Source organism: Klebsiella sp. HMSC25G12, from assembly GCF_001807705.1.
Taxonomy (GTDB): Bacteria; Pseudomonadota; Gammaproteobacteria; order Enterobacterales; family Enterobacteriaceae; genus Klebsiella; species Klebsiella variicola.
In genome coordinates, this window is the sequence record NZ_KV789927.1 from 199,710 (window position 1) to 257,380 (window position 57,671).

Here is a 57,671-nt window from a genome sequence, read left to right on the forward strand (position 1 = left end):
CGGCCTTGGCGATATTGCCGTTGCCCCCTTCGTCTACAATCTGCTGACGATCCTCGATACCTGGCAACCGCGACCCCATCTGCAGCGCTGGTATCAGCAGATTAGCCAGCGCCCCGCCTGGCACGCGGTCGTGAAGATCCCGGTCACCTGAGGTTAACCCTCCGGACTCAAGCGCAACAGTTCGCCGTTAGACTCGTCGGTTAATACGTACAGATAGCCGTCGGGTCCCACGCGGACGTCGCGGATACGCTTCCCGCGCGCCTCCAGTAACCTCCCCTCCTCGCGGACCTGATTACCGTCCACCGATAAGACGATAAGCGACGTCTCCTTCAGCGCGCCGATAAACAGCTTATGCTGCCACTGGGGAAAAGTCTGCGCCGCGTAAAAGGCCATCCCGCTCACCCCTGGGGAGACCGGCCAGACATACAGGGGAGGCTCGGTACCCGGGGCCGTCTTGCCCTTGGCCTCCGGGATCGGCAGGCCGCTGTAGTTAATGCCATGCGTCGCCAGCGGCCAGCCGTAGTTTTTCCCCGCCTGCGGGATGTTAATTTCATCCCCGCCGCGCGGGCCGTGCTCATTGAGCCACAGCGCGTCGCTCCATGGGTTCATCGCCATGCCCTGCGGATTGCGAATACCGTAGGCCCAGATCTCTGGCCTGGCGTCAGCCCGGCCGACAAAGGGATTATCCGGTGGAACGTCCCCGCTCTCCGTCAGGCGGACCACTTTCCCCTGCAGCTTGCTGAGCTCCTGGGCGGTGGCGCGCTGATTGTTCTCTCCCAGACCGATAAACAGATACCCTTTGCCGTCGAACACCAGCCGGCCACCGAAATGATTGCCCACGGAGAGCTTCGGCTGCTGGCGAAACACCACGGTAAAGTTCGACAGCTGCGTGGCATCCTCACTTAACCGCCCGTAGCCTACCGCAGTGCCCGCTTTGCCGCTGGCGTCGCTTTCCGCATAGCTCAGCCAAACCCGCCGCGACTGCGCAAAATCCGGCGACAGCGCCACATCCAGTAAGCCGCCCTGGCCGTTGGCCCACACCTGCGGCACGCCGGATATCGGCGCCGACAGGCCTTTACCTGGCTGCCAGCGCTTGAGCTCGCCGCCGCGCAAAGTAATCAACATGCCCTGATCGTCAGGGAGAAACGCCAGGCCCCACGGATGGGCCAGCCGGTTTTGCAATACCTCCACCCGCACCGCGGCCTGGCTCAGGGCTGGCAGCGCTAAGGCGCTCAATATCAACAGCAGCGGGATTGGACGCATGGCATTCTCCTTTAGTCAGCTCTGCGCTAAAGGGTAGCCAGCGGGGAAATTTGCGCGGGGATTTTTACATAACCTTTAACAGGGGAAGCGTCCACTTCCCCTGAGTTTCAGCCGATCAGGCATGAGTGATTGGCGACAATTTATTCAATTTATGAATATTTGAAGTCAATCCTGTCAGACAGCGTTCTAGCTTCTCTACGTTAACAGCGATGTACAGCGGACAATCATGATGCCCGCTCATCAGGCATACTGCAGCGGCGGCGAGGGACTCGCCCGCCAGGCGAAGGGCCTCCTTCTCCTCCGGTGAAACGACATTCTGCAGGCGCGGGGCCTGCGCACGCATTTCACGGCAAAGCTCAAACAAGTTATCACGCAGATGGTCATTTTCGCTGACTGACATGTAGCCTTTAGCCTTTCGCAACTGCAGATAGGCATCAATATCGATATTGGCATTGATGAGCTTCTGCAAAAGGTGGCGATATTGTCTGTCAACGGTCATCACAGTTCCTCCTCTGTCGTCCTTTACCCTTCTCATGATACGGTTATTTTTTGTGCAAAATGATGCGCCAGGTCAATTATTCCCAAGCCTGTAACACCCTTTACAATGTGACAACCTTACCGCTTTGTAGGATATATACCAAAAATAATGGTATACGATCACAATTAATTTCAAATAGAAATCAACTCGCGATCATTACCATTAAAAGGCGGAAATAGTGCTGATAAGATCACACTACACCACAAATGCTATTGCGCGATCGCCAGCCATAATGCCATAACAAATCATTAATGTAATACGTATAACATTTCATAAAAACAGCGAACGCGGCCCGCGGATCGCTGATAATCTCTCTGCCCGTTTGCAAGGAACTGAAACATGACGCCCGGTAAAAGAAACTACCTCCTGTTGAGTCTTTTCGATTTCCTCTACCTGTTCGCCTGGTCGTCGACCATGGCTTTCTTCGTCATCTGGACCACCCAGCATCTTGGCATCAGCGCCACGAAGACTGGCCTGCTGTACTCGGTCAACGCTTTTATCGCCCTGCTGATGCAACCTTTCTTCGGCTTTATCTCCGACAAGTTCGGCCTGAAAAAACGGCTTATCTGGCTGCTGGTCGCCCTGCTCCTGCCGGTGGGCCCCTTCTTTATCTATGTTTACGCGCCGCTGCTGGTGCACAATTTCTGGTTCGGCGCGCTGCTGGGGGGGATCTATCTGGGGATCATCTTTAACTCCGGCTGCGGGGTGATCGACTCTTACATCGATAAGATTTCCCGTCGCTACCAGTTCGAATACGGTCGGGTGCGGATGTGGGGCTCGTTAGGCTGGGCAGCGGCGGCCTGGATTGTGGGTAAATATATCGACAGCAATCCTAATCTGGCTTTCTGGCTCGCCAGCCTCGCCATCGTCATCGCCGCCATCTGCTTTATGCTGACCAAAATTGAATTAACCGACGCTGATGTGGCGCGAAGCGAATCGCTGAAGGTCTCCCATGCCCTCGAGCTGGCGAAGAATGGTCAGTTCTGGATGCTGCTGCTCTTTACCCTGTTCGTCACGCAAATTTATGACACCTACGATCAGCAGTTTGCCCAGTATTTCTCGCTGCAGTTCCCGACGCCGGAGGAAGGCAACCGCTGGTATGGGATCCTCGCCTCCATTCAGGTGTGCGGCGAAACGCTGTTCTTATGCCTGATGCCGTGGTTTGTTAACCGGACCGGCGCCAAATGGGCGCTGATCATCGCCGGGTTGATCATGTCGGTACGTATTGTCGGGTCAGCCGTGCCCCTCGGTCCGGTGTGGATTGGCGCGGTGAAAATGATGCATGCCCTGGAGAAACCGTTAATTCTGGTATCGGTCTTTAAATTCATCGCTGCCAACTTCGACCACAAGCTCTCTTCGACGGTCTATTTGCTGGTGCTGTTTGTCGCCTCGATCGCCACCGCCATCTACTCTCCGCTGGCAGGCTATCTGTACGATACCATTGGCTTCGCCGATACCTATCTGATCCTCGGCGGTATCGCCGGGCTCTTTACGCTGATCTCCATTTTCACCCTGAAGGATAAGCGCGAGCCGAAAAAGCCCAGCGCCAGGCCTTCCGGGGCCGTTACGCCGGCGCAATAATCCTCTGCCCGGTAGCCACGCCGGGCGCTACACGTTGCGCGCGACTAACGGCTTTTGCAGGAGCGTTTCCAGCACCCGCAGCGGCGAGAGCTGCGGGTGACTCATCGCTTTCACCGGCAACAGAAAGGTCTGCTCAAGCAGATACTGGCCGCGCATCGCGGCGTGCGGGGTCTGATCGGAAAAGCAGATCCAGGTACTGCCGGCGGCAAAGTCGATCTCCTGCTGCACCCCCTGTCGCTGGTACTCAGGGGTGCTTTTCATCGCATCGTGCAGGGCCAGCATCAGATGATCGTAATGGCTACGCCGACTTTTGGTGATCCCCAGCGCTGCCAGCAGCCAGGCGCCTGACGGCGACCAGGGTTTCAGCCGCGGCAGAAAGCGTGCCGCGAGGGTATCGAAATGCTCCCCTGTCCGCCAGGTTCGCGGTTCGCCGCGGGGATGAATATTGCAAAAGATGCGCAGAATACGATCACCCTTGACCGGGCGCGACGGGAATGCGTCCACATGCAAGCGCGAATCGTCTTTGCGCCAGGAGGTCGTTTCACGCCAGGCGGTAATGGGATGCAGACGCAGACTGGTTTGCGGATGGTGCAGCGACTCGCCATAGCCTGGCAATAACGCGTCGATCAGCTGCAGCGTCATCTGGTGGTAACGCGCCATCAGCCGGGCGATGGCAGCCGTTTTCTGCTTATCCGCCACGCCTCTGAGTATGCGGGTGTCGGGTTGATAGCTGATATTCTTGCGCCGCGGCGCGACCAGCTCAGGGGTCAGCAATGCCTGCTCCGTGGCGGTTAATGAAAACGCCAGCTGCGGCAGATAGAGCACATTTCCCTGCTCAAGGGAGTGTTGGATCTGCGGCGGTTGCGGGGGGATCTCCAGATTACTGAATGGCAGGGTGGCTATCGCCACCGGGGAGCCTGTTGGTGTCATTTCCTTGCCTCTTCTCCTCGCGGTCATCGAGGTATTTAGTAAAGAAATTGTTATCATTTTGTAGATTACAACGTAAATGACGGGCGTTTTTATCAGGAATGGCGGTTTTGACCCGGTGCTGAAGCCCACGCGCTCCTCACCCGAGCGCTTTTTCACCATTAACCGCGACGGAGCTATACTCTTTTTCGCAAAGATCTGTAGAATTCCTGCCCTGACCATTCCAATAATTGAACACTTTTTAAGCTATGAGCAATGTCACGCACCAGCCGAAAATCGGCTTCGTCTCCCTGGGCTGCCCGAAAAATCTCGTGGACTCAGAGCGTATCCTGACCGAACTGCGCACCGAAGGTTATGACGTCGTCCCTACCTACGACAACGCCGATATGGTCATCGTTAACACCTGCGGCTTTATCGATAGCGCTGTGCAGGAATCGCTGGAAGCGATCGGCGAAGCGTTAAAAGAGAACGGCAAGGTGATCGTCACCGGCTGCCTTGGCGCGAAAGAGGATCAGATCCGCGAAGTTCACCCGAAGGTGCTGGAGATCACCGGTCCGCACAGCTATGAGCAGGTGCTGGAGCACGTCCACCACTACTCGCCGAAGCCGAAGCACAACCCGTTCCTCAGCCTGGTGCCGGAACAGGGCGTTAAGCTGACGCCGCGTCACTACGCCTACTTAAAAATTTCTGAAGGCTGCAACCATCGCTGCACCTTCTGCATCATCCCGTCCATGCGTGGCGATCTGGTGAGCCGTCCGATTGGCGAAGTGCTGGCGGAAGCCAAACGCCTCGCTGACGCCGGCGTAAAAGAGCTGCTGGTGATTTCTCAGGACACCTCCGCCTACGGCGTCGATGTCAAGCACCGTACCGGTTTCCACAACGGCATGCCGGTGAAGACCAGCATGGTCAGCCTGTGCGAAGAGCTGGCGAAGCTCGGCATCTGGGTGCGCCTGCATTATGTTTACCCGTATCCGCACGTCGACGATGTGATCCCGCTGATGGCGGAAGGCAAAATTCTGCCGTACCTCGATATTCCGCTGCAGCACGCCAGCCCGCGTATTCTGAAGCTGATGAAGCGTCCGGGCTCTGCAGACCGCCAGCTGGCGCGCATTAAGCAGTGGCGTGAAATTTGCCCGGACCTGACCCTGCGCTCTACCTTTATCGTGGGCTTCCCGGGCGAAACGGAAGAAGATTTCCAGATGCTGCTCGACTTCCTGAAAGAGGCGCGTCTCGACCGCGTCGGCTGCTTCAAGTACAGCCCGGTTGAAGGCGCCACCGCCAACGAACTGGCGGATCAGGTGCCGGAAGAGGTGAAAGAGGAGCGCTGGAACCGCTTTATGCAGCTGCAGCAGCAGATCTCTGCCGAGCGTCTGCAGGAGAAAGTGGGCCGCGAAATCCTGGTGCTGGTGGATGAAGTTGACGAAGAAGGCGCCATTGGCCGCAGCATGGCCGACGCCCCGGAAATCGACGGCGCGGTCTACCTGAACGGCGAAACCCGCGTTAAGCCGGGCGACGTGGTGCGGGTGAAAGTCGAGCATGCCGACGAATACGACCTGTGGGGTACCCGGGTCTAGTCCAGCTTCCCGGATAGCGGCTTATCGCATTCCCCAGCCTACGGGGTCCTCCCGTAGGCCCCCCCCAGGTCCGCGCAAGCGCAGCGCCGCCGGGTAATCATTGATTATCTTCCAGGCAGCCCTGTTGCGCGGTTATTTTGCCGGGTGGCGCTACGCTTACCCGGCCTACGGGGTCCAGTCCCAATATGTGAATCGCCGCCGGACATGGGGCCGCTGAAACTGCCGGTGCTGGCGGCCTCAAAATCGCTGAGACGTTCCCGGAAGGCCGGGGCAGCCCGCATGGATGCGGGCTGAGGGCCGTGTTTTGCAGGGACGCTGCCTCGGCCCGACCCGAAGCCTGCAGGGATAAGTCGAAGGGACCACGCAGTGGCGATGTTGCTGGCCGGAGCCCGGGGGTACAGGGGGCGGCGGCGACTGGCCGCCCCCTGTGCGCTCCCAGCACCATACCAGGCATAACGCAGAAGATTAACCGGGAGCGCAATGTGCGCTGAAGCCACAAATAATATAAAGCACCGCACGGCGGTGCTTTCCCTCACCCTACCCCTTTAACTTCGGATCCAGCGCATCGCGCAGGCCATCGCCCAGCAGATTAAACGCCAGAACGGTCACGAAAATCGCCACCGCCGGAAACAGCGCTACGTGCGGGGACATCACCATATCCGCCCGCGCCTCGTTGAGCATCGCGCCCCACTCCGGGGTGGGCGGCTGCGCGCCGAGGCCGAGAAACGACAGACTGGCCGCCGAAATAATCGACACCCCAATACGCATCGTGAAGTAAACCACGATCGATGACACCGTCCCCGGCAGGATGTGGTTGAACAGAATGGTGGCGTCGCTGGCGCCGATGCTGCGCGCCGATTCAATAAAGGTCTGCTGCTTTAACACCAGCGTATTGCCGCGCACCAGACGAGCAAACGCCGGGATCGAGAAGATCGCCACGGCGATGATCACGTTGGCCATCCCGCTGCCCATGACAGCGACCACCGCGATCGCCAGCAGGATCCCCGGAAAGGCGAACAGCACGTCGCAAAGTCGCATAATGAGCCGGTCCCACCAGCCCTCATAGTAGCCGGCCAGCAGCCCAAGCACCGTGCCGATAGCCGCGCCAATCAGCACCGCCAGTACCCCGGCAGCCAGCGAGATCTGCGCCCCGACCAGCACCCGGCTGAAAATATCGCGCCCCAGCGAGTCGACACCGAACCAGTGCACCAGCGAGGGCCCCTCGTTAAGCCGGTCATAATCGAAATAATTTTCCGCATCGTACGGCGCTATCCATGGCGCAACGATGGCTACCGCAATCAGCAACAGCACGAAAATACCAGCGCCCATCGCCACCGGCTGGCGACGAAAGCGCCGCCAGAACTCATGCCATGGGGTATGGATCTCGCCGGGTCTGATACCCGGCATGGCGTTCAGCGCCGCCTGCCTTCTCCAGTTGAGCAATCGCACCTTACTTATACCTGATAGCCGGGTTAATGGCCGCGTACAGCACATCCACCACTAAATTGATAAGAATAAACTCCAGTGAAAAGAGCAGGACTTCTGCCTGAATCACCGGGTAATCGCGCATCTCTACCGAATCGACCAACAGGCGCCCAAGCCCCGGCCAGTTAAACACCTTTTCCACGACGATCGACCCACCGAGCAGAAAGCCGAACTGCAGCCCCATCATGGTCACCACCGGGATCATCGCATTGCGCAGGCCATGCTTGAGCACCACCCACGTTTCGCTCACCCCTTTCGCCCGCGCGGTACGCATATAGTCTTCATGCAACACATCAACGAACGACGCGCGGGTAAAGCGCGCCATGACCGCCGCCACCGCCGCGCCAAGGGTCAACGACGGCAAAATATAGTGCCGCCAGCTGTCGGCCCCCACCGTCGGTAGCCAGCCCAGCTCAACCGAAAACACCTGCATCAGCAGCATGCCGAGAGCAAAAGCCGGAAACGAAATGCCGCTCACCGCCAGCGCCATTCCCAGACGGTCGGGCCAGCGATTGCGCCACACCGCGGCCGCGATCCCCGCCGCCATCCCGAACAGTACCGCCCAGCTCATGCTGGCCAGCGTCAGCCACAACGTGGGCATAAAGCGGCTGGCTATTTCACTGGAAACGGGACGCCGCGAGGCCATGGAAATGCCAAAATCGCCGCGCAGCACGTTGGTGATGTAGTGCCAGAACTGGACATGCAGCGGCTGGTCAAGCCCCAGCTGCTGGCGCACCATCGCCACCACCTGGGCATCGGCCTCCGGTCCGGCAATCAGCCGCGCCGGGTCACCGGGCAGCATATGGACGAACAGAAACACCAGCACTGCGACGATAAGCAGGGTGGGGATCAGCCCCAGCAGGCGCTTAATCACATAGTTGAGCATCATACCTCCGCAACCCGCCCCGCGGAAAAACCGCCCCCCGCGCGCTGGCGCCGGAGAGCATCATCCCATCCTTCACGGTGTTAAATCTGCCTGTTCAAAACTAAAGCCAGTATCCGGCTGGATATAGAAACCGGTGAGGTTCTTGCTGTGGGCGGAGACCAGTTTCTCGACCACCAGCGGTACCCACGGCGACTCTTTCCAGATAATATCCTGCGCCTCTTTATAGAGTTTGGTTTTCTCTTGTGGGTCGGTGGTTTTCAGCGCCTCGCTCAGCGCGTTATCCACCTGCGGGTTGCTGTAAAACGCGGTATTAAACAGCGTCGGCGGCCAGTTTTGCGAGGCGAACAGCGGCGACAGCGCCCAGTCGGCTTCACCGGTGGAGGCGGACCAGCCGGTATAGAACATCCGTACCCCGCTCTCTTTCTGCCCTTTACCTTCCACTTCCGCCGCCCGCTGACCAGCGTCCATCGCCGTCACCTGCGCCTTAATCCCCACCTGCGCCAGCTGCTGCTGGGTGAACTGCAGTACTTTCTGCGCGGTGCTGTGATTATGTGATGACCATAGCGTGGTGCTGAAACCGTTAGGGTAGCCAGCCTCTTTCAGCAACTGGCGAGCTTTCGCCGGATCGTATGGCCAGGCGGTGTAAGTCTGGGCGTAGGCAATCGACGGCGGCACCACCCCGGTCGCCGGGGTGGCGTATCCGGCAAACGCCACCTTGACCAGCGCCTGACGGTTAATCGCATAGTTGATGGCTTCACGCACCTTCGGATTATCGAACGGCTTCTGCGTCACGTTCATGCTGATGTAGCGCTGCATGATCGACGGGCTGGCCACCAGCTCCAGTTTGCTGTTTTTTGCCAGCAGCGGCGCCTGTTCGTAAGGGATCGGGAAAGCAAACTGCGCTTCGCCGGTCTGCAGCATCGCCGCCCGGGTGTTGTTATCCACCACCGGACGCCAGGTGATGGAGTCCAGCTTCGGCAGGCCTGGCTGCCAGTAACCATCGAACTTGCTGACCTTCACGAAATCTGTCTGGTTCCAGGTGTCGAGCTTATACGGCCCGGTACCCACCGGATGGAAGCCAATATCCTTGCCATATTTTTTCAGCGCCGCCGGCGAAATCATCGCCGTCGCCGGATGGGCGAGAATGTTAATAAATGCCGAGAAGGGCTGCTTCAGGGTAATTTTGACCGTGGTCGGATCGACCGCCTCGGTGCTGGCGATATTTTTATACAGGTTATAGCGCTTGAGATGGTTATCCGGGTTACTCGCGCGGTCGAGGTTAGCCTTGACCGCCTCGGCGTTAAAGTCGGTGCCATCCTGGAATTTCACCCCGCTGTGCAGCTTGATGGTGTACACCAGGCCGTCCGGTGACACGGTATAGCTCTCGGCAAGAACATTTTGTAGCTTCATCTCTTTATCAAGGCCGAACAGGCCTTGATAAAAGGACTTCGCCACCGCCTGCGACAGGGTATCGTTGGCATCATAGGGATCGAGCGTCGTAAAGTTAGACCCGACCGCCACGACCACATCTTTGGCGGCAAAGGCAGGGGCGCTCGCCAGGGCCGCCGCGATACTCAGCGCCAGCCACCATTTGCGTGAAACAGGTTGTGTCATCGTATTCTCCTGAAAAGGTGCGTTATGTGTTGTTATGCTCTGCCCAGCACATCGGCGGATTCGCGGGCGACAAAGTGGTCCGGCCCAACCTGCTGCAATGGCACGCTGGCCATCTCCTCGCCCCGCTTATAGATATTGCCCGGGACGTCATCAGACAGCAGGACTCGCTGCGGATGACGGTAGGCCGGGTCGGCCACCGGTACGGCGGCCATTAGCTTACGGGTATAGGGGTGCTGCGGGTTTTCAAACACCGCACGGCGCGGGCCTATTTCGACAATGCGACCGCGATACATCACCGCCACGCGGTGGCTGATGCGCTCCACCACCGCCATATCATGGGAAATAAACAGAAACGCGATACCCATCTCGCGCTGCAGGTCGAGCATCAGATTGATAATCTGCGCCCGAATGGAGACATCCAGGGCCGACACCGACTCATCGGCTATCACCACCTTCGGATTCAGCGCCAGCGCGCGGGCAATGCAGATCCGCTGCCGCTGGCCGCCGGAAAAGGCATGGGGGTAACGCCAGGCATGCTCCGGCTGAAGCCCCACGCGCTTCAGTAGCCAGGAAACCCGCTCACGCGCGGCTTCACCATGCAGCAGGCCATGCACCCGCAGCGGCTCCATGATCGAGTCACCGACCGTCTGACGCGGGTCAAGCGAAGCGTAAGGATCCTGAAAAATAAACTGAATATTACGGCGCAGGGATTGCAGCTTGCTGCCGGAGAGCGTATCAATCCGTTGGCCGTCGAAGGTAATGGTGCCACCCTGGGTTTCGACCAGTCTCAGCAGCGCCCGGCCGGTGGTCGACTTGCCGCAGCCGGACTCTCCCACCAGCGACAGGGTCTCTCCCGGCCAGAGATCAAAACTGATCTTCTCCACCGCATGCACTTCGCGCGTCACGCGATTGAGCAGCCCACCGCGCACCGGAAAACGGGCCACCAGGTCGCGCACCTGCAGGATAGGCTCCCCCGCCGCCACCGTGTCTGGCGTTTCGGTCTCCGCCTGCGGCTGACCGGGAAGCGAAAAACGGCGCGGCAGATCCTGACCCCGCATCTCCCCCAGCCGCGGAACCGCCGCCAGCAGCGACTGAGTATAAGGGTGCTGCGGCGAACGAAAGATCTCCTCAACGCTGCCGGTCTCTACCGCCTCACCGCGATACATCACCAGCACCCGATCGGCGATATCGGCCACGACGCCCATATCGTGGGTAATAAAGATCACCCCCATCGCCATCTCCTTTTGCAGGACGGCAATGAGTTGCAAAATTTGCGCCTGGATGGTGACATCCAGCGCTGTGGTCGGCTCATCGGCTATCAACACCGCCGGCCGACAGGAGAGCGCCATGGCGATCATCACCCGCTGGCGCATGCCGCCGGAGAGCTGGTGCGGATAGCGTGAGAGCATCTCTTCCGCCTGGGGAATACGCACCTGGTCGAGCATCTTTTTCGCCGCGCGCAGCGCCTCTTCGCGCCCCAGCCCCTGGTGCAGGCGCAGGGATTCGGCGATTTGTTCGCCGATGGTAAAAACCGGATTCAGCGAGGTCATCGGCTCCTGAAAAATCATGGCCAGATCCGCGCCGCGCACCCGGCGCATCTCGGCGTCCGTTTGCTCATTGAGCGCGATCACCTGCCGGTTACGCCGCCGCAGCCACAGCCCCTCGCTGCTCACTTCGCTGCTGGCGGCGTCAAGCAAACGCATCAGCGCCAGCGCGGTCACCGATTTTCCCGAACCGGACTCACCCACTATCGCCAGCGTCTCGCCGCGACGCAGGCTGAAGGATAGCTGACGCACGGCCTGCACCTCTGGCGCATCCTGTTGGCGAAAGGCCACGTTCAGGTTGCGCACTACCAGCACTTCGCAGGTATCGGTTTCGTGAGTTTGCGACACTCTCCCTCTCCCTTCTTCTATTCGCGATAAATGCCAATGGTTGGCGTATCGCCGGCATAGCACCAGGCGCGGTACATGCCTTCACTGTTAAACGGTAAAACGACGTTACCTTCGCGATCGACGGCAATCAGCCCGCCGCTACCGCCGAGAGCCGGCAGTTTCTCCATCACCACCCGCTCGCAGGCGGTGTAGAGACTCAACTGACCATACTCCATCAGGGCGGCGATATCGTAGGCCGCCAGGGTGCGCATAAAGACTTCGCCGGTGCCGGTGCAGGAGACCGCCACGCTGGCATTGTTGGCATAGCATCCCGCGCCCGGCAGCGGGCTGTCGCCGACGCGTCCGGGCAGTTTGTTGGTCATGCCGCCGGTGGAGGTTGCCGCCGCCAGATTGCCAGCCAGGTCGAGCGCCACCGCGCCGACGGTGCCCATTTTCTGGCGTTCATCGAGCGGGGCGGCGTGGTGGTCGAGGATAATCTCCCCGCCCGCTTTCGCCTCCTGCAGCTGCAGCAGGCGCTCGGGCGTGGAGAAGAGATCGTTTTCCACGCGTTCCATCCCCCGGGAGAAGGCGAAATTTTCCGCGCCCTCGCCAATCAGCAGCACGTGCGGACTCTCCTCCAGTACCAGACGCGCCGCCAGCACCGGATTACGCAAATGTTTGACCCCGGCCACCGCGCCCGCCTGCAGGCTGTAGCCATCCATTACGCAGGCGTCCAGTTCGTGGGTTTGATCGTGGGTAAATACCGCGCCCATCCCGGCATTAAACAGCGGGCACTCTTCCAGCAGCCGAACGGCCTCGGTCACGGTATCCAGCGCACTGGCGCCCGCAGCCAACATCTTCTGCCCGCTTTCGACGATAGTCGACAGCGCCGCCACATACTCTCGCTCTCGCTCCGGCGTCATCTGCGCGCGAGAAATCGCCCCTGCGCCGCCGTGAATTGCTATAACCGCCTTGCCCATTTCGCCAGTCCTTAACGATGAAGTGGATCGCCCCTGCCCCGTCGTACCGCGGCGCGGCGCCGGTCACGTCAGGAATAAGGGTATTGATATCATTATATTGCTGAATGTCTTATACAATTTTTGAATATAGAAAGAGCGGCGGGCGATGTAAAGCCTCGTACCCAGGTGGCATACAGCCCGCGCCGCTTTTCTGCCATAATAGGCGTTTTCGCTGTTTTGCCCGCAGGAGTGACCCATGGATTTTACCGCCGGACTGATGCCGCTCGACACAGCCCTCGCCCAGATGCTCGATCGTATTACGCCGCTGAACGCGACGGAAACTGTACCGCTGTTGCAGGCCTTCTCGCGTGTGACCGCCCATGACATCGTCTCCCCGCTGGATGTGCCCGGCTTTGATAACGCCGCGATGGATGGCTATGCCGTCCGGCTAAGCGACCTTCGCGACGGCGCGGCGCTGCCGGTCGCCGGTAAGGCCTTTGCCGGCCAACCGTTTCACGAGACCTGGCCCACCGGCACCTGTATCCGCATCATGACCGGCGCGCCGGTGCCTGCGGGCTGCGACGCGGTGGTCATGCAGGAAGAGACCGAACAGACCGACGCCGGCGTGCACTTTACCGCGCCGGTGAAAGCCGGGCAGCACATTCGCCGTCGCGGAGAAGATATCGCCCACGGCGCGGTGGTCTTCCCGGCGGGGACGCCCCTGACGGTGGCCGAGCTGCCGGTGCTGGCCTCGCTGGGCATTGCCGAGGTCGAGGTGGTGCGCAAGGTCCGCGTCGCGGTCTTCTCAACCGGCGATGAGCTGCAGCTGCCGGGTCAACCGCTCGGCGACGGCCAGATTTACGATACCAACCGCCTGGCGGTGCACCTGATGCTGCAGCAGCTGGGCTACGAGGTCATTAACCTCGGCATTATTCCTGACGACCCGGCGAAGCTGCGTGACGCGTTTATCGCCGCCGACCAGCAGGCCGACGTGGTCATCAGCTCCGGTGGCGTCTCGGTGGGCGAAGCCGACTACACCAAAACCATTCTTGAAGAGCTGGGGGAGATCGGCTTCTGGAAACTGGCGATCAAGCCGGGGAAACCCTTCGCCTTCGGCAAACTCAGTAGCAGCTGGTTCTGCGGCCTGCCGGGTAACCCGGTTTCCGCCACCGTCACCTTCTGTCAGTTGGTGCAGCCGCTGCTGGCGAAACTCTCGGGCAAGCACGGCCCGCTTCAGGCAACCCGCCTGCGGGTACGCGCCGCCACGCGACTGAAGAAGTCGCCGGGCCGTCTCGACTTCCAGCGCGGTATTCTGCAGCGCAACCCCGACGGCGAGCTGGTGGTGACCACCACCGGCCATCAGGGCTCGCACATTTTCAGCTCATTCAGCCTCGGTAACTGCTTTATCGTACTGGAGCGCGAACGCGGCCACGTCGAAGCGGGCGAATGGGTCGAAGTCGAGCCCTTTAATCATCTGTTTGGGGGGCTGTAATGGCCGTTGAGCTGAGCGACGAGGAGATGCTGCGCTATAACCGGCAGATCATCTTGCGCGGTTTTGATTTCGACGGTCAGGAGCGGCTAAAAGCCGCTCGCGTACTGGTGGTCGGCCTCGGCGGGCTCGGCTGCGCCGCCGCTCAATATCTGGCGGCGGCCGGCGTGGGTCAGCTCACCCTGCTCGATTTCGACACCGTCTCGCTGTCCAACCTCCAGCGCCAGACGCTGCACAGCGACGCGACCATCGGCCAACCGAAGGTGGATTCTGCCCGCGAGGCGCTGGCGCGCATTAACCCGCACGTCCGGCTGGTCCCGCTCAATGCCTTGCTGGATGAGACCGCGCTGGCGGGGCAGATTGCCGATCACGATCTGGTGCTGGACTGCACCGACAACGTCGCCATTCGTAACCAGCTCAACGCCGGCTGTTTCCAGCACACCACCCCGCTGGTCTCCGGGGCGGCGATCCGCATGGAGGGGCAAATCAGCGTCTTCACGTATCAGGATGGCGAACCCTGCTACCGCTGCCTGAGCCGTCTGTTCGGCGAAAATGCCCTCACCTGCGTCGAAGCCGGGGTAATGGCCCCGCTGGTGGGCACCATCGGTTCGCTGCAGGCGATGGAGGCCATTAAACTGCTGACCGGCTACGGCACCCCTGCCAGCGGAAAAATCGTGATGTACGACGCCATGACCTGCCAGTTTCGTGAAATGAAGCTGATGCGTCATCCGCAGTGCGAGGTATGCGGCTCGCACTAACCCCCACACCGGCGACGAGGGTCGTCGGTGGTTTTGTGACCTCTCTCGTTTTTTTATCCCCAGGAGCTTAGCCCCATCCCGCTTGTTGATTTGCGTCAATATAACTTTCATTCGAAAGTGTTTTTATATTCATACGTAAACAAGAGGATAAGCCATGATCTTCAACATCCAGCGCTACTCCACCCATGACGGCCCAGGGATCCGTACCGTCGTCTTCCTGAAAGGCTGCTCGCTGGGCTGCCGCTGGTGCCAGAACCCGGAAAGCCGCGCCCGCAGCGAAGATCTGCTGTATGACTCGCGGCTGTGCCTGGCCGGCTGCGATCTGTGCCAGCAGGCGGCGCCGGAGGTTATCACCCGTACCCTCGATGGTTTGATCATTGATCGGCAAAACGTTAACGACAAGCATATTACTGCGCTGCGTGACTGCTGCCCCACCACCGCGCTAACGGTCTGCGGCGAGGAGAAAAACGTCGAAGCGATCATGGCGACGGTGCTGCGTGATAAACCGTTCTACGATCGCAGCGGCGGCGGCATCACCCTTTCCGGCGGCGAACCCTTTATGAACCCGACGCTGGCGCAGGCGCTTTTCGAAGCCAGCCATCAGGCAGGTATTCACACCGCCGTGGAAACCTGCCTGCACGTGCCGTGGAAATACATTGAACCGGCTTTACCCTTTGTCGACCTGTTTCTCGCCGACCTGAAACATGTCGACGAGGCCGTTTTCCAGCAGTGGACCGACGGCAGCGCCCGCCGGGTGCTGGATAACCTGCAGCGACTGGCGCAGGCAGGGAAAAAAATGATTATTCGCGTGCCGCTGATCCAGGGATTCAACGCCAGTGAAGCCGACATTGCCGCGATCACCGATTTTGCCGCCGACCGCCTGCAGGTCAGCGAGATCCATTTCCTGCCGTACCACACGCTGGGAATGAACAAATACCAGTTACTCAGTCAGCCCTACACCGCACCGGACAAACCGCTGGATGCTCCTGAGCTGCTCGCCTTCGCGCAGGATTATGCGCGGAGCAAGGGGCTAACGGCGATCTTACGAGGATAACCTTATGACGACTCTCAAACTCAATACCCTCAGCGCCCGCATCCAGGCCCATAAAATGGCACTGGTGCATATTGTCAAACCGCCGGTCTGTACCGAACGCGCCCGCCACTACACCGAGATGTATCAGCAGCATCTTGATAAGCCAATCCCGGTGCGTCGCGCCCTGGCGCTGGCGCATCACCTTGCCGAGCGCACCATCTGGATCAAGCACGACGAACTGATCGTCGGCAACCAGGCCAGCGAAGTGCGCGCTGCGCCGATTTTCCCGGAATACACCGTCAGCTGGATTGAGAAAGAGATCGACGATCTTGCCGACCGCCCCGGCGCCGGCTTCTCGGTCAGCGAAGAGAACAAACGCGTGCTGCATGAAGTGTGCCCATGGTGGCGCGGGCAGACCGTACAGGACCGCTGCTACGGTATGTTTACCGATGAGCAGAAGGCGCTCCTCGCCACCGGTATTATCAAGGCGGAAGGCAACATGACTTCCGGTGACGCCCACCTGGCGGTCAACTTCCCGTTACTGCTGGAGAAAGGCCTCGACGGCATGCGCGCCAAGGTTGCTGAACGCCGGTCGCGCATTAACCTGACGGTACTGGAAGACCTGCACGGCGAGCAGTTCCTGAAAGCGATTGATATCGTTCTGGAAGCGGTCAGCGACCACAGCAAACGCTTCGCCGCGCTGGCGCGCGAGATGGCGACAGCAGAATCCCGTGAATCACGCCGCCACGAACTGCTGACGATAGCCGAAAACTGCGACATCATCGCCCATGAGCCGCCGAAAACCTTCTGGCAGGCGCTGCAGTTGTGCTACTTCATTCAGCTTATCCTGCAGATTGAATCCAATGGCCACTCGGTCTCCTTTGGCCGTATGGACCAGTACCTCTATCCGTACTACCGTCGCGACGTTGAACTGCAGCAGTCGCTGGATCGCGAACAGGCCATTGAGCTGCTGCACAGCTGCTGGCTGAAGCTGCTGGAGGTCAACAAAATTCGCTCCGGCTCGCACTCCAAGGCCTCTGCCGGCAGCCCGCTGTACCAGAACGTCACCATTGGCGGCCAGAACCTGGTCGACGGCCAGCCGCAGGACGCCGTCAACCCGCTGTCGTATGCCATCCTGGAATCCTGTGGTCGTCTGCGCTCTACCCAGCCGAACCTCAGCGTGCGTTACCATGCCGGGATGAGCAACGACTTCCTCGACGCCTGCGTCCAGGTGATCCGCTGCGGCTTCGGCATGCCGGCGTTTAATAACGACGAAATCGTCATCCCGGAATTTATCAAACTCGGCATCGAGCCGCAGGACGCCTACGATTACGCCGCCATCGGCTGCATCGAAACCGCGGTTGGCGGCAAATGGGGCTACCGCTGCACCGGCATGAGCTTTATCAACTTCGCGCGGGTGATGCTGGCGACGCTGGAAGGTGGCCGCGATGCCACCAGCGGTCAGGTATTCCTGCCCCAGGAGCATGCCCTGTCGAAAGGCAACTTCGCTAATTTCGACCAGGTGCTGGCAGACTGGGATAACCAGATCCGCTACTACACCCGTAAATCCATTGAGATTGAGTACGTGGTCGATACCATGCTGGAGGAAAACGTCCACGATATTCTCTGTTCGGCGCTGGTGGATGACTGTATCGAACGGGCGAAAAGCATCAAGCAAGGCGGCGCGAAATATGACTGGGTTTCCGGCCTGCAGGTGGGTATCGCCAACCTCGGCAACAGCCTGGCGGCGGTGAAAAAACTGGTCTTCGATCAGGGCGCCATCGGCCAGCAGGAACTGGCGAAGGCGCTGGCGGAAGATTTCGACGGTCTGACCCACGAGCAACTGCGCCAGCGGTTGATCAACGGCGCGCCGAAGTACGGTAACGATGATGACAGCGTCGACGAGTTGCTGGCGCGGGCCTACCAGACCTATATCGACGAGCTGAAGCAGTATCACAACCCGCGCTATGGCCGCGGCCCAATCGGCGGCAACTATTACGCTGGCACGTCGTCTATCTCCGCCAACGTTCCGTTCGGCGCCCAGACGATGGCGACACCGGATGGCCGTAAAGCGCACACCCCGCTGGCGGAAGGGGCCAGCCCGGCCTCCGGTACCGACCATCTGGGGCCGACAGCGGTCATCAGTTCGGTGGGCAAACTCCCCACCGGCGCGATCCTCGGCGGCGTGCTGCTTAACCAGAAGCTGAATCCGTCCACCCTGGAGAATGAGTCCGACAAGCAGAAGCTGATGGTGCTGCTGCGCACCTTCTTCGAGGTGCACAAAGGCTGGCATATCCAGTACAACATCGTGTCCCGCGACACGCTGCTGGAGGCGAAGAAACACCCTGACCAGTACCGCGATTTAGTGGTCCGCGTCGCCGGATACTCGGCGTTCTTCACCGCCCTGTCGCCGGATACCCAGGACGATATCATCGCCCGAACCGAACATACGCTGTAACCCTTCGTGCCCGCTGGCGCTATGCTTAGCGGGCCTACCCTGTTCTGCAGGCCGGGTAAGGCAACGTTGCCACCCGGCATTTTCTGCGCTGAGTGAACTTTCATTCGAAATAAATTTGTGCTCCCCATCACATTGTAATTAGAATGTTACTGGTCGAAGTTAAGCCAGGAGCATCCCCTTATGACCGTTAAAGTTATCGTCACCGATATGGACGGAACTTTTCTCAATGACGCCAAAACCTACGATCGCTCACGGTTTCTGGCGCAATTCGCCCAGCTGCAGCAGCGCGGCATTGAATTTGTTGTCGCCAGCGGCAACCAGTACTATCAGTTGATCTCCTTCTTCCCGGAGATCCGCGAGCAGATTTCGTTCGTCGCCGAAAACGGCGCGCTGGTCTTTGAGCATGGTAAGCAGCTGTTCCACGGCGAACTGACCCGCCACGAATCGCAGGTGGTGATTGGCGAATTGCTCAAAGATCCGCAGCTCAACTTTGTCGCCTGCGGCCTGCAGAGCGCGTATGTGAGCGATAAAGCTCCGGACGCCTTCGTCGACCTGATGTCAAAGCACTACCACCGTCTGCAGCGGGTAAGCGATTACCATCGCATCGACGACACGCTGTTCAAATTCTCCCTCAACCTGCCGGACAGCGAGATCCCACAGCTGATCGATAAACTGCACGTGTCGCTCGACGGGATCATGAAGCCGGTCACCAGCGGCTTTGGCTTTGTCGATTTGATTATCCCCGGCCTGCATAAAGCCAACGGCATCAGCCGCCTGCTCAAACGCTGGAACCTTTCGCCCCAGCAGTGCGTGGCCATCGGCGACAGCGGCAACGACGCCGAAATGCTGAAGCTGGTGAAATACGCTTTCGCCATGGGTAACGCCGCCGACACCATCAAGGCTATCGCCGGCTACGCCACTGACGATAATAACCATGACGGCGCGCTGAACGTCATTCAGGCCGTCCTCGATAATACCGCTCCCTTCAACGCGTGACCCTTCGCCGGGGCATCGCGCCCCGGTTTTTCCATTTTGTGCGCCGTAGCAAGATTTTAAACTTGCATTAACTCCATTTTAACTTAAATTAACGTTTGTAAGATTTAACACTTTCGAATGAAAGATACAGCGAGGTTATTATGGCTGCTCTCCCGACCCACGAAACATTACCTGCCGACCACAAAGCGGCAATTCGCCAGATGAAACAGGCCTTACGGGCACAAATTGGCGATGTCCAGGCAGTGTTCGATAAACTCTCGGCGCGTATCAGCGAGCGCCTGGACGAGATTAATGCCCTGAAAGCCACAGGCCAGGAGGTCTGGCCGACGATCCCGTTCAGCGATATCGCCGAAGGAAAAGTGAGCGATGAGCAGCGCGCGGCGATTAAGCGCCGGGGCTGCGCAGTGATCAAAGGACACTACCCGCGCGAACAGGCGCTGGCCTGGGACAACGCGATGCTGGAATACCTCGATCTGAACCATTTCGATGATGTTTACAAAGGACCTGGCGACAGCTTCTTCGGTTCGCTGGAGGCTTCGCGTCCGGAAATCTATCCGATCTACTGGTCCCCCTCGCAAATGCAGGCGCGACAGAGTGATGAAATGGCGGCGGTGCAATCCTTCCTCAATCGCCTGTGGCGCTTTGAACAGAATGGCAAGCGCTGGTTCGATCCGGATGTCAGCGTGATTTACCCTGACCGTATCCGCCGCCGCCCGCCGGGAACCACGTCAAAGGGGCTCTGGGGGCGCATACCGATTCTGGCGCGCTGGAGCGCTGGCTGCTTCCCGCCTATCAGCAGGTTTTCGCCAACGTCTTTAATGGCAATATCGACGCCTACGATCCGTGGGACGCCGCGCACCGTACCGAAGTGGAAGAGTACACCGTCGACAACACCACCAAATGCTCGGTGTTCCGCACCTTCCAGGGCTGGACCGCGCTGTCGGACATGATCCCGGGTCAGGGGCTGCTGCACGTGGTGCCGATCCCCGAGGCGATGGCTTATGTGCTGCTGCGCCCCCTGCTCGACGATGTGCCGGAAGATGAGCTGTGCGGCGTCGCGCCGGGCAGAGTGCTGCCGATCTCTGAGCAATGGCACCCGCTCTTAATTAAAGCGTTAAGCTCGATTCCGGCGCTGAACGCTGGCGATTCCGTCTGGTGGCATTGCGATGTTATTCATTCAGTGGCGCCGGTGGAAAATCAACAGGGCTGGGGCAACGTGATGTACATCCCGGCCGCGCCGATGTGCGAAAAGAACCTCGCCTACGCGCAGAAAGTGAAAATTGCTCTGGAAAAAGGGGCCTCGCCGGGGGATTTCCCGCGCGAGGACTATGAGGCCAGCTGGCAGGGGCGCTTCACCCTGGAAGATCTGAATATTCACGGGAAACGGGCGCTGGGTATCCCGGTTTAATCGTCATACAGCCCCTGCGGCTCGACGGCGGTATGGCTCTTGCCCGGCCGGATCCGCCGTACCGAATCACGTACCACCAGCGTGCCGTGCAACAGTAGCGAGCCGTGCGGCGCCTCCGGGCGCAGCAGGCGCTGCTGCAGGAGATGCACCGCCTCGCTGCCCAGCTCATCTCGCGGCACATGCACCGCGGTCAACGGCACCTCCTGGATCGCCGCCAGATTAAACCCGTCGATACTCATTACCGAAACATCCTGCGGCACCCGCAGGCCTCGTTTTTGCAGCGCGCTGACGGTGCCGGCGGCCATAAAATCGCCGCCCACCAGGAAGGCGCTGGGCATCGGGCGCCCCTGTAAGCCGTCAAGCCAGGCCCCTACCTGCTCTTCCGTCTCTCTGGCGCTAAAGTTGGCGACGCTGATGAGATCCCGGCTGGCGGTAAAGCGCAGATTGCGCGCGCGCCATGCTTCCTGGATCCCGCCCAGCCGCAGCTCCATGGTATAGCGGCGCAGGCACATCACGTTCATCACCGCCCGATGGCCCATATCAAACAGATAGCGGGCGGCGCACTGGCCAATCAGACGATGGTCGGGGGCAATGGACGGCAGCCGCATCCCTTCATCCCGACAGTTGATCAATACGCAGGGTTTGCCCACATCCGCCGCCAGGCCATGAATATGCGGATCGTCGATCCCCAGCAGCACCGCGGCCTGGGTCTCCGCTTCGTTCATGCGGGCAAGAAATAGATTGGCGTCGCTGTCGTTCTCGTCCAGCGCGCAGTAGCGCAGGCGCACTTCATGCGCCGCCAGCGCGTTATTGATGCTCTGGATCACCCGGTAGTAGAAGATATCCGATCGCTCATCGAAGGCGCGCTGCGGAGCAAACACCAGCAGATTATTGAGCAGCAGACGCCCGGCGGCCAGTCCCTGCATGACCCCCAGCTCGCGGGCGCACTCCAGCACCGCCCGGCGCGCCTTGTCGCTGGTATTCGCTTTCCCGGCCAGGACGCGTGAAACGGTGCTGGCCGACAGCCCGGTGCGGGCGGCGATTTCGGCGACGCGCAGCTTTTTATCCATTTTGTGATCCAGCTCCGATTGGAAAATGAAAGAATTTTCATAATCGCCAAAGCGCTTCCTGTAAGCAAATGACAGAGCGAAATTTGAGATCTCGGTCATTTCATGAAAAAAGTTGCATAAATAGCACTTTGCCCGACGTTTTTTCTCCCTTAGCCTGAATTGGTCCAACATCTCCCATACTAGTTATACCAATGATGTTGAGATAAAAAATAGACTATTCAAATAGTTAAAAAAAACTATGTGACCACTCAGGGAAAGAGGCCGTCACTTTCCCCCTACAACGTCTTGTGGAGTGTGCTATGAGTCAAGGCCTCAACAATGATATCGCGGTCAGTAAAACGCGCCGGGTGGTAAAAAACCTGCGCTGGTGGGTGCTGGTCCTGTTTTTACTCGGCGTCACCGTCAACTACATCACACGTAACTCGCTGGGGATTATCGCCCCGGAACTGAAAGCGACGCTCGGTATTACCACCGAACAATATTCCTGGATCGTCGGCGCGTTTCAGCTGGCTTACACGATTTTCCAGCCGCTCTGTGGCTGGCTTATCGACGTCATCGGCCTGAAGCTCGGGTTTATGATCTGCGCTACCCTGTGGGCGCTGGCCTGTATCGCCCACGCCGGGGCTGGCAGCTGGCTGCACCTGGCTATGTTGCGCTTCTTTATGGGCGGCGCCGAGGCGGCCGCCACGCCGGCGAACGCCAAAACCATCGGCGAGTGGTTCCCGAAATCTGAACGGCCAATCGCCGCCGGCTGGGCTGGCGTCGGCTTCTCTATCGGCGCAATGCTGGCCCCGCCGATTATCTACTTCGCCCACGCCTCCTTCGGCTGGCAGGGGGCGTTTATGTTTACCGGCGCGCTGGCGCTGCTGTGGGTGGTGCTGTGGTGGGCTTTCTATCAGAACCCGGAAAAGCACCCGAACCTCAGCAAAAGCGAGCTGGAGTACATCAAGCAGGATAACGAAGCCCCGCCGGTGAAACAGCCCTTCTTTACCGCGCTCAAAACCGTCTCGAAGAATAAACGTTTCTATGGGATCGCCATCCCCGCCTTTATGGCCGAGCCTGCCTGGGCGGTACTGAGCTTCTGGGTGCCGCTGTACCTGGCGAAAGAGCACGGCATGGATCTGAAGCAGATCGCGATGTTCGCCTGGCTGCCGTTCCTCGCCGCCGATCTTGGCAGCGTGGTCAGCGGCTATCTCACCCGCCTGTACGTTCGCTGGTTCGGCTGCACGCGAGTCAACTCGGTTATCGCCAGCTCGGTAACCGGCGCGTTTCTGATGATCTCGCTGGCCCTGGTCGCCATTACTCGCGATCCCTATATCACCATCATCCTGATCTCCATTGGTGGTTTCGGCCATCAGATCATCTCCTGCATGCTCAGCGCGCTGGTGGTGGAGTCTTTCGACAAGGGACAAATGGCGACGGTCAACGGTATGCGCGGCTCCGCGGCGTGGATCGCCAGCTTCCTGTTCTCATTATTAATCGGGGTGACCGCCGACAAAATTGGCTTCAACCCGCTGTTTATCGCCATGGGTTTCTTTGACCTCATTGGCGCCGTTTTCCTGGTGGCATTTATTGCTGAACGTCGCGCCAAGCGCGCCTGAGAGTGGATGTAAAATATGAAGACGTTGAAACACTGGAGTTTGCACCAACAGCTGGAGCATCACGTTGAACTGACCGTTGATGGTCAGCACACTTTGTGTCTGTATGTGCTGGAAGAGAATTTATTCCGCGTCCTGCTGAAGCGCCAGGGCCAACTGGCGCTGGATCGCACCTGGAGTATCGCCCCGCAGCAGGATGTGCCGTGGGAAGGCCGCGCGCGGGATGACCTCAGCGGTTTTAGCCTCCCGGCCTGGCAGATGACCAAAGAAGATGACGCGCTGACCATCGCCACCCGCCAGCTGCGCGTCACCGTCCACCAGCCGCTATGGCTGGAGTGGAGCTATCGCGACGACGCCGGCGAGTGGCAGACGCTCGCCAGTGACCGCCCCACCAGCGCCTATCTGGCAAACGCTCACGGCGACGGCGTCGCCCATTATCTGAGCCGCCGCAAAGATGAGCGTTTCTACGGGCTGGGTGAAAAAGCCGGCGACCTGCAGCGTAACGGCAAACGCTATGAAATGCGTAACCTCGATGCCATGGGCTACAACGCCGTCAGCACCGACCCGCTGTATAAACATATTCCGTTTACCATCACCCAGCGCAGCGATATCAGCTACGGCCTGTTCTATGACAACCTGAGCAGCTGCTGGCTGGATCTGGGCAATGAAATCGACAACTACCACACCGCCTATCGCCGCTGGCAGGCGGAGGCCGGCGATATCGATTATTACCTGTTTACCGGTAAACAGGTGCTGGATGTGACCAAAGCCTTCGTCCGCCTGACCGGTAAAACCCTGTTCGGGCCAAAATGGAGCCTCGGCTACAGCGGCTCCACCATGCACTACACCGACGCGCCGGATGCGCAAAATCAGCTGATGAACTTCATCCGCCTGTGCGAGCAGCACGCGATCCCTTGCGACTCGTTCCAGCTCTCTTCCGGCTATACCTCGATCAACGGCAAGCGCTACGTCTTTAACTGGAACTACGACAAGGTGCCGCAGCCAAAAGTGATGAGCCAGTCGTTCCATGATGCCGGGCTGAAGCTGGCCGCCAATATCAAACCCTGCCTGCTGCAGGATCATCCGCGCTATGGCGAAGTGGCGGAGCGCGGTCTTTTTATTCGCGATTCGCAAACCGACGCGCCGGAGCGCTCCAGCTTCTGGGATGATGAAGGTTCGCATCTCGACTTCACCAACCCGCACACCGTGACGTGGTGGCAGGAAGGCGTGACCACCCAGCTACTGGAGATGGGTATAGATTCGACCTGGAACGATAATAACGAGTATGAGGTGTGGGACGGCGAGGCGCGCTGCTACGGCTTTGGCCGCGAAATCGCCATTAAACATATTCGCCCGGTGATGCCGCTATTGATGATGCGCGCCTCGCTGGAAGCCCAGCAGCGCTTTGCGCCGCAAAAGCGCCCGTATCTGATCTCCCGCTCCGGCTGCGCCGGGATGCAGCGCTACGTCCAGACCTGGAGCGGCGACAACCGCACCAACTGGGATACGCTGCGCTATAACATCCGCATGGGGCTGGGCATGAGCCTTTCCGGGCTGTTTAACGTCGGCCACGACGTCGGCGGTTTCTCCGGCGATAAACCCGAGCCGGAGCTGTTCGTGCGCTGGGTACAAAACGGCGTGATGCATCCGCGCTTTACCATTCATTCGTGGAATGACGACCAGACGGTCAATGAAGCCTGGATGTACCCGGAAATCACCCCGGCGATCCGCTCAGCCATCGAGCTGCGCTACCGTCTGCTGCCCTATTTGTACACCCTGTTATGGCAGGCGCATGCCGATGACGAACCGATGCTGCGCCCGACCTTCCTCGATCACCAGCACGATACCCAGACCTTCGCCGAGTGCGATGACTTCCTGCTGGGTCGCGATCTGCTGGTGGCCAGCGTGGTCGAGCCCGGCGCCCGTCAACGCCAGCTGTGGCTGCCCGATAATCAGGACGGCTGGTACGATTTTTACAGCCACCAGTGGTTCGCCGGCGGCCAGTGGGTGACGCTGGACGCGCCGCTGGAAAAACTGCCGCTGCTGGTCCGCGCCGGCGCCGGTCTGCCGCTTAGTGAACGTATCAGCCACGTCGATGCGCAAAAAGACGATCGTCGCGAACTGCAGTTGTTCCCGCTGAAAGGTACCGGCTCAACCCGCGGTCTGCTGTTTGAAGACGACGGCGAAAGCTGGGGCTATAAAGAGGGGGATGCGCTATGGCTGGAGTGGGAAATGATCTGCAGCGCCAACAGCATAAACCTGAATATCAACGCTCGCGGCAGCTACCGTCCGGCGTGGAAAGCGCTGAAGCTGTCATTACCGGCGGGAGAAAAGCGCAAGCTGCTGGTGAATGGCGTTGAAGGGACCGAGTGGAGGCGCTAAGCGATATGCCGGGCGGCGGCTTACGCCTTGCCCGGCCTGGATTTTATGATGTTCCCGGATTGCGCTACGCTAATCCGGGCTACAAACGGGTGGCCTCAAAATCCCCGGTGGCGCTACCGCTTACCGGGGCTACAGCACTGTGCGGTTTGGTAGCCCGGGTAACGGACAGTTTCAGTAACCATGGGTACAAGATAGAGCTCTTAAGCTCACAATGGCACGGACCGTAGGCCGGATAAGGCGCAGCCGCCATCCGGCGCGAAAGTGGCTCTTTATCCGCAGTTATTGCCCGGCGGCGCTACGCTTGCGCGGGCCTACAGATCACATGCCAGGCGTAGCCGCTACCCGGGTAACGGACAGGGATTACTCGATACCTTTGCTGCGCAGGTAGTCTTCGTAGTTACCGCTGAAATCGATCACGCGTTCTGGGGTGATCTCCAGGACGCGGGTCGCCAGCGAGCTGACGAACTCGCGGTCGTGAGAAACGAAGATCAGGGTGCCCTGATACATCTCCAGCGCCATGTTCAGCGATTCGATCGATTCCATATCCAGGTGGTTGGTCGGTTCGTCCATGATCAGGATGTTTGGCTTCTGCATCATCAGCTTACCGAACAGCATGCGCCCTTTCTCACCACCAGAAAGGACTTTCGCCGGCTTTTTGATATCGTCCTGGCTAAACAACAGACGGCCGAGGATACTGCGTACCGCCTGCTCGTCGTCGCTTTCCTGCTTCCACTGGCTCATCCACTCGAAGACCGTCAGGTCGTTTTCGAACTCGTACTCATGATCCTGCGCGTAGTAACCAATTTGCGCGTTTTCAGACCATTTCACGGTGCCGTTGTCCGGCTGCAGTTCGCCTACCAGAGTTTTCAGCATGGTGGATTTACCCACGCCATTGGCGCCCAGAATGGCAATCTTCTCGCCCACTTCCAGCAACAGGTTGACCTTTTTGAACAGCGGACCTTCATCAAAGCCTTTGGTAAGGGCTTCCACTTCCAGCGCGTTACGGAACAGTTTCTTGTCCTGTTCGAAGCGGATAAACGGGTTCTGACGGCTGGAGGCTTTAACCTCTTCCAGCTTGATTTTGTCAATCTGGCGCGCGCGCGAGGTGGCCTGACGTGATTTAGAAGCGTTGGCGCTAAAGCGGCTAACGAAGGACTGCAGGTCCGCAATCTGCGCTTTTTTCTTGGCGTTGTCCGCCAGCAGACGCTCACGCGCCTGGGTGGCCGCGGTCATGTATTCGTCGTAGTTGCCCGGATAGACGCGCAGCTCGCCGTAGTCGAGGTCCGCCATGTGGGTGCAGACCATGTTCAGGAAGTGACGGTCGTGCGAGATGATGATCATGGTGCTGTCGCGATCGTTCAGCGTCTGCTCCAGCCAGCGGATGGTGTCGATGTCCAGGTTGTTCGTCGGTTCGTCGAGCAGCAGGATATCCGGATTGGAGAACAGCGCCTGCGCCAGCAGGACGCGCAGTTTCCAGCCCGGCGCGACTTCGCTCATCGGGCCGTAATGCTGTTCAACCGGAATGCCGACGCCGAGCAGCAGTTCGCCGGCGCGCGCTTCGGCGGAGTAACCGTCCATCTCGCCGTATTTGACTTCCAGGTCGGCCACTTTATAGCCGTCTTCCTCGCTCATTTCGGGCAGCGCGTAGATACGATCGCGCTCTTGCTTCACTTCCCACAGCTCGCCGTGGCCCATGATAACCGTATCCAGCACGGTGAATGCTTCGAAGGCGAACTGATCCTGGCGCAGCTTACCGATACGCTCGTTCGGGTCGAGAGAAACGTTGCCCAGCGTCGGCTCGAGATCGCCGCCGAGGATCTTCATAAAGGTCGATTTACCGCTGCCGTTGGCGCCGATCAGACCATAACGGTTGCCGCCGCCAAATTTAACGGAGATATTTTCGAACAGCGGCTTACTGCCAAACTGCATGGTAACGTTGCTGGATACTAGCACGGGGATATCCTGAAAAAAGAGAATGAGGGGTGTGACACAACAGACATTATGCCAGCAAATGACACACTTTTCACGGCCTGCGGTAAATTCCGCCGCGGCGCTTGTGCTAAGGTCTTTGTCAGATGAGCCGCAGACCAGGGCTCAAACGGTTATTCTGTACGTCATTATGAGGAACCCCATGACCACCAGCCTACCGCGACACCCGGCTTTTTTATCCCTGCAGGCCGGTATCAATTTTCGCGACCTCGGCGGCCAGCGCGCCGCCGACGGACGCACGGTACGCAGCGGCAAGCTGCTACGCTCCGGCGCGCTAAATCGGTTGACGGCGGACGATCTCAACCATCTGGCGACGCTGCCGCTCAGTCGGGTACTCGACTATCGCGACCCCGGCGAAGTGCAGCGCACCCCTGACAAGCTTAGCCCGCTCACTCACTATTTAAACGCGCCCGCTAATCCGCCGCTCGGCGATGTGAATGCGAAAGTCACCGAGCTGAATGCTGCCACCCTTAACGCGCTGAACGGGGAGCTGTTTATGCTGCAACTGTATCGCCAGTTGCCCTTTAATAACCCGGCCTATCGCCAGCTCGCCGCCTGGCTGACCACGCCTTTTGAAGGCGCTTTACTGCAACACTGCGCCGTCGGCAAAGATCGCACCGGCGTCGGCTGCGCGTTAACCCTGTTTGCCGTCGGATGCGACAGCGAGACGGTCATGGAGGAGTATCTGCTCACCCACGGCATGCTGACACAAGTGGAAGCCTGGATGCTGGAGATGCTGGGCAACGACCTGACGCCCCAGGGACGCCAGAGTCTGGCGGATATCCTGACGGTGAAAGAGTCCTATCTCGCCGCCGCGCAGTCAGCCATCCACCAGCGCTATGGCACGGTCGACGCCTGGCTGGCAGAAGAGTACCAGCTCACCGCCCCGGCACGCGCTTCGCTACAGGACCGGTTACTGGAAGGATAACCTCCCTGTCACCCGCGTGAGAGGCGGCGATTGCATCATCCGCCAGCCCCGTCAGCCGAGGCTACAGGGAAAAAAATGTGATTTCGTACACATCTGATTTACCTGTTTAGCGGAATGCACATATAATGCGCTCCCATCTACTGTCTCAATCATTAACAAAGGCCTGTGTGGCGTTGATTTCGCACACGACATTAAAGACTATGAAATTATCTACACTCTTAGCGGCAGCCTTCGCCCTCGTAGGCTTTTGCAATACAGCGTCTGCTGTCACCTATCCTTTGCCGACCGACGGCAGCCGTTTGGTTGGTCAGAATCAGGTCATCACCATTCCGGATGATAACAAGCAGCCGCTGGAATACTTTGCGGCGAAATATCAGATGGGGCTGTCCAACATGCTGGAAGCCAACCCGGGGGTGGACACCTATCTGCCAAAAGGCGGTAGCGTCCTGAACATCCCGCAGCAGCTGATCCTGCCGGACACCGTCCACGAAGGCATCGTCATCAACAGCGCCGAGATGCGTCTGTATTACTATCCGAAAGGCACCAACACCGTGATCGTTCTGCCGATCGGTATCGGCCAGTTAGGTAAAGATACGCCGATTAACTGGACCACCAAAGTCGAACGCAAGAAGGCCGGCCCGACCTGGACGCCGACCGCCAAGATGCACGCTGAATACGCCGCTGCCGGCAACCCGCTGCCAGCCGTCGTACCGGCCGGTCCGGATAACCCGATGGGTCTGTACGCGTTATATATTGGCCGTCTGTACGCCATCCACGGCACCAACGCTAACTTTGGTATTGGCCTGCGCGTGAGCCACGGCTGCGTGCGTCTGCGCAACGATGACATCAAATTCCTGTTTGAGAATGTGCCGGTCGGCACCCGCGTGCAGTTTATCGATGAGCCGGTAAAAGCGACCACCGAGCCGGACGGCAGCCGTTACATTGAGGTTCACAACCCGCTGTCGACCACCGAAGCGCAGTTCCAGGGCGGCGAAATCGTGCCGATCACCCTGACTCAGCCGGTACAGGCGATCACCAGCCAGTCTGATGTCGATCAGAACGTGGTTGAGCAGGCTATCCAGAACCGCTCCGGTATGCCGGTGCGTCTGAACTAAGTTCTGCATGACAAGAAAAACGGCGGGCCTGATGCCCGCCGTTTTTTTATCTGCATTTCCCCGGGCTGCGGCTGACGCCTTGCCTGGGTTACCAAACCTGACAACACCCTGGGCCTGCTAAGCGCTGCGCAAACAGGGGTCCCCGGTCTAGCCGTTATTCACCAGAATAATCCCGCCGTGATCGTAGCGATAGTGACAGTGGGCATACTCCAGCGGCGTACCGTCTTCGAGGTAGATCACCTGTTCAACCTCCAGCACCGGGTCGGTGAGGTCGCAGTGAAGATGTAATTTATCCAGTTCATCCGGCTTCATCGCACGCACCACGCGGTAAGATCCCATCAGCTTCAGCCCCAGCGTCTCCTGGATATAGCGAAACACCGAGCTTTCCAGATGGCTTTTATTGAGCCCCGGCACCAGCCCCACCGGCATGACCGTCAGATCCAGCGACACCGGTTCCCCGTTGAGCAACCGCAGGCGAACGAAGTCATACACCGGCGCATCGGCGTCAATCAGCAGCGAACTCTGCTCTTTGTCGCTGGGAAAACGCACCTCAAAGCGCACCACTTCGCTTTGTACCTCGCCAAGATGCTCCCAGGTTTTGGTGGCGCCAAAATAGTCGCTGCCGGGCAACTCCCACTGCGACAGCTGGAGAAAATTTTTCCGCACAAAGGTACCCAGTCCTTTGCGGGTATAGATAAGCCCTTCGACGATTAACTGACGCATCGCCTGCTGGATCGTCATCCGGCTGGTGTTGAACTCCGCCGCCAGCGCAAACTGGTCGGGTAGCGGCGCGCTGGCAGGATACTGCTGGCTGATGATGCGTTTTTTTATTTCCCGCGCGATTTGCAGATACTTCGCCGTCATTCCCGGTCCTTTTACATTCTGTGTGTGGCTGGCGGACAGCATACTTGACCTGACCGCCAGGACACTGTTACATCGCTTCGCCGTTGCTGTGGATCACCTGCTTTAGCCACGCATAGCTCTTCTTCGGCACCCGCCGCAGATCCTTGAGGTCATGGTTCTCACGATTGACGTACACCACGCCGTAGCGCTTACGCATATCGCCCTGAGAGCTGAGGATATCGATTAATCCCCAGCCGAGATAGCCAATCACCTGCGCGCCGTCCTCAAATATCGCCGCTTTCATGGCGTTAATATGGTCGCGATGGTAGGCGATGCGGTAATCATCGGCAATGGGATGTTCGCCATCCCAGGATTCGATCACCCCGATGCCATTTTCAATCGGGAACACCGGTAGCCGCCAGTCATTGTAATAGCGGGTGATGATCATGCGAAATCCCAGCGGATCGATCTGCCAGTTCCATTCCGTCGCTTTCAGGTACGGGTTATCCTGATTACCGAATAGCATGTAATTGTTGACCGCCGTTCCCGGCGGGATCGCGTCGCTATTGAGCGCACGGCTGGCGTAATAGCTGAACGCCAGATAATCGACCTTCACCGTCGCCATCAGCGCGATATCTTCAGGGCGATAAATATCGTCAAAGCCTTGGCGAGCGACAAAATGCATCACCTCCGGGCTATAACCCTCGCCGGCGTAGGCGCGCAGCAGGTTCTGGTTTAAAAACTCGTCCAGTTGCTGGGCGCAGAGAATATCGCGTGGTTTGCAGGTAGCCGGATAGACCAGCGCATGGGCCAGCATTCCGCCCATCAGGCACTGCGGCTTCGTCTGATGCAGATAGTGGGTCAGATGGACATGCGCCATCATCACGTGGTGCTGGATCTGGTAGAGTTCGCGCAGCGTTTTATCGCCACGCAAATAGCCGGTGATCAGGAAGGCTTCCGGCGAATGGTAGAGGTTCTGTTCATTGAAGGTCAGCCAGTACTTCACCTTATCGCCGTAACAGTCGATCATCTTCTGGCCATAGCGGATAAAGGCGTCCATGACCCGGCGGTCGGTAAAACCGTTGTAACGCTCCGCCAGCGACAGCGGCATATCAAAGTGATACAGGCAGATCATCGGTTCAATACCGCGGGCAATGAGTTCATCGATAAACTGATGGTAGAACGCGATCCCCTCTTCATTGAATTCGCCGTCCCCTTCCGGGCACACCCGGCTCCAGGCGATCTGGAAGCGGTAGCAGTTCATGCCCAGATCCTGCATCAGATCGAAATCTTCGCGAAAGCGATGATAGGAGTCGGTCGCGACCTTCCAGTCCGAGGCGAATTCCGCCGGTTGACGAATATCGTACACCGACATCCCCTTGCCCCCCTCGTTCCACGCCCCCTCCGTCTGCATGCTGGAGACGGAATTACCCCATAAAAAATCTGCCGGTAGTGTGTTCTTCATGCTGCGCCTCGGTATATGACTAGTCATTTAACTGTAATGACTAGTCATATACAAAAGATCCGCCACCGAAGCAAAAGTCGGATCGTTTTCTGTGAGCCAGGCAAACAAAAAAGATCGCCGCAAGCGGCGATCTTTATAGGCACGGAAAAAACGGCGTTACTGCGCGTCAAGCTGATGACGACGATACTCCCCCTGTCGCTCCAGCATCCAGCCCGGATATTCGCGCGGCAGGGCGCTGACCGTGTCAAGCTGGCGCAACTCATCATCGCTCAGGCGGATAGCGGTCGCAGCGATGTTATCCTGCAACTGCTCGGCCCGTTTGGCGCCAATAATGACGCTGGTCACCGCCGGCTGATGCAGCAGCCACGCCAGGGCAATCTGCGCCACCGATACCCCTTTTGCTTCAGCTATCACCCGCATGACGTCGATGCAATCAAATGCGCGCGCTTTATCCACGGGCGGAAAGTCGAACGCCAGGCGACGACCACCCGCTTCCGCCTCGCCGTCGCGGCGGTATTTCCCGCTCAGCAGGCCGCCCGCCAGCGGGCTCCAGACCATCAGGCCGAGTCCTTCGCTTTGCAGCATCGGCACCAGCTCACGTTCCAGGTCACGCCCGGCAATCGTGTAGTAGGCCTGCAGAGAAGCAAAGCGCGAGAGTCCAAGGCGTTCCGCGATGCCCAGCGCTTTGGCGATTTGCCAGGCCGCCCAGTTTGAAACACCGATGTAGCGCACATGCCCCTGCTGTACCAGCGTATCCAGGGCCGACAATGTCTCTTCGATCGGCGTCGCCGGATCGAAGCCGTGCAATTGATAGAGATCGATATGATCGAGCTGCAGGCGGCGCAGGCTCTCTTTCACGCTGCCCATGATGTGGTACCGTGAGCTGCCGCGCGAGTTCACGCCGGCGGTGCCGGTTTCGCCAAACACTTTGGTCGCCACCACCACGTTTTCACGCGGGATTTTCAGGTTTTTCAGCGCCTGACCGGTAATCTCTTCAGAGCGCCCTTCCGAGTAGACGTTGGCGGTATCGATAAAGTTGATCCCGGCGTCCAGCGCGCTGCCGACCAGCTGTTCGGCTTCAGCCTGGCGCAGCTGGCCGATTTTGCCCCACATCCCTTCTTCGCCGCCGAAGGTCATGGTGCCCAGGCACAGCTCAGAGACAAACAGACCGGTATTGCCCAGTTTTTGATATCGCATAGCACTCTCCTCAACAGGATGGTTAACGTCAGCGGTATAGTTATACCGCTGTGTCGAGGCGTGCGAATGGGGTGTTTCTGTCAGTTTCTTGCCCAATTCTGCAGAAATCAGGCGCAGAGTTTAAAGAGCCAATAGCCGCTGATGGCCGCCCATAGCAGCATAGGAATGGAGTAAAGATGGAAGCGCCACCAGATCCGCCGATCGCTGGCCATGCGCAGGGCGATGATATTGGCCAGCGATCCTGGCAGCAGACCAAAGCCGCCCACGTTAACCGCCCAGGCAAGCAGTATCGACGGCGGGACATAGTTGAGCAGCAGAATGGTCGAGGGCACATTACTGATCACCTGAGACAGGCCGATGGCGGTCAGCCACAGTCCGCCGCCGGAAAGCGTCCCGACGCCGCTCAGCACATGATGCAGCGCCGGAAGCTGGGTCAGCAGGTGGACGTCGATAAACATCACCATAAACACCAGCAGCAGCGACCAGTCCACATGGACGGTCACCGCCCGGGCCAGAATCAGGAAGCCCAGCAGCACCAGCGCCAGCCCCCACAGCGCCTGATTCATCTCCAGCGCGGTCAGGAACACCAGATACAATCCCAGACAGCTCCAGACCAGCTTAGGCTGCCACGATGGCGCCTTATCGCTACTCTGGTAGCTAAGCCGGTTTGCCGGGAAACAGAACCAGCACAGCACCAGCAGGGTCAACATCATTGCCGCCGCCAGGGGTAACATCTCGCCGATAAACCCGACGAAAGAGAGGCCGGACCGTCCCCACAGCAAAATGTTCTGCGGGTTGCCGATCGGCGTCAGCAGCGACCCGGCGTTAACCGCCAGCGCTTCGAAGATAATCAGACGGTTAACCGGGATCGCACACCACTTTTTCAGCGTCAGCGTCAGCGGCACCACAATAAACAGGGCCACATCGTTGGTCAGGAAGGTGGACAAAAGCGCTGCCGCCAGCACCATAAAGATGGCCAGCTGGCGCTCAGTCACGAAGCGGCGGGCCATTTTCCGCCCCAGCACGTCAAAGTAGCCGCTCAGTTCAATGCCCTTGGTCAACAGCATCAGGCCGCTGAGCGTGATGATGGTATGCCAGTCAATGGCCGCCGGCCAGCTTGCCGGGACAAACGGCACGATGGCGCTGAGCACGCAGGCGATAATCAGCAGCAGGTGTAAAAAACGGTCGCGCAGCAGCGACTGAACAAAGGGAAGAGTCATGCTTCCTGGGATCCCTGTTTCTGGGTAAATTTCAGGAACATCGCCAGCGTCTCTTCACTCACGTGATGCTCCATTCCCTCCGCATCGCGGCGGGCGATTTCCGGACTGACGCCAATGGCCAGCAGAAAGTTTTCCACAATCTTGTGGCGTTCGCGACTTTCCTGGGCCAGCTTTTCCCCTTCCGGGGTTAAGAAGATCCCGCGCCAGGGGATCTGTTCGATCAGACCCACGCTGGCCAGGCGTTTGAGCATTTTGGCGACCGTGGGCTGCGAAACGCCAAGACGCGCCGCCATATCCACCTGGCGCGCCTCCCCCACTTCGTTGATCAGATCGGAGATCAGCTCCACATAGTCATCGATCAGTTCGCGGCGATGCGCTTCCCGCACCTGACGGAACCCCTCAACGTGCTCTTCAACATTTACTAACTGCGTCACTTTTTTTGTTATTGGCTTACCTGCGCGACGGTTCATTGTGCTTCCTCATTCGTGTGACGCGTCAAGCATCATATAAAAAGATCCACATTGTAATGGATTGCGCCAAGAGCACAAAAAATTAACGTTTTAGCCATAGCTATAAAATATAGCCTGTGCTATATCTGTATGTAATGCAAACAGCCATCATGGATTGACGGCGTGAACAGGCAGGAGGAGAGCAGATGAACGAATTCAAGAGGTGCTTAAACGTGTTTAGCCATTCACCCTTTAAAGTACGATTAATGCTGATCGGTATGCTGTGCGAGATGATCAACGGTAAACCACAGCAGGGCAAACCCCATTCCTAAGGCGGCGTCGCGGTACGCCGCTTCATTTTTCTGTCATCTTCTGCCGGCAAAATGACCGGTTTCCCCCGTTTCCCTGACCTTTTTTCAAGTTTTGTAAGCGCCCTCGCAAAACAATCTGTTATGTCTGGTTGACCTTACCATTTACAAGCCCTATCTTTGCACAGCCCTGCCACATTCGCGGCTCGCAGAGACCCTCTTCACGCACTGTCCAGCAGGTTTTACCCCTTGTCGCCAGGGGATGCGCATGGCCTCTTTTTGATTGTTTACTATGAATGTCACCACCCTGAAAGATACGCTGGTCGCCCGCCGACTGGCACTGAACCCATGGACAGGATTCTACTTTTTACAATCGCTGTTGATTAACCTGGCGCTGGGCTATGAATTTAGCCTGCTCTATACCGTGGCATTTACCTGCGTGTTACATCTTCTGTGGCGCGCTTTTCCGCGCGTCCAGAAAGGGGTAGTCGGAGCCTATTCGCTGCTGGCGGCCCTGTATTACCCCTTTGGCCAGGCTTACGGCGCCCCCAATTTCAACACCTTGCTGGCGCTGCACGCGACCAACGTGGAAGAATCTACGGAAATTCTGACCATCTTCCCGTGGTACAACTATCTGCTGGCGGTCTTCATTTTCGCACTGGGGATCATTGCGGTCCGCCGCAGGATCGTTGAGCCCTCCCGCTGGGGAAAAATGGAGACCCTGGGCCTGCTGTTCAGCGTCGGGATCTTCTTTCTGCAGCCGGTGCAAAACCTCGCCTGGGGCGGCGTGTTCAAGGTGATTGACACCGGTTATCCGGCCTTTCGTTTTGTGAAAGACGTGGTGGTGAATAATAACGAGGTGCTGGACGAGCAGGCGCGAATGGCGCAGCTGGCCGGCATGAAAGACAGCTGGCACGTGCTGGCGGTGAAGCCAAAGTACCATCTCTATGTGGTAGTGATTGGCGAGAGCGCCCGTCGCGACGCCCTCGGCGCCTTCGGCGGCCACTGGGATAACACGCCGTTTGCCAGCTCAGTAAACGGTTATCTGTTTAACAACTATGTCGCCGCCAGCGGCTCGACGCAGAAATCGCTCGGCCTGACGCTTAACCGGGTGGTCGACGGCAAACCGCAGTTTCAGGATAACTTTGTCACCCTCGCCAACCGCGCGGGTTTCCAGACCTGGTGGTTCTCCAACCAGGGGCAGATTGGCGAGTACGACACCGCTATCGCCAGCATCGCCAAACGTGCGGATGAAGTCCAGTTCCTGAAAAACGGCGATTTCGAGGCCAATAAAAATACTCAGGACGAGCAGTTATTAAAGCTGACCGAGCAGGTACTCTCTACGCAGCGCACCCAGCCGCAGCTGATTGTCCTGCATCTGATGGGCTCTCACCCGCAGGCCTGCGATCGGACCAAAGGCAAGTACACGGTTTTCGTCCAGTCGAAAGAGACCTCCTGTTATCTCTACAGCATGACGCAGACCGATTCGCTGCTGGCTAAGCTATACAGTCAGTTGCAAAACTCCGGCGATACCTTTTCACTGACCTACTTTTCCGATCATGGTCTGGCGTTCAAGGAGCGGGGAAAAGAGGTGCAGTATCTGGCGCATGACGATAAGTTCCAGCAGAACTTCCAGGTGCCGTTTATGGTGCTGTCCAGCGATGACAAAGCGCATAAAGTGATTAAAGCGCAGCGCTCAGCGAATGATTTCCTCAGTTTCTTCTCCCAGTGGACCGGGATCAAGGCGGCGGAAATCGTCCCGCGCTATCGTTTTATCTCTGAGCAAAAGGCCGGTCCGGTGTACATCACCAACTTCCAGCTGCAGAAGGTGGACTACGCTCACCTCGGTACCGATGAGTTCACCGTCAATTAATCGTGCAGGCCCGGCCAGTCGCTCAGGCTGGCCGGCAACAGGCAAAAAAAATCCGCCCCGAAAGGCGGATTTTTTATATCACCGGAGTGATTAGAAGCGGTAACCCACGCCAGCAATCCAGGTACCGACGTCAACGTTACGAATACGAGACTGCTCGTAGGAGAAGTCCAGAGCAACGTTTTCGATCGGGTTGAACTGCAGACCAGCACCGTAGGAGAAACCGTAGTCGCTCATATCGGATTTCTGGTTCGGGAAGTTGTTGTTCTGGAATTTACCGTAACCAACACCCACTACACCGTAGATGCTTGCCCAGTCGTTCAGACGGTAAGCCGGACCTGCGGTGATGCCGTAGTACTGACCTTTGTTGTAAGTACCGTTGCTGGTGTTATCCTTTTCGGTGTAGGTGAAGGAACCGATAACGCCCAGCGGGTTGTTATCTTGCTCGTAACGGTATTTCAGGTTGAAACCGCCAGCTTTGTTCGCTTTACCCTGCATGTCGCTCTGCGCGTAACCGCCGGTTACGGTAGAAGTTGCAGCAAATGCAGTGGTACCTACGGATGCAGCCAGAACAACGGCCAGTGCTGAAAGACGTGCAATTTTATTCATAACCACCTCAAATGTGTTTCTAATAAGTCCTAAGCCTTAAATATATCAAAAACTTTTGGGAAACTCTTTGGAGTTTACATTGTCTAACATACTTTTTCATGTAACCAAAAGTTTCCATATTTCTATAACAATATGGAAAACAACAATTTTTGGCGTTAACGTACATCTTAACGCTCATTAAGAAATTCGCAAGCATCCAGATTAATCTTAATCACCTGGCGAATTTCTCAGCAACGTGCGCCATTCTACTGTTTTTGCCTCTGTTTTTTTCAACATTAGCTCAACCGTCAGCAGGTTATTCCAGTACACTGGCACTTTTACGACTTTTGACAAAACCTGACAGGAGAAAGGATGCCCGGTCCATCCCGAAAAGCGGCGGCATGGTTGCCGATTCTGGTGATTTTAATCGCCATGACCTCGATTCAGAGCGGCGCATCGCTCGCCAAATCGCTGTTCCCGTTGGTCGGCGCCCCGGGGGTCACCGCCCTGCGCCTGGCGCTCGGGACGCTGATTCTGGTGATCGTGTTCAAGCCATGGCGGTTACGTTTCTCCCCGGCGCAGCGCGTGCCGCTGCTACTGTACGGCCTGGCGCTCGGCGCGATGAACTATCTCTTTTATTTATCCCTGCAGCGTATTCCGCTCGGCGTGGCGGTAGCCCTGGAGTTTACCGGCCCGCTGGCGGTGGCGCTGTTTGGTTCGCGCCGACCGCTGGATTTTGTCTGGGTGGCGCTGGCGATCCTCGGACTGTGGTATCTCCTGCCGCTGGGGCAGAACGTGGCGCAGGTCGATTTAACCGGCGCGCTCTTTGCCCTGGGCGCCGGCGCCTGCTGGGCGGTCTATATTCTGACCGGGCAGCGCGCCGGTGAAGAGCATGGGCCAGCCACGGTGGCGATGGGGTCGCTCATCGCCTCGCTGGTGTTTGTTCCGTTAGGCATGGCGCAGGCTACGGATACGCTGTGGCAATGGTCGCTGCTGCCGATGGGGCTGGGGATTGCTATTCTCTCAACCGCGCTGCCCTACTCTCTCGAAATGATGGCCTTGACGCGCCTGCCGACGCGCACCTTCGGCACGCTGATGAGCCTTGAACCAGCATTAGCCGCCCTTTCCGGTATGGTCTTCCTCGGCGAAACGTTGAAGCTCTCCCAGACCCTGGCGCTGGGCGCGATCATTATCGCCTCGATGGGCGCCACGCTGACCATGCAGCGACAAAGTAAAATCGAGCAAGTCGATATCAATTAACATTCTGTTACGCCGCCGGCCCGTGAGAAATCCGGGCCGTTCAGCTAAATATAACCCTATGATATTTAGCGATTTTCAAAATAACCAACCACTTTGCGCTATCGAAGTGATATGGCCTGCCGATGCCTCACTCTTTGAAACCCTTGCTATACTTAGTCCCGAAGTTACCTGGGACAACGCTCCACATCATTCAGATTTGAAGTGTGACGAGCATCAATATCAAGAGGATATGAAACGATGAGTACCGCAAAACTGGTTAAATCAAAAGCATCTAATCTGGTCTATACCCGCAACGATGTCGCTGACAGCGAAAAGAAAGCGACCATTGAGCTGTTGAATCGCCAGGTGATCCAGTTCATTGACCTGTCACTTATCACCAAGCAGGCACACTGGAATATGCGCGGTGCGAACTTTATCGCCGTGCACGAAATGCTGGATGGCTTCCGTACCGCGCTAACCGAGCACCTGGACACCATGGCGGAGCGCGCCGTGCAGCTGGGCGGCGTCGCACTGGGCACCACTCAGGTCATTAACAGCAAAACGCCGCTGCAGAGCTACCCGCTCGATATCCATCACGTTCAGGATCACCTGAAAGCGCTGGCTGACCGCTATGCCGTCGTCGCTAACGATGTGCGCAAGGCGATCGATGAAGCCAAAGACGAGGATACTGCGGATATTTTCACCGCGGCCTCCCGCGATCTGGATAAATTCCTGTGGTTCATTGAAGCGAATATCGAGTAAGGCTTTGCCGCCGGCCGCAGCGCGGTCGGCGGCGCCTTTACTTTTCTCGCCCACCTTTCTGTTTTCCGTTCTATCCGTTTCCCCTTCTATGCTTTTCGTCCCCCTGCTGGCCATGCACTGTTTTAGGGCGCCAAATTGATGAAAATGCGCGCAAAAGTAAAACAATTGTAATAATCACCTCACACAATCGTTACGTTGAGATTGTTTTCCCATCAGGGTTTGCGCTAAAAATGTGCTCGTTATTCAGCAACTCTATAACGCACCAAAGTGACGCCCCATCCTGGTGCAGTGAGTGCCTGTCATGATCGAAATTGTGCAACCGCTCGCGCTTCGTTTGTTGAAAAACAACAGCTTGTAAAAGTGGCACGATTTTTTCATTAGGCTAGTCGTTCTCGCAGGGGATCGTCCCGTGGATATAAAAGGAAATGCTATGAAGTCTGTATTTAAAGTTTCACTGGCTGCACTGACCCTGGCTTTTGCGGTTTCTTCCCATGCCGCCAATAAGACCCTGGTTGTCGCCACCGATACGGCGTTCGTCCCGTTCGAATTTAAGCAAGGCGATAAATATGTCGGGTTTGACGTTGACCTGTGGGCGGCTATCGCCAAAGAGCTGAAGCTCGACTACACCCTGAAGCCAATGGACTTCAGCGGCATTATCCCGGCGCTGCAAACTAAAAATATCGATCTGGCGCTGGCCGGGATCACCATCACCGACGAACGTAAAAAAGCGATCGACTTCTCCGACGGCTACTACAAAAGCGGCCTGCTGGTGATGGTCAACGCCAATAATAACGACATCAAAGATGTGAAAGATCTGAACGGTAAAGTGGTCGCGGTGAAGAGCGGTACCGGCTCCGTTGATTACGCGAAAGCCAATATCAAAACCAAAGATCTGCGTCAGTTCCCGAACATCGATAACGCCTATATGGAACTGGGTACCGGCCGCGCTGATGCCGTGCTGCACGATACGCCAAATATTCTGTACTTCATCAAAACCGCAGGCAACGGCAAGTTCAAAGCGGTAGGCGAATCACTGGAAGCGCAAAACTACGGTATCGCTTTCCCGAAAGGCAGCGACGAGCTGCGTGAGAAAGTGAACGGTGCGCTGAAAACGCTGCGCGAGAATGGTACCTACAACGAAATTTATAAAAAATGGTTCGGCACTGAACCAAAATAATAAGAACACACTTCGCCAGACGCAGCTCCGGCGACATCACAACGGTCTTCCGGCACAGACTCGGCGGGAGACCGTATTTTGGCGGAGGATTTCCTCTGCTCTCGACACGGTAACAGGAACGTATTATGCAGTTTGACTGGAGTGCCATCTGGCCTGCCATTCCGATTTTGCTGGAAGGCGCCAAAATGACGCTGTGGATTTCCGTCCTCGGCCTGGCCGGCGGCCTGATAATCGGTCTGGTGGCCGGTTTCGCCCGCTGCTTCGGCGGCTGGATCGCCAACCACATCGCACTGGTGTTTATTGAAATCATTCGCGGCACCCCGATTGTGGTGCAGGTCATGTTCATCTACTTTGCGCTGCCGATGGCCTTTAGCGACCTGCGCATCGACCCCTTCTCCGCAGCGGTAGTGACCATCATGATTAACTCGGGCGCCTATATCGCGGAAATTACCCGCGGCGCGGTGCTGTCCATTCATAAAGGCTTCCGCGAAGCGGGCCTGGCGCTGGGCCTGTCGCGTCGCGAAACCATTCGCCACGTGATCCTGCCGCTGGCGCTACGCCGCATGCTGCCGCCGCTGGGCAACCAGTGGATTATCAGCATCAAGGATACCTCGCTGTTCATCGTCATCGGCGTCGCCGAACTGACCCGTCAGGGACAGGAGATCATCGCGGGCAACTTCCGCGCCCTGGAAATCTGGAGCGCCGTTGCTGTTATCTACCTGATTATCACCCTGGTCCTGAGCTTTATTCTGCGTCGTCTTGAAAGAAGGATGAAAATCCTGTGATTGAATTTAAAAACGTCTCCAAGCACTTTGGCCCGACCCAGGTGCTGCACGATATCTCCCTGAAAATTAATCAGGGTGAAGTGGTGGTCATTATCGGCCCGTCCGGCTCCGGTAAATCGACGATGCTGCGCTGCATCAATAAACTGGAAGAGATCACCAGCGGCGATCTGATTGTCGATGGCTTAAAGGTCAACGATCCGAAGGTGGACGAACGTCTGATTCGTCAGGAAGCCGGGATGGTATTTCAGCAGTTTTATCTGTTCCCGCACCTGACGGCGCTGGAGAACGTCATGTTTGGCCCGCTGCGGGTACGTGGCGCCAGCAAGCAGGCGGCAGAGAAGCAGGCGAAAGATCTGCTGGCGAAAGTCGGCCTGGCCGAGCGCGCGCATCACTATCCGTCTGAACTCTCCGGCGGCCAGCAGCAGCGTGTGGCCATTGCCCGCGCGCTGGCGGTGAAGCCAAAGATGATGCTGTTTGATGAACCGACCTCCGCGCTCGACCCGGAACTGCGCCATGAAGTGCTCAAGGTGATGCAGGATCTGGCTGAAGAGGGGATGACGATGGTGATCGTAACCCACGAAATCGGCTTTGCCGAAAAAGTGGCTTCGCGATTGATCTTTATCGACAAAGGACGCATTGCTGAAGACGGCAACCCGCAGGAGCTGGTGAAGAATCCGCCAAGCCCGCGCCTGCGCGAATTCCTGCAGCACGTCGCCTGACCCGCAACGGCTCTCTTCCTCCGCGGAGAGAGCCGCTTTTCCAGATTCCTCTTCCCTCCCCTTCCGCCAGCGGCTTCTATACTTACCCGTTTACGTTGCAACGGAGGTGCCTATGCCGTGGATCCTGCTTTTGCTCGCTGCACTGTTTACTGCCCCGCTTTCCGCCGCCGCCCTGCCCGGCGTGCCGACAGCTAACGCCGATAAAACCAGCGCCAGCGAACCCGATGCGGAACAGAAAAGAGCGGCCTACGCCGCGCTGGCTGACGTGCTGGCTAACGACAGCGCCCGTCAGGAGCTCATTGACCAGCTGCGTAAAGCAGCCGCCACGCCGCCGCCAGACAGCACCCCGACGCTGACGCCGCCGGCGGTGAAAGAAGAGACCACGGTGCTGGAGAACGTCACGCAGATCAGCCGGGAATACGGCGAGCAGCTCTCGTCTCGCTTCTCTCAACTGTGGCGCAATATCACCGGCTCACCGCATAAACCTTTTAATTCGCAAACCTTCACCAGCGCGGCCTGGCATTTTTTACTGCTGGCCGGCCTGGTCTTTGCCTTCTGGTGGCTGGTGCGTCTTGCGGCGCTGCCGCTGTATCGCAAAATGGGTGAATGGGGGCGGCATAAAAACCGCGATCGCGGAAACTGGCTCCAGCTGCCCCTGACCATCGCCGGGGCGTTTGTTATCGACCTGCTGCTGCTGGCGCTGACCCTGTTTGTCGGCCAGTTGTTAAGCGATCGCCTGAATGGTAATAACCCCACCATCGCCTTCCAGCAGAGTCTTTTCCTCAACGCCTTCGCGTTGATCGAGTTTTTTAAAGCCATTCTGCGACTCATTTTCTGCCCGCGCATCCCGGCGCTCCGGCCTTTTAACCTCAGCGACGAAGCCGCGTCATACTGGAGCCTGCGCCTGAGCGCGCTCAGCAGCCTGATTGGCTATGGCCTGATCGTCGCGGTGCCGATTATCTCCAATCAGGTGAATGTTCAGGTTGGCGCGCTGGCTAACGTCGTCATCATGCTGTGCATTACGCTGTGGGCGCTGTACCTGATTTTTCATAACAAGACCTTGATTACGCAGGGGCTAATCCATCTGGCCGACCGTTCGCTCTCCTTCTTTAGCCTGTTTATCCGCGCCTTCGCGCTGGTCTGGCACTGGCTGGCCTGCGCCTACTTTGTGGTGCTCTTTTTCTTCTCCCTGTTCGACCCGGGCAATAGCCTGAAATTCATGATGGGCGCCACCCTGCGCAGCCTGGCCATTATCGGCGGCGCGGCGCTGGTGTCCGGCATCCTGTCGCGCTGGATAGCCAAAACCATCACCCTGTCACCCGCCACCCAGCGCAATTATCCTGAGCTGCAAAAGCGGCTGAATGGCTGGATCTCCGCCTCGCTGAAGGCCGCGCGCATTCTCACCGTCTGCGTCGCCGTCATGCTGCTGCTGAGCGCCTGGGGCCTGTTTGACTTCCGCGAATGGCTGCATAACGATGCCGGGCAAAAAACGGTGGATGTGCTGATCCGCATCGCCCTCATCCTCTTCTTCTCTGCCATCGGCTGGACGGTGCTGGCCAGCCTGATCGAAAACCGGCTGGCCTCGGATATCCATGGTCGCCCGCTGCCCAGCGCGCGGGCCCGGACGCTGCTGACCCTGTTTCGCAACGCGCTGGCGGTGGTGATCAGCACCATCACGGTGATGATCCTGCTTTCGGAGATTGGGGTTAACATTGCGCCGCTGCTGGCGGGCGCCGGGGCGTTAGGGCTGGCGATTTCGTTTGGCGCGCAAACGCTGGTTAAAGATATTATCACCGGCATATTTATCCAGTTTGAGAACGGGATGAATACCGGCGACCTGGTCACCATCGGCCCTTTGACCGGCACCGTGGAACGAATGTCGATTCGCTCCGTGGGGGTACGGCAGGATACCGGCGCCTATCACATTATTCCCTGGTCCTCGATCACCACTTTTGCCAACTTCGTGCGCGGCATTGGCTCGGTAGTCGCCAACTATGATGTCGACCGTCATGAGGATCTGGATAAAGCCAGCCAGGCGCTGAAGGCGGCGGTGGACGATCTGCTGGCCCAGGAGGAGATCCGCGGCCTGATCATTGGCGAACCGTCGTTCGCCGGGCTGGTGGGGCTGAGCAATACCGCCTTTACGCTACGCGTCAGCTTCACCACCCTGCCGCTGAAGCAGTGGACGGTGCGCTTTGCCCTCGACACTCAGGTGAAAAAGCACTTCGATCGCGCCGGGGTTCGCGCCCCGGTACAGACCTGGCAACAGCTGCCGATGCCGGGCTCAGACAGCCCGGCCGCCGAGTAGTTAGAACGGACGGCGGCGTTTGGCGTCGTCCATAAAGCTCCAGGCGATAAAGCGGCTCTGCTTTTGACCCTGGGCCATCTCTTTTTTCACCACTTTCACGGCCCCAACCTCGGTCAGCAGGCGGTAGAGCGGCGGCAGATTATCGCCGCGCGACACCAGCGAGGTAAACCATTTCACCTGGCGGGCGAAGGCCTGACTTTCGCGGATCATCTGCGAGATAAAGGCCACTTCGCCTCCTTCGCACCACAGCTCCTGCTGCTGACCGCCAAAGTTAAGCGCGCTGTCGGCGCCGAGTCCGAGATTGCGGCGCTTGCGCTCACCGCCCGCCCGGGCGCTCTCTGCGGAGTCATGGAACGGCGGATTACACAGCGTGGCGTCATAGGTCTCGTTTTTGTGGATCACGCCGTGGAAGATGGCCTGGCTCTCTTTTTGCCGACGCAGACGGATCTGCCGGGTCAATCCGGGGTTGCCATTGACAATCGCCTGCGCGCTGGCGAAGGCCTCCGGGCTGATTTCGCTGCCGGTGAAACGCCAGCCGTACTCGTGAACGCCGATCAGGGGATAGATGAGGTTGGCACCCGTACCAATATCAAGGATCGTGGCTTGCTTCGGCACCTCGCCACTATCCTGCGCCAGCAGATCCGCCAGATGATGAATATAATCGGCACGCCCGGGCACCGGCGGACAGAGAAAACCGTCAGGAATGTCCCAGTGTTTGACCGCGTAGAAATGCGCCAGCAGCGCTTTATTCAACGCCTTTACTGCCTGCGGATTGGCAAAATCAATGGTCTGCTCACCCAGCGGATTGAGCGTAATGTATCCCTGCAGGTCAGGATGCGCCTGGCAGAGCGCAGGCAGGTCGTAGCGTTGATGGTGGCGGTTACGCGGGTGTAACCCCGGTTTCTGGGCTTTCATGACAATCTCCTTTGAACAGCCGCGTAAGATACCCGTTGACGGCGGCGCGGTAAATAAGGGAGTCTGGATATCTCCTTTATCCGTGACAGGTGCAGCATGTACTTTTATCAACCTTCGCAGGGCCACGGCCTGCCGCATGACCCGCTGAACGCGATAATCGGGCCTCGCCCGATAGGCTGGATCGCCTCGCAGGACGCCGAGGGCCAGCGAAATCTGGCGCCATACAGCTTTTTTAACTGCTTTAACTATCGCCCGCCGATCATTGGTTTCGCCAGCAGCGGCTGGAAAGACAGCGTGCGAAATATTGTCGAGACGAAGGAGTTCGTCTGGAACCTGGCGACGCGACCGCTGGCCGTGGCGATGAATGAAACGTCTGCCTCGATCCCGCACCATGAGGACGAGTTCGTGCGCGCCGGCCTCACCGCCGCCGCCAGCCGCCTGGTCAGCGCCCCCCGGGTCGCGGAGAGCCCGGTGAACTTTGAGTGCCGTCTGTCGCAATGTATTCAACTCACCACCGCCGACGGTAACCCTGTTGATACGTGGTTGGTGCTCGGCGAAGTGGTCGCCGTGCATATTGATGAATCACTGCTGGACAACGGCATCTATCAAACCGCCCGCGCCCAGCCGATCCTGCGCGCCGGAGGTCCGAGCGCCTATTACAGTATTGATGATAGTCTGCGTTTTGACATGATCCGCCCTGACGCCCGCTAAATAATCTACCGGCCAGAGTACCGCTGCCCTGCGCCGGTAGCCTACTAAACGCCTTGTTTTGCATTAAAAATTCCCTATCGCACGGTCGGGAAAGACCTACACTTAAGCTATGTCCCATGCTGTTTATGAGGATATGCTGATGAAAATCACCTCGCTGCTATTCGCCGCTGCGCTCACCGCTCATGCCACCGCGGCCTCTCCCCTGCCACCGACACCCGTACTGCCCTATGCCGGGCCGCTCCGCCCTGTCGGCACCGTCTCCGCCTCCGGTGCCAGCACCCTTGATGATCTGGTGGCCGCCCTCGCGGATAAGGCCCACCGCCAGGGGGCGATAGCCTGGCGGGTCAATGCCGCCAGTAGCGGTAACCGACTGCACGGTTCAGCTATAATTTATCAATAACCTTTCACAGGAGGCAGACGATGGCATCAGGTTGGGCAGGCGATGGGGCCGTTCAGGATCAGATCGACAGCACCATTGACGATGCGGTGGCTCGCGCGCGCCGTGAGCTTCCGCGCGGCGAAAGCAACAAATTTTGTGATGAATGTGGAGAGCCGATTCCGGAGGCCCGTCGACAGGCCATCCCAGGGGTCAGATATTGCGTGAAGTGCCAGCAGGAGAAAGATTTACATAACAATACATTTTCAGGATATAATCGTCGCGGATCCAAGGATAGCCAGCTACGCTGACTTTCCTTTACCGTTCATGACAGCCTTTCGCATTATCTTTTCGCGCACATTTTTTGGCGGAAAAAGTCGCAATATGTGCCCTTAAACGCGTCGGTCTTCCTCGCTACGCTTCGTGACGAAAAGAATGAGAAATAATTTATTAATAATCAGTAAGTTATTAATCATTCAAAAAATTCGATGAAGACTGTGAATTTCCTTCGATTTTATCTCCCGCAAAAAAGCGTGATACTTATCACATCGACGGAACATCGTCCCCTGAACAGAACAACCTGCGAGAGATTAACTATGAAAAACATCAAATATGCTGCCGCTGCCATCGCTCTGACCGCCCTTTCCTTCGGCGCCTTTGCCGCCGAACCGGTCACCCCCGCTCAGGCTGAAAGCATGAATAAAATCGGTGTGGTGTCTGCGCAAGGCGCAACCACTTTAGATGGTCTGGAAGCAAAACTGGCTGCTAAAGCCGAAGCCGCTGGCGCGACCGGCTACAGCATTACTTCCGCTAACACCAACAACAAACTGAGCGGTACTGCGGTTATCTATAAATAATCGCTGTTCCCTCTGTAAGCCACTGAATTAACCCTGAAAAGACCTTTAATACCCTTGCCTTGCCCGTCCGAGCCACCGGACGGGCTTTTTTTTATCCTGCAGATCCGATCACCAGCAGTCGTTGACGCGGCTGAGGCCCTGTTCCAGGGTGGTGACTTCCCCGCTGGCCAGCAGACAACAGGCAAGCTGAATTTTCAACGAGTGGGGCACCGGTTCAACGCCGGCGACGCAGCGCTCGATCCAGCGCGCGGTGACCTCAGGATCTTTCGAGGCCGGCAGGACCACCGCCTCCGCTGCCGTCTCAGTCTGGCGTTCGTACAGCACCCGCACGCCCTGCTCATCGATCAGGCTGATCTGCGGGCAGCGCTGCGGGTTGGCATACACTTCGCCCTCGGTACCGTGCATCAACAGCGCGCGGCCACCGGTCTCACGAAAGAAGTTCGCCACCCGCGGAACATATTCCGGATGCGACACGCTGGAGAGACGCAATGCCTCCGCTTCGCCAAACGGTGTAGCCAGCTTGGCCAGGGTATGGGCGCTGTTGCGCACGCCCATCCGCCAGCGCATCGCCAGCTGTTTCTCCAGCGGCGGACAGAAAGCCCCCACCGGGATATACACCGGTTCATGGCCCTCCAGCTGCGCCTGAGCCTGTCCGGCGTGCCGGGTGGCCGGAATATCCAGCAGGGTAAAAATGGTCTCGGTCAGCACCCGGGTGGGATCGTGACTGACGCCGTGAACCACCACCGGAAACCCCAGCTTGTGCAGAAGCATCGCCAGCAGCGGCGTCAGGTTCGCCTGCTTGCGCGCGCCGTTGTAGCTGGGGATGACAATCGGCATCGGCTTGCCGGCCGGCGGGGTCAGGCGCAGCGTATGCTGCTGCATCGCCGCGTAAAACCCTTTCATCTCCGCTTCGCCTTCGCCTTTGATGCGCAGGGCGATTAATATTCCCCCCAGCTCCAGCTCCGGCACCTCGCCGTCCAGCATCCGCGCATAGAGCGCACGGGCGGTCTCTTCATCGAGGTCGCGGGCATGATTCTTACCGCGACCCACCTCTTTTATAATTTTGCTGTACTCCATGGCTCCCCCTGGTGCATCACGCGCCGGCGTCAGCGACGTTTGCGGCCTGACTGTTTTGCTGTCTGTTTTGCTTTCCGTTTTACTATAACCTCCGGGACGCCCGGCTGCTCTATGGGAAAAACAGGTAACGCGTTCAGTAGACGCGCGCCATAGTTTTTGGTCAACAGACGCTTATCGTAAATCACCACCTCTCCCCAGCAGTGATGGCTGCGGATCAGACGCCCCACCTGCTGAATAAGATTAAAGGAGGCGCTGGGCAAACTCTGTACCTCGAAAGGGTAACGATTAAGGCTTTTCAGCCATTCGCCTTCGGTGATCACCACCGGGCTGTCGATGGGCGGAAAGGCGATTTTATGGATATGTACCTGGCTTAGCAGATCACCCTTTAAATCCAGCCCTTCGGCAAAGGACTGCAGACCCACCAGCACGCTGCGCTCGCCGCTTTCCACCCGTTTGCGATGCAGCTCCACCAGCCGATAGCGCGGCTGGTCGCCCTGCACCAGCAGCATCAGGCGCAGATCGGTCACATGCTCCAGGAAGCGGTTCATCGCCCGCCCGCTGGCAAACAGCACCAGCATCCCGAGATGTTTCTTGCTCTCTACCTGCTGGCGAAAATAGGCCGCCATCTCGGCAATGTGCTGCTCTTCGTTATCCATCAGCGGTTCATAGCGCATTTGAGGAATAATAATTTTCCCCTGCTCCACGTGGTTGAACGGCGAATCCAGCGCCACGAAGCGGTCACCCGCTTTCTCCTTCAGACCACTCATCTCCTGCAGGCGCGAGAAGCTGTTTAGCGAGCGCAGCGTCGCTGACGTCACGACGATATGCGGTACGCTGCGCCACAGCAGCCGTTCCAGCTGATCGCTGACGCGGATGCCGACACAGTGGAACCAGACATGGATCTGGCCGTCGCGCACCACTCGCGTCGCCCATTTGGTTACCGGCGCGCCTGAGGATTGCGCCAGCGACGCCAGGCGCCATAGCTTGCTTTGGCTTTCAAACATGCCGAGCGCGCGGTTCATCTGCAGCAGCACCCGATGCAGGCGCACCACGTCATGGCTGCCGGTCTTTTCGCTGAGATCGTTAAGAAACAGCTCCGCCAGCCCGCGCAGCATCTCGGTGAGCTTCGCCAGCCGCTGGCAGATCTCCATCACCTCCTGCGGCAGTTCGCCCATCGGGAAGCGATGCTCCGCTTCCTGACCGGCGGGCATGTAGAGATTGAGAATATTATTCAACGACGCAATCAGCTCGAACAGCTCTTCGCAATGGCCGGTGAGCCGCTCCGGATTGGCCAGCGGCGGTGTGGTTTTCGGACGAAACTGCTCCATGCAGGTGGCGACCAGCTTGCAGAACAGATCCAGCTGCAGGCGAAACCAGGGGGCGGTGATCTCAGCGCTCATCTCCAGCGCGTCGCGGGCGACGTCCGGCAGATGATGGCCTTCATCGAGGACCAACAGCAGGTTTTTCGGCTCCGGCAGCACTGCCTCGCTCTCCATCGCCGCCATCACCAGCGCATGGTTGGCCACCACCACTTCCGCCTCCTGAATTTCCCGCCGTGCCACGAAGAACGGGCACTCGCGATAGTAGTGGCAGTTGCGGTTCAGGCAGCTGGCCTTATCGGTGCTCAGCCGGCTCCACAGCGCGTCATCGATGGCTTTATCGGTATGATCGCGCAGGCCGTCCCAGCGGTAGCTGTCGAGGTCCTGCTTCAGGGTCGCACACAGCTTCTGCTCGGCCTGGTTGTTCGGGGTGAGATCGTCATCGAGGAAGGCCAGCAGATCCTGCTGCGACGGCTCGGTGCTGGCCAGCGCCGTCAGGTTACGCGGACAGACGTAGCGCCCACGACCGAAGGCGGCGGTAAAGCGCAGGTCGGGAATAATTTTACGCAGCAGCGGCAGGTCTTTACTGTAGATTTGATCCTGCAGGGCGACGTTGGCGGTGCTGACCACCAGCGTTTTTTGTTCCTCCCGGGCGATGGCGATGCCCGGGATCAGGTATGACAGCGTTTTACCTACGCCGGTCGGCGCTTCGATAGCCAGATGCCTGCCCTCTTCCCCGGCGAGGGTTTTCGCCACATCGGCGATCATCTGCCGCTGCGGGGGGCGGGGAATAAAGTCCGGGATCTGTTCCTGAAGCGCCTTATACCAGGCGGCGATTTGCGCTTTCAGCGCAGCGGTCAAAGCCATGAGAAAACCTGAATACTGTATAAACAGCCACTATTGTGCCATTTTTGCCCGCCTGGAGGTATTGCTTTCTGCTGAGTGTGGAAGCGTGCTCGACAAATAGTGTAATGGAAAGAAAAAGGCCCGCCGCCGCGTAGCGGACAGACGGGCCTGAGCCGGGCCGCGTTATCGCGGCCGGGGCATCAGCGTGTTATTCGCCAGCCGGTTTACGCGGACGACGGCGGCGCGGCGGTTTGCCGTCCTGCGTACGCGCTTTCGGCGCCTCGCCGTCCTGACGGCGCGGGGCGCTGTTCTGGCTGCGCGGCTGTCCGCTGCGTCCCTGACCCTGGCCACCGCGTCCCTGACCTTGCCCACGACCGCCGCCGCGCTGCTGGCGACCGTTCTGGATAGGTTCGGCTTTAATGGACGGATCCGGCTCATAGCCGGCAATCGCGATGCGCGGGATCTCTTTTTTCAGCAGGCGCTCGATATCGCGCAGCAGCTTATGCTCATCCACACACACCAGCGACAAGGCTTCACCGGTGGCCGCCGCGCGACCGGTACGGCCGATACGGTGGACGTAATCTTCCGGTACGTTCGGCAGCTCGTAGTTCACCACGTGCGGCAGCTCTTCGATATCCAGACCACGGGCGGCGATATCGGTCGCCACCAGCACGCGAATGCCGCCGGATTTAAAGTCGGCCAGCGCGCGGGTACGCGCTCCCTGGCTCTTGTTGCCATGGATCGCCGCGCTGCGGATGCCGTCTTTATTAAGCTGCTCCGCGAGGTGGTTGGCGCCATGCTTGGTGCGGGTAAACACCAGCACCTGCTGCCAGTTGCCTTCGCCGATCAGCTGCGACAACAGTTCGCGCTTGCGGTTCTTATCAACGAAATGGACGTGCTGGGTGATCTGCTCGGACGCGGTGTTGCGACGCGCCACTTCCACTTCCAGCGGGTTGTGCAGCAGTTTCTCGGCCAGGCCCTTGATCTCGTCGGAGAAGGTGGCCGAGAACAGCAGGTTCTGTCGACGCGCCGGCAGTTTAGCCAGTACGCGACGGATGTCATGGATAAAGCCCATATCCAGCATGCGGTCCGCTTCGTCCAGCACAAGGATTTCCACGCTATCAAGGCTGACCGCGTTCTGATGTTCGAGGTCCAGCAGACGGCCCGGGGTGGCAACGAGGATGTCGACGCCACCGCGCAGCTTCATCATCTGCGGGTTGATGCTCACGCCGCCGAATACCACCAGCGAGCGAATATTCAGGTACTTGCTGTAATCGCGGACGTTCTCGCCCACCTGCGCCGCCAGCTCACGGGTCGGGGTCAGGATCAGCGCGCGTACCGGACGGCGACCCTTTGCGTGCGGCTCTTTGTCAATCAGGCGCTGCAGCAGCGGCAGGGTAAAGCCCGCCGTCTTACCGGTACCGGTCTGGGCGCTGGCCATCAGGTCGCGCCCCTGCATTACTGCCGGGATCGCCTGCTGTTGGATAGGGGTCGGCTCAACGTAGCCCTGCTCAGCGACAGCGCGCAGGATATCGGGATTCAGGCCAAGGGAATCAAAAGACATAACAACTCCGAACCGCCCCGGCCCGGTGAAGGGCGTAGTTTTCAGGGAGATTATTGCGATAAGAGATGGCAAAAACCACAATGCCATGAAGGGGCGCAGTCTAGCAGATTTTGTGACAGGCCGCATAAAATCTGCAAAAGAATACCGCGCCTGGCTGGCGGGCATGAGAAGGCCGCTGAGCGAGCTCAGCGGCCTGGTGCGTCATGGCAAAGCGATTAACGCAGACGATACTTAAGTTTTTCAACGATCTTCGCGGTGGAGATGCCGTAGCGATCGTGAAGGGTCGGCAGCGCGCCGGCTAACAGGAACGCGTCGGGCAGCCCCACAGTATCCAGCTCACAGCGCACACCCTTACGCATCAACAGCGCGGCCACCGCCTCCCCCAGGCCGCCGACCGCGGTGTGGTTTTCCGCAGTCACCACCAGACGACCTGGCTTCGACGCCTGTTCAATAATCGCTTTTTCATCCAGCGGTTTGATGGTCGGCACGTGCAGGACCGCCACGCTGATGTTATCGGCCCGCAGCTTTTCAACCGCCTCCAGCGCGCGCATGGTCATCAGCCCGGAGGAGATGATCAGCACATCGTTGCCGTCCTCCAGCAGCTTTGCTTTACCCAGTTCGAACTGATAGTCGTATTTATCCAGCACCAGCGGCACCTTACCGCGCAGCAGGCGCATATACACCGGCCCCTGGTGATCGGCAATGGCCGGCACCGCCTGCTCTATCTCCAGCGCATCGCAAGGATCGACGATGACCATGCCGGGGATACCGCGCATAATCGCCAGATCTTCAGTGGCCTGATGGCTGGGGCCATAACCGGTCGTCAGGCCCGGCAGCGCCGCGCAGATCTTCACGTTCAGATGCTCTTCAGCGATGACCTGATGAATAAAATCATAGGCGCGACGGGTTGCAAAGGCGGCATAGGTGGTGGCGAAAGGAATAAATCCCTCCTTCGCCATTCCCCCCGCCGCCGCCATCAGCAGCTGCTCGGCCATGCCCATCTGGAAGAAACGATCCGGGAAGGCCTGGGCGAAAATATGCAGATCGGTATATTTTGACAGGTCCGCGGTCATGCCGACGATTTCCGGACGCTGCGCCGCCAGTTTTGACAGCGCGACGCCGAAGGGCGCAGAGATGGTCGCCTGGCCCTCATCGGCAATCGAGGCGATCATCGCCGACGTTTTTAAACGGGGTTGACTCTGGCTCATTACAGCACTCCTTCTGGTTTGTTAGCATCCAGCACCGCAATCGCTTTTTGCCATTCGTCGGCATCGACGCGAATAAAATGGTTTTTATCGCGGGTTTCGAGGAACGGCACCCCTTTGCCCATCAGCGTGTCGCATAAAATGACCCGCGGCTGGTTGCCGGAATAACTTTTCGCGTTGTCAAAAGCGGCCATCACCGCCGGCAGATCGTTACCGTCCACGCGCTGTACGTACCAGCCGAAGGCGGCCCATTTATCCTGCAGCGGCTCAAAGCCGAGGATTTTGCGCGAATCACCGTCCGCCTGCTGTTTGTTGACGTCGACAAGGTTAATCAGGTTGCTCAGGCCATAGTGAGCCGCCGACATCGCCGCTTCCCAGGTCGACCCTTCGTCCAGCTCCCCATCGGACATGGAGTTATAGACCCAGGCCGTGCTCTGTTTCTGCCGCAGCCCTAGCGCCATGCCGACGGCAATGGACAGCCCCTGTCCCAGCGAACCGCCGGACATCTCCATCCCCGGGGTGTAGGTCGCCATGCCGGACATCGGCAGGCGGCTGTCGTCGGAGCCGTAAGTTTCCAGCTCGGCTTCCGGGATAATGCCCGCCTCCAGCAGCGCGGCATAATAAGCGATAGCGTAATGGCCATGAGAGAGCAGGAAGCGATCGCGCCCCTCCCACTCGGGATCTTCCGGACGATAGGTCATGGCGTGGCTGAAGGCGGTGGCCAGCACATCGGCATAGCCCAGCGCCTGGCCGATATAGCCCTGCCCCTGCACTTCCCCCATTTGCAGGGCGTAACGGCGAATACGCCACGCCGCCGCGGCGACTTTTTGTGATTCGGTCATCTTCATCTGTTTGCCTCGCTTAGTGAATTAACATGCCGCCGTTAACGTCCAGGGTGATACCGGTGGAGTAGGAAGAGAGGTCGCTGCCGAGGAACAGCGCGGCGCGCGCGATGTCTACCGCGTCGCCGAGGCGGTTCATTGGGATCCCGGCAAGAATGTTGGCCGTCATGTCGTCGGTCAGCTTGCCGGCGGTAATGTCGGTCTGAATCAGCCCCGGGGTGATGCAGTTAACGCGGACGTTATCCGGGCCAAGCTCGCGCGCCATCGCCCGCGCCAGACCCAGCACCCCGGCTTTTGCCGCGCTGTAGTGCGGGCCGCCGAAGATACCGCCGCCGCGCTGGGCGGAAACGGACGAGATGCAGACGATGCTGCCGGATTTTTGCGCCCGCATGGTGGGAATAACCGCCTGCGACATCAGCAGCGTACCGCGCAGGCTGACATCAAGTACCGCGTCATAGTTGGCGCGCTTGATCTCCATCAGCTTCAGCGGCTGGGTAATCCCGGCGTTATTCACCAGCACATCAACCCGGCCATATTTCGCCAGAATTTGTTCGATGGCCGCCTGTACCTGCACTTCATCAGCGACGTTCGCCGCCAGGCCGAGATGGCCTTCGCCTAATGCCGCCGCCGCGGTTTTGCTGGCTTCACCATTGAGGTCGATAATGACCACTTTCGCGCCGTTGTCGGCGAATAATTTCGCGGTGGCGAAACCCAAACCGCGAGCGGAGGCCGCGCCAGTAATAATGGCGACTTTATCTTCTAATAACATAGTTTCACTCCATGACATTACGTCATATTAATTAACAGGATATATTTCCGTTATTGTGGTTCATCGAGGAAAAGAATCACCACCAAACCAATGGCGGCGCAGATACCAAAATAGGTAAATACAGAATTAAAACTCCCGGTTTTATCAAGTAAGAAACCGGCTGCCATCGGCGCGACAAATCCACCGAGGTTGCCGCCGCTATTAATTATGGAAGAGGCGATTGGATAGGTTTTGCTGTCCGAAACGGCCATACCGTAGGCGGTAAAAGCCGGCCAGCCGATATTCAAACAAAAACCGACAAAAAATAATCCAATACAGACCGCCAGGGTGCTTGCCGGGATATTCAGCATAATTAACATCATGACCACCGTTGACACAGCAGTAAACATCATGGTGGGTTTACGTCGGCGGCCCAGGACTTTATCTGAAATCCACCCGCCGCCAATCGCGCCAATAAAGCCGCCGATGCACGGCATACTGGCCACGAAACCCATACTCATTACATCAAAGCCACGCTCTTTGACTAAGTACAGCGGGATCCAGGTTAATAATCCGTACAGCACGCTAACCATCATAAAATACGCCAGGCAGTCACCGAGAATATTTTTTGAGGTGAATAAGCCTTTCGCCGTATCAATTGGCGCCATCTTCTTTACCCGAATGATTTTATCCAGCCAGGTGAATCGATCGGCAATTAATATATTTTCGCGTACGCTATTATTATGACTTTCACGCCCGGCATTAATCTCTGCCAGTTCACTTTGTGAAACAAATCCGCTTTCTGATGGCTTTGACTTCACCAATAGATACCAGGCTATCGCTGCCACAATCCCGGGTATCGCGAAGGAGAAAAAGACCCACCGCCAGCCCCAGGTCACCGCAATCCACACCGCCAGCGGCGGGACAATAATCGGCGCAAACATGGTCGCCGCGATGTAAACGCCGGTTGCTGTGGCTTTCTCTTTTGGTGGAAACCAGTTATTTATGGTGGAAGCCAGCCCCACCGGGCAAGGCCCTTCGCTTAGCCCCAGTCCCAGCCGCACCAGCTTCAGGCCAAACACGGAGCTCACCGTGCCCATCAGCCAGGTAAAGGCGGAGAAGCCGAAAATGGACAGCGAAACCAGCCCCCGGGTACCGCGTTTGGCGATGAAAAAACCGGCCGGGATCTGGCTTACCGCATAGCCGAGGAAAAACATACTGGCGATGGCCCCGGCTTCAAAATTATTGATATGAAACTCATCAATGATAAACGGCAGAACCGCGCCAATATTGGTTCTGTCGGCGTAATTGATGGCATACACCAGGAAAATCATCGTCAAAACCACGAAACGATATTTCGTTTTCCTGGCGTCAGTACAGACTAGTGTATCTATACGTGACATAGGGTTTCCTCATCTTATACCTCATCCACTTCGCTGCCCGTTGCCGCTTCGGATCACCGCGTTTTCACTTTCCATACAGCAGCAAAAGATAAATATCTTTTCGCTCAGCTAAACAGGTGGTTAGGTGTTTTATAATGGCGATCTCAACGCATCGCCGTTTGTGATCAGGCCTGTGAGAGGAATATAACAACCCCAAAATGAAACGGTATTCAAAAAACCTCAATTATGATTGAGAAAAATTGAGTTAGTGACTTCCCGCAAATTTTTAGTCTTTACTGACACGCGCGCTTTTAACGAGATAAATTGTTAAGCCCATCACAAATTAAAATCATTTTTTTCCTTTTCCCTATGCTGGCTATCACGACTGCGCCACGCTGTTCGCTATTTTCTTTTAGAAACGCCCTGCCCAGGATGCTGCCATGAGTCAACCGCTGCCCAATAAAAATTTGCCGATGCCCTCTTTACGCAATATCCAGGCCTTTATTGAAGTCGCCGCTACCGGCAGCCTCAACCTGGCCGCAGAGAATCTCAATATTACCGCCTCGGCGGTCAGCCATCAGATAGCCAGCCTGGAGCACTTTCTGGGGAAAAAACTGTTCTCCCGCAGCAGTAAAGGCGTCATGTTAACGGCGGTGGGAGAAAAATATCTCAAAGAGGTCTCCGGGGCGCTGAATATGATTGGCCAGGCCACCAGCCAGGTGATCAATGATATCCATCAGGATTATTTACGTATTCACTCGGCGCCGAGCTTCGGCCTGCTGTGGTTGATGCCTCGCCTGGATAAATTTCGCCAGGCGTGGCCGGAGTTAAAAATCAGCCTGACCTGTTCCTACGAAAGCATCCAGTTCTCCCGGGATAATATTGATATCGATATTCGTCACGGGCTATCACAGTGGCCAACGCTGTTGGTCAGAACCATTAAAAATGAGTGCGTCCTGCCCTACAGCGCAGCGTCT

Annotated in this window: 48 protein-coding genes and 2 pseudogenes (2 of these 50 cut by a window edge); 26 read left to right on the forward strand and 24 right to left on the reverse strand. The window is 58.0% G+C overall.

Annotated elements, in window-relative coordinates; all coding sequences use genetic code 11:
* On the forward strand, positions 1-151 hold the 3' end of the coding sequence (locus HMPREF3096_RS27585; RefSeq protein WP_032729752.1) for a glutathione S-transferase family protein. It extends 476 nt beyond the left edge of the window; 151 of the gene's 627 nt are visible here — the last part of the coding sequence; the start codon falls outside the window, past its left edge; the stop codon is at positions 149-151.
* 2 nt (positions 152-153) lie between these two features.
* Here HMPREF3096_RS27585 and HMPREF3096_RS27590 read toward each other — a convergent pair whose 3' ends face one another.
* Together HMPREF3096_RS27590 and bssR are read right to left on the reverse strand one after the other, a co-directional pair.
* On the reverse strand, positions 154-1,263 hold the full coding sequence (locus tag HMPREF3096_RS27590) for a PQQ-dependent sugar dehydrogenase (protein WP_008805803.1): 1,110 nt from the start codon (positions 1,261-1,263) through the stop codon (positions 154-156).
* A 115-nt stretch (positions 1,264-1,378) separates the two neighbouring features.
* Positions 1,379-1,762 carry a biofilm formation regulator BssR gene (gene bssR / locus HMPREF3096_RS27595; RefSeq protein ID WP_012968643.1) on the reverse strand — a complete coding sequence of 128 codons (384 nt, stop codon included), beginning with the start codon at positions 1,760-1,762 and terminating at the stop codon, positions 1,379-1,381.
* A 378-nt stretch (positions 1,763-2,140) separates the two neighbouring features.
* Here bssR and HMPREF3096_RS27600 point away from each other — a divergent pair, with 378 nt between their 5' ends.
* A complete protein-coding gene (locus HMPREF3096_RS27600) occupies positions 2,141-3,382 on the forward strand; it encodes an oligosaccharide MFS transporter (protein ID WP_012968644.1) in 1,242 nt (413 codons plus the stop codon).
* 27 nt (positions 3,383-3,409) lie between these two features.
* On the opposite strand, the gene HMPREF3096_RS27605 is transcribed toward HMPREF3096_RS27600, so the two are convergent.
* Positions 3,410-4,312 (reverse strand): Kdo hydroxylase family protein, encoded by a 903-nt coding sequence (locus HMPREF3096_RS27605; protein ID WP_032729750.1) that lies wholly within the window; start codon positions 4,310-4,312, stop codon positions 3,410-3,412.
* 245 nt (positions 4,313-4,557) lie between these two features.
* On the opposite strand from HMPREF3096_RS27605, the gene rimO reads away from it, so the two are divergent.
* Positions 4,558-5,883 carry a 30S ribosomal protein S12 methylthiotransferase RimO gene (gene rimO, locus HMPREF3096_RS27610; protein ID WP_008805799.1) on the forward strand — a complete coding sequence of 442 codons (1,326 nt, stop codon included), beginning with the start codon at positions 4,558-4,560 and terminating at the stop codon, positions 5,881-5,883.
* 537 nt (positions 5,884-6,420) lie between these two features.
* Here the strand turns inward: rimO and gsiD are convergent.
* The 5 genes from gsiD to iaaA form a co-directional block, all read right to left on the reverse strand.
* The gene (gene gsiD / locus HMPREF3096_RS27615) at positions 6,421-7,332 is read right to left on the reverse strand and encodes a glutathione ABC transporter permease GsiD (protein ID WP_004147729.1); all 912 of its coding nucleotides are present in this window, start codon (positions 7,330-7,332) and stop codon (positions 6,421-6,423) included.
* A 1-nt stretch (position 7,333) separates the two neighbouring features.
* Positions 7,334-8,254 (reverse strand): glutathione ABC transporter permease GsiC, encoded by a 921-nt coding sequence (gene gsiC / locus HMPREF3096_RS27620; RefSeq protein ID WP_008805798.1) that lies wholly within the window; start codon positions 8,252-8,254, stop codon positions 7,334-7,336.
* A 72-nt stretch (positions 8,255-8,326) separates the two neighbouring features.
* On the reverse strand, positions 8,327-9,868 hold the full coding sequence (gene gsiB / locus HMPREF3096_RS27625) for a glutathione ABC transporter substrate-binding protein GsiB (RefSeq protein WP_004176731.1): 1,542 nt from the start codon (positions 9,866-9,868) through the stop codon (positions 8,327-8,329).
* 32 nt (positions 9,869-9,900) lie between these two features.
* Entirely contained in the window at positions 9,901-11,760 is a 1,860-nt protein-coding gene (gene gsiA / locus HMPREF3096_RS27630) for a glutathione ABC transporter ATP-binding protein GsiA (RefSeq protein WP_008805797.1), read from the reverse strand.
* 17 nt (positions 11,761-11,777) lie between these two features.
* Positions 11,778-12,719 carry a beta-aspartyl-peptidase gene (gene iaaA / locus HMPREF3096_RS27635; RefSeq protein WP_008805796.1) on the reverse strand — a complete coding sequence of 314 codons (942 nt, stop codon included), beginning with the start codon at positions 12,717-12,719 and terminating at the stop codon, positions 11,778-11,780.
* A gap of 235 nt (positions 12,720-12,954) precedes the next feature.
* Between iaaA and moeA the strand changes: the two genes are divergently transcribed.
* From moeA to HMPREF3096_RS27665, 6 genes and pseudogenes are all read left to right on the forward strand, one after another.
* A complete protein-coding gene (moeA, locus tag HMPREF3096_RS27640) occupies positions 12,955-14,190 on the forward strand; it encodes a molybdopterin molybdotransferase MoeA (protein ID WP_012542361.1) in 1,236 nt (411 codons plus the stop codon).
* Positions 14,190-14,945, forward strand: a complete 756-nt coding sequence (gene moeB / locus HMPREF3096_RS27645) for a molybdopterin-synthase adenylyltransferase MoeB (protein WP_012968648.1) — start codon at positions 14,190-14,192, stop codon at positions 14,943-14,945. Before moeA ends, moeB begins: the two co-directional genes overlap by 1 nt.
* Before the next feature lie 154 nt (positions 14,946-15,099).
* The gene (locus tag HMPREF3096_RS27650) at positions 15,100-15,999 is read left to right on the forward strand and encodes a glycyl-radical enzyme activating protein (protein WP_008805793.1); all 900 of its coding nucleotides are present in this window, start codon (positions 15,100-15,102) and stop codon (positions 15,997-15,999) included.
* A gap of 4 nt (positions 16,000-16,003) precedes the next feature.
* Positions 16,004-18,436 (forward strand): formate C-acetyltransferase/glycerol dehydratase family glycyl radical enzyme, encoded by a 2,433-nt coding sequence (locus HMPREF3096_RS27655; protein ID WP_008805792.1) that lies wholly within the window; start codon positions 16,004-16,006, stop codon positions 18,434-18,436.
* 180 nt (positions 18,437-18,616) lie between these two features.
* Entirely contained in the window at positions 18,617-19,432 is an 816-nt protein-coding gene (locus HMPREF3096_RS27660) for a Cof-type HAD-IIB family hydrolase (RefSeq protein WP_008805791.1), read from the forward strand.
* A 140-nt stretch (positions 19,433-19,572) separates the two neighbouring features.
* Positions 19,573-20,840, forward strand: a pseudogene (locus HMPREF3096_RS27665) (DUF1479 domain-containing protein).
* Here HMPREF3096_RS27665 and HMPREF3096_RS27670 read toward each other — a convergent pair.
* On the reverse strand, positions 20,837-21,910 hold the full coding sequence (locus HMPREF3096_RS27670) for a LacI family DNA-binding transcriptional regulator (RefSeq protein WP_032730972.1): 1,074 nt from the start codon (positions 21,908-21,910) through the stop codon (positions 20,837-20,839). The pseudogene HMPREF3096_RS27665 and the gene HMPREF3096_RS27670 sit on opposite strands and share 4 nt — an antisense overlap.
* 299 nt (positions 21,911-22,209) lie before the next feature.
* Here HMPREF3096_RS27670 and HMPREF3096_RS27675 point away from each other — a divergent pair, with 299 nt between their 5' ends.
* Both HMPREF3096_RS27675 and HMPREF3096_RS27680 read left to right on the forward strand, forming a co-directional pair.
* Positions 22,210-23,511, forward strand: coding sequence for an MFS transporter (locus tag HMPREF3096_RS27675; RefSeq protein WP_012968650.1), 1,302 nt, complete (start codon positions 22,210-22,212; stop codon positions 23,509-23,511).
* Between the two features lie 15 nt (positions 23,512-23,526).
* Positions 23,527-25,890, forward strand: a complete 2,364-nt coding sequence (locus HMPREF3096_RS27680) for a glycoside hydrolase family 31 protein (protein ID WP_032729746.1) — start codon at positions 23,527-23,529, stop codon at positions 25,888-25,890.
* A 360-nt stretch (positions 25,891-26,250) separates the two neighbouring features.
* Here the strand turns inward: HMPREF3096_RS27680 and HMPREF3096_RS27685 are convergent, their stop codons facing one another.
* Entirely contained in the window at positions 26,251-27,843 is a 1,593-nt protein-coding gene (locus tag HMPREF3096_RS27685; RefSeq protein ID WP_008805786.1) for an ABC-F family ATPase, read from the reverse strand.
* Between the two features lie 48 nt (positions 27,844-27,891).
* Here HMPREF3096_RS27685 and HMPREF3096_RS27690 point away from each other — a divergent pair.
* Together HMPREF3096_RS27690 and ldtB are read left to right on the forward strand one after the other, a co-directional pair.
* Positions 27,892-28,807: pseudogene (locus tag HMPREF3096_RS27690) on the forward strand (tyrosine-protein phosphatase).
* Positions 28,808-29,007: 200 nt separating this feature from the next.
* Positions 29,008-29,922: a L,D-transpeptidase gene (ldtB, locus tag HMPREF3096_RS27695; RefSeq protein ID WP_008805784.1), complete on the forward strand. Its 915-nt coding sequence runs from the start codon at positions 29,008-29,010 to the stop codon at positions 29,920-29,922.
* A 147-nt stretch (positions 29,923-30,069) separates the two neighbouring features.
* On the opposite strand, the gene HMPREF3096_RS27700 is transcribed toward ldtB, so the two are convergent.
* From HMPREF3096_RS27700 to mntR, 5 genes are all read right to left on the reverse strand, one after another.
* Positions 30,070-30,786, reverse strand: a complete 717-nt coding sequence (locus HMPREF3096_RS27700) for a GntR family transcriptional regulator (RefSeq protein WP_016160535.1) — start codon at positions 30,784-30,786, stop codon at positions 30,070-30,072.
* A 67-nt stretch (positions 30,787-30,853) separates the two neighbouring features.
* Positions 30,854-32,230: a glycoside hydrolase family 1 protein gene (locus tag HMPREF3096_RS27705; RefSeq protein ID WP_012542372.1), complete on the reverse strand. Its 1,377-nt coding sequence runs from the start codon at positions 32,228-32,230 to the stop codon at positions 30,854-30,856.
* Positions 32,231-32,386: 156 nt separating this feature from the next.
* Complete coding sequence (locus tag HMPREF3096_RS27710) at positions 32,387-33,427, reverse strand: aldo/keto reductase (RefSeq protein ID WP_032729742.1); 1,041 nt, start codon at positions 33,425-33,427, stop codon at positions 32,387-32,389.
* A 107-nt stretch (positions 33,428-33,534) separates the two neighbouring features.
* On the reverse strand, positions 33,535-34,647 hold the full coding sequence (locus HMPREF3096_RS27715; RefSeq protein WP_032729740.1) for an anion transporter: 1,113 nt from the start codon (positions 34,645-34,647) through the stop codon (positions 33,535-33,537).
* Positions 34,644-35,117 carry a manganese-binding transcriptional regulator MntR gene (gene mntR / locus HMPREF3096_RS27720; RefSeq protein WP_032729738.1) on the reverse strand — a complete coding sequence of 158 codons (474 nt, stop codon included), beginning with the start codon at positions 35,115-35,117 and terminating at the stop codon, positions 34,644-34,646. The genes HMPREF3096_RS27715 and mntR overlap by 4 nt, the downstream gene beginning before the upstream one ends.
* A 185-nt stretch (positions 35,118-35,302) precedes the next feature.
* Here mntR and mntS point away from each other — a divergent pair, with 185 nt between their 5' ends.
* Together mntS and HMPREF3096_RS27730 are read left to right on the forward strand one after the other, a co-directional pair.
* Positions 35,303-35,428: a manganase accumulation protein MntS gene (mntS, locus tag HMPREF3096_RS27725; RefSeq protein WP_012542374.1), complete on the forward strand. Its 126-nt coding sequence runs from the start codon at positions 35,303-35,305 to the stop codon at positions 35,426-35,428.
* A 268-nt stretch (positions 35,429-35,696) separates the two neighbouring features.
* Entirely contained in the window at positions 35,697-37,277 is a 1,581-nt protein-coding gene (locus tag HMPREF3096_RS27730) for a phosphoethanolamine transferase (RefSeq protein ID WP_012968654.1), read from the forward strand.
* 90 nt (positions 37,278-37,367) lie between these two features.
* Here the strand turns inward: HMPREF3096_RS27730 and ompX are convergent, their stop codons facing one another.
* Positions 37,368-37,883, reverse strand: coding sequence for an outer membrane protein OmpX (gene ompX / locus HMPREF3096_RS27735; protein WP_008805777.1), 516 nt, complete (start codon positions 37,881-37,883; stop codon positions 37,368-37,370).
* A gap of 351 nt (positions 37,884-38,234) precedes the next feature.
* Here ompX and rhtA point away from each other — a divergent pair, with 351 nt between their 5' ends.
* From rhtA to ybiO, 6 genes are all read left to right on the forward strand, one after another.
* Complete coding sequence (rhtA, locus tag HMPREF3096_RS27740; RefSeq protein ID WP_032729736.1) at positions 38,235-39,122, forward strand: threonine/homoserine exporter RhtA; 888 nt, start codon at positions 38,235-38,237, stop codon at positions 39,120-39,122.
* A 237-nt stretch (positions 39,123-39,359) separates the two neighbouring features.
* Complete coding sequence (gene dps, locus HMPREF3096_RS27745; RefSeq protein ID WP_002895841.1) at positions 39,360-39,863, forward strand: DNA starvation/stationary phase protection protein Dps; 504 nt, start codon at positions 39,360-39,362, stop codon at positions 39,861-39,863.
* A 430-nt stretch (positions 39,864-40,293) separates the two neighbouring features.
* Positions 40,294-41,040 carry a glutamine ABC transporter substrate-binding protein GlnH gene (gene glnH / locus HMPREF3096_RS27750; RefSeq protein WP_004886198.1) on the forward strand — a complete coding sequence of 249 codons (747 nt, stop codon included), beginning with the start codon at positions 40,294-40,296 and terminating at the stop codon, positions 41,038-41,040.
* Between the two features lie 125 nt (positions 41,041-41,165).
* Entirely contained in the window at positions 41,166-41,825 is a 660-nt protein-coding gene (glnP, locus tag HMPREF3096_RS27755) for a glutamine ABC transporter permease GlnP (protein ID WP_002895837.1), read from the forward strand.
* A complete protein-coding gene (gene glnQ, locus HMPREF3096_RS27760; protein ID WP_008805775.1) occupies positions 41,822-42,544 on the forward strand; it encodes a glutamine ABC transporter ATP-binding protein GlnQ in 723 nt (240 codons plus the stop codon). Before glnP ends, glnQ begins: the two co-directional genes overlap by 4 nt.
* Positions 42,545-42,656: 112 nt before the next feature.
* Positions 42,657-44,852 (forward strand): mechanosensitive channel protein, encoded by a 2,196-nt coding sequence (ybiO, locus tag HMPREF3096_RS27765; protein ID WP_012542377.1) that lies wholly within the window; start codon positions 42,657-42,659, stop codon positions 44,850-44,852.
* On the opposite strand, the gene rlmF is transcribed toward ybiO, so the two are convergent.
* Entirely contained in the window at positions 44,853-45,767 is a 915-nt protein-coding gene (gene rlmF / locus HMPREF3096_RS27770) for a 23S rRNA (adenine(1618)-N(6))-methyltransferase RlmF (protein ID WP_008805773.1), read from the reverse strand.
* A 96-nt stretch (positions 45,768-45,863) separates the two neighbouring features.
* On the opposite strand from rlmF, the gene HMPREF3096_RS27775 reads away from it, so the two are divergent.
* From HMPREF3096_RS27775 to ybiJ, 4 genes are all read left to right on the forward strand, one after another.
* Positions 45,864-46,478 carry a flavin reductase family protein gene (locus tag HMPREF3096_RS27775; RefSeq protein WP_012968656.1) on the forward strand — a complete coding sequence of 205 codons (615 nt, stop codon included), beginning with the start codon at positions 45,864-45,866 and terminating at the stop codon, positions 46,476-46,478.
* A 139-nt stretch (positions 46,479-46,617) separates the two neighbouring features.
* Positions 46,618-46,878 (forward strand): YdgH/BhsA/McbA family protein, encoded by a 261-nt coding sequence (locus HMPREF3096_RS27780; protein WP_016160534.1) that lies wholly within the window; start codon positions 46,618-46,620, stop codon positions 46,876-46,878.
* Between the two features lie 20 nt (positions 46,879-46,898).
* A complete protein-coding gene (locus HMPREF3096_RS27785; RefSeq protein ID WP_002895824.1) occupies positions 46,899-47,165 on the forward strand; it encodes a DksA/TraR family C4-type zinc finger protein in 267 nt (88 codons plus the stop codon).
* A 285-nt stretch (positions 47,166-47,450) separates the two neighbouring features.
* The gene (gene ybiJ / locus HMPREF3096_RS27790) at positions 47,451-47,711 is read left to right on the forward strand and encodes a DUF1471 family protein YbiJ (RefSeq protein WP_004176772.1); all 261 of its coding nucleotides are present in this window, start codon (positions 47,451-47,453) and stop codon (positions 47,709-47,711) included.
* A 108-nt stretch (positions 47,712-47,819) separates the two neighbouring features.
* On the opposite strand, the gene ybiB is transcribed toward ybiJ, so the two are convergent.
* The 7 genes from ybiB to HMPREF3096_RS27825 form a co-directional block, all read right to left on the reverse strand.
* Entirely contained in the window at positions 47,820-48,788 is a 969-nt protein-coding gene (gene ybiB, locus HMPREF3096_RS27795; protein ID WP_008805768.1) for a DNA-binding protein YbiB, read from the reverse strand.
* Positions 48,789-48,817: 29 nt separating this feature from the next.
* Entirely contained in the window at positions 48,818-50,974 is a 2,157-nt protein-coding gene (gene dinG / locus HMPREF3096_RS27800) for an ATP-dependent DNA helicase DinG (protein WP_008805767.1), read from the reverse strand.
* 187 nt (positions 50,975-51,161) lie between these two features.
* Complete coding sequence (gene rhlE, locus HMPREF3096_RS27805; protein WP_008805766.1) at positions 51,162-52,517, reverse strand: ATP-dependent RNA helicase RhlE; 1,356 nt, start codon at positions 52,515-52,517, stop codon at positions 51,162-51,164.
* A gap of 215 nt (positions 52,518-52,732) precedes the next feature.
* Positions 52,733-53,725, reverse strand: a complete 993-nt coding sequence (locus tag HMPREF3096_RS27810; protein ID WP_008805765.1) for a transketolase family protein — start codon at positions 53,723-53,725, stop codon at positions 52,733-52,735.
* Positions 53,725-54,570 (reverse strand): transketolase, encoded by an 846-nt coding sequence (locus tag HMPREF3096_RS27815; RefSeq protein ID WP_023297255.1) that lies wholly within the window; start codon positions 54,568-54,570, stop codon positions 53,725-53,727. Before HMPREF3096_RS27815 ends, HMPREF3096_RS27810 begins: the two co-directional genes overlap by 1 nt.
* A gap of 13 nt (positions 54,571-54,583) precedes the next feature.
* Complete coding sequence (locus HMPREF3096_RS27820) at positions 54,584-55,333, reverse strand: SDR family NAD(P)-dependent oxidoreductase (protein WP_016160530.1); 750 nt, start codon at positions 55,331-55,333, stop codon at positions 54,584-54,586.
* Between the two features lie 50 nt (positions 55,334-55,383).
* The gene (locus HMPREF3096_RS27825; RefSeq protein WP_012542385.1) at positions 55,384-56,715 is read right to left on the reverse strand and encodes an MFS transporter; all 1,332 of its coding nucleotides are present in this window, start codon (positions 56,713-56,715) and stop codon (positions 55,384-55,386) included.
* 419 nt (positions 56,716-57,134) lie between these two features.
* Between HMPREF3096_RS27825 and HMPREF3096_RS27830 the strand changes: the two genes are divergently transcribed.
* Positions 57,135-57,671: the 5' portion of a LysR substrate-binding domain-containing protein gene (locus tag HMPREF3096_RS27830; RefSeq protein ID WP_012542386.1), read on the forward strand. It continues 387 nt past the right edge of the window; 537 of the gene's 924 nt are visible here — the first part of the coding sequence; its start codon is at positions 57,135-57,137; its stop codon lies beyond the right edge, outside the window.

What these genes read in the sequence shown, in the direction of transcription:
- HMPREF3096_RS27700 (WP_016160535.1), bottom strand. Translation starts at nt 30,786, where the DNA reads ATGACGGCGAAGTATCTGCAAATCGCGCGGGAAATAAAAAAACGCATC.
- rimO (WP_008805799.1), top strand. Translation starts at nt 4,558, where the DNA reads ATGAGCAATGTCACGCACCAGCCGAAAATCGGCTTCGTCTCCCTGGGC.
- dinG (WP_008805767.1), bottom strand. Translation starts at nt 50,974, where the DNA reads ATGGCTTTGACCGCTGCGCTGAAAGCGCAAATCGCCGCCTGGTATAAG.
- mntR (WP_032729738.1), bottom strand. Translation starts at nt 35,117, where the DNA reads ATGAACCGTCGCGCAGGTAAGCCAATAACAAAAAAAGTGACGCAGTTA.
- HMPREF3096_RS27660 (WP_008805791.1), top strand. Translation starts at nt 18,617, where the DNA reads ATGACCGTTAAAGTTATCGTCACCGATATGGACGGAACTTTTCTCAAT.
- mntS (WP_012542374.1), top strand. Translation starts at nt 35,303, where the DNA reads ATGAACGAATTCAAGAGGTGCTTAAACGTGTTTAGCCATTCACCCTTT.
- HMPREF3096_RS27780 (WP_016160534.1), top strand. Translation starts at nt 46,618, where the DNA reads ATGAAAATCACCTCGCTGCTATTCGCCGCTGCGCTCACCGCTCATGCC.
- HMPREF3096_RS27775 (WP_012968656.1), top strand. Translation starts at nt 45,864, where the DNA reads ATGTACTTTTATCAACCTTCGCAGGGCCACGGCCTGCCGCATGACCCG.
- gsiC (WP_008805798.1), bottom strand. Translation starts at nt 8,254, where the DNA reads ATGCTCAACTATGTGATTAAGCGCCTGCTGGGGCTGATCCCCACCCTG.
- ompX (WP_008805777.1), bottom strand. Translation starts at nt 37,883, where the DNA reads ATGAATAAAATTGCACGTCTTTCAGCACTGGCCGTTGTTCTGGCTGCA.
- HMPREF3096_RS27810 (WP_008805765.1), bottom strand. Translation starts at nt 53,725, where the DNA reads ATGAGCCAGAGTCAACCCCGTTTAAAAACGTCGGCGATGATCGCCTCG.
- dps (WP_002895841.1), top strand. Translation starts at nt 39,360, where the DNA reads ATGAGTACCGCAAAACTGGTTAAATCAAAAGCATCTAATCTGGTCTAT.
- HMPREF3096_RS27600 (WP_012968644.1), top strand. Translation starts at nt 2,141, where the DNA reads ATGACGCCCGGTAAAAGAAACTACCTCCTGTTGAGTCTTTTCGATTTC.
- HMPREF3096_RS27825 (WP_012542385.1), bottom strand. Translation starts at nt 56,715, where the DNA reads ATGTCACGTATAGATACACTAGTCTGTACTGACGCCAGGAAAACGAAA.
- HMPREF3096_RS27650 (WP_008805793.1), top strand. Translation starts at nt 15,100, where the DNA reads ATGATCTTCAACATCCAGCGCTACTCCACCCATGACGGCCCAGGGATC.
- HMPREF3096_RS27655 (WP_008805792.1), top strand. Translation starts at nt 16,004, where the DNA reads ATGACGACTCTCAAACTCAATACCCTCAGCGCCCGCATCCAGGCCCAT.
- ldtB (WP_008805784.1), top strand. Translation starts at nt 29,008, where the DNA reads ATGAAATTATCTACACTCTTAGCGGCAGCCTTCGCCCTCGTAGGCTTT.
- bssR (WP_012968643.1), bottom strand. Translation starts at nt 1,762, where the DNA reads ATGACCGTTGACAGACAATATCGCCACCTTTTGCAGAAGCTCATCAAT.
- HMPREF3096_RS27675 (WP_012968650.1), top strand. Translation starts at nt 22,210, where the DNA reads ATGAGTCAAGGCCTCAACAATGATATCGCGGTCAGTAAAACGCGCCGG.
- glnP (WP_002895837.1), top strand. Translation starts at nt 41,166, where the DNA reads ATGCAGTTTGACTGGAGTGCCATCTGGCCTGCCATTCCGATTTTGCTG.
- HMPREF3096_RS27710 (WP_032729742.1), bottom strand. Translation starts at nt 33,427, where the DNA reads ATGCGATATCAAAAACTGGGCAATACCGGTCTGTTTGTCTCTGAGCTG.
- iaaA (WP_008805796.1), bottom strand. Translation starts at nt 12,719, where the DNA reads ATGGGCAAGGCGGTTATAGCAATTCACGGCGGCGCAGGGGCGATTTCT.
- HMPREF3096_RS27705 (WP_012542372.1), bottom strand. Translation starts at nt 32,230, where the DNA reads ATGAAGAACACACTACCGGCAGATTTTTTATGGGGTAATTCCGTCTCC.
- HMPREF3096_RS27820 (WP_016160530.1), bottom strand. Translation starts at nt 55,333, where the DNA reads ATGTTATTAGAAGATAAAGTCGCCATTATTACTGGCGCGGCCTCCGCT.
- ybiO (WP_012542377.1), top strand. Translation starts at nt 42,657, where the DNA reads ATGCCGTGGATCCTGCTTTTGCTCGCTGCACTGTTTACTGCCCCGCTT.
- HMPREF3096_RS27730 (WP_012968654.1), top strand. Translation starts at nt 35,697, where the DNA reads ATGAATGTCACCACCCTGAAAGATACGCTGGTCGCCCGCCGACTGGCA.
- moeB (WP_012968648.1), top strand. Translation starts at nt 14,190, where the DNA reads ATGGCCGTTGAGCTGAGCGACGAGGAGATGCTGCGCTATAACCGGCAG.
- rhlE (WP_008805766.1), bottom strand. Translation starts at nt 52,517, where the DNA reads ATGTCTTTTGATTCCCTTGGCCTGAATCCCGATATCCTGCGCGCTGTC.
- rlmF (WP_008805773.1), bottom strand. Translation starts at nt 45,767, where the DNA reads ATGAAAGCCCAGAAACCGGGGTTACACCCGCGTAACCGCCACCATCAA.
- glnH (WP_004886198.1), top strand. Translation starts at nt 40,294, where the DNA reads ATGAAGTCTGTATTTAAAGTTTCACTGGCTGCACTGACCCTGGCTTTT.
- HMPREF3096_RS27715 (WP_032729740.1), bottom strand. Translation starts at nt 34,647, where the DNA reads ATGACTCTTCCCTTTGTTCAGTCGCTGCTGCGCGACCGTTTTTTACAC.
- HMPREF3096_RS27605 (WP_032729750.1), bottom strand. Translation starts at nt 4,312, where the DNA reads ATGACACCAACAGGCTCCCCGGTGGCGATAGCCACCCTGCCATTCAGT.
- HMPREF3096_RS27670 (WP_032730972.1), bottom strand. Translation starts at nt 21,910, where the DNA reads ATGGATAAAAAGCTGCGCGTCGCCGAAATCGCCGCCCGCACCGGGCTG.
- ybiJ (WP_004176772.1), top strand. Translation starts at nt 47,451, where the DNA reads ATGAAAAACATCAAATATGCTGCCGCTGCCATCGCTCTGACCGCCCTT.
- HMPREF3096_RS27680 (WP_032729746.1), top strand. Translation starts at nt 23,527, where the DNA reads ATGAAGACGTTGAAACACTGGAGTTTGCACCAACAGCTGGAGCATCAC.
- moeA (WP_012542361.1), top strand. Translation starts at nt 12,955, where the DNA reads ATGGATTTTACCGCCGGACTGATGCCGCTCGACACAGCCCTCGCCCAG.
- gsiB (WP_004176731.1), bottom strand. Translation starts at nt 9,868, where the DNA reads ATGACACAACCTGTTTCACGCAAATGGTGGCTGGCGCTGAGTATCGCG.
- ybiB (WP_008805768.1), bottom strand. Translation starts at nt 48,788, where the DNA reads ATGGAGTACAGCAAAATTATAAAAGAGGTGGGTCGCGGTAAGAATCAT.
- HMPREF3096_RS27815 (WP_023297255.1), bottom strand. Translation starts at nt 54,570, where the DNA reads ATGAAGATGACCGAATCACAAAAAGTCGCCGCGGCGGCGTGGCGTATT.
- rhtA (WP_032729736.1), top strand. Translation starts at nt 38,235, where the DNA reads ATGCCCGGTCCATCCCGAAAAGCGGCGGCATGGTTGCCGATTCTGGTG.
- HMPREF3096_RS27785 (WP_002895824.1), top strand. Translation starts at nt 46,899, where the DNA reads ATGGCATCAGGTTGGGCAGGCGATGGGGCCGTTCAGGATCAGATCGAC.
- HMPREF3096_RS27590 (WP_008805803.1), bottom strand. Translation starts at nt 1,263, where the DNA reads ATGCGTCCAATCCCGCTGCTGTTGATATTGAGCGCCTTAGCGCTGCCA.